The organism is Turicibacter sp. H121 (assembly GCF_001543345.1).
Lineage (GTDB): Bacteria > Bacillota_I > Bacilli_A > MOL361 > Turicibacteraceae > Turicibacter > Turicibacter bilis.
In genome coordinates this window covers 2,069,728-2,120,000 of record NZ_CP013476.1, presented here as the reverse complement: position 1 = coordinate 2,120,000, position 50,273 = coordinate 2,069,728, and the positions used below count along the sequence as shown (strand labels likewise).

Genomic DNA, 50,273 nt, shown 5'->3' with positions numbered 1-50,273 from the left:
CCTAAATATCTATTTATTATTAATCATTTTCAACATAAATTGTGCAAAATTAAGTTGTTTTTCAAATTTTTGAAGCCTAGTTGGTTGAGATTGTTTTTTTATTGTTTCAATCTCATTCACAAATTCTTGATATCTCTCCGGATTACGATTTAACTCCTTATACCATAACGGATACATTCGAATATAGTCTCGTTGTTCAATATTATTTACAATCTGATACATAATATCCATATCTTCATCTCCTAATCATCAAACTTTGAAAATAATCCAGGGAATGATTGTCTTTGACTTGCTGCTGCGCCTAAAGATGCACCAGCTCCTCCACTGTTACCACCTTGTAATGACTGGAAGATTTGTATAAATTTTTGAACGGTGCCCATTGTTTGTTGAACTTTATTCATATCCATTTTTTGAAGATATTGAAAAGCCTGTGTCATCATCTCTGCACCGGTCATCGTACTATTACCGGATGATTTTGTTTCGGTGTTTGTTTTTGCGTTGTTACTATTATTATTCGTAGCTGGCGTTGTCGAGTTACTAGATTCATTCGGAACTTCTTTGTATTTTTCCCACTGGCTATCTTCTTCGCCGTATAGATACCATTCTTCATAGATTGATTGCCATGTAGCTTTTCCATTTCGAACATCATATTTTAATCCTGGATATTTACGCACGAATTGTTTAAATTCATCTAATTGACTGTCCACTTTATTTCACCTCGCTACACTTAGTCACTATATTATATATAGTTTAACAATTATTAAGTGACTATAATTTGATTATTCTTAAGAACAATCGCCTCCTCTTACCATTATCATATGAAAAAAGCCTTAGTCTGTGACTAAGGCAATTAAGATATTTAAGCTTTAGGAAAAGGAACAACTTTCATTTTTAAATCGTGTTGCTTTTTCTCTTTTAATTTTTTTTCTTTAGCAGCTCTTTCCATTGAAATATTCAGGTAAATACCAATTCCTATGAAAAGAGAAACTAAACTGGAACCTCCATAACTAATAAATGGCAAGGTTACCCCAGTTAATGGAAATGCTCCACTTGCTCCACCTAAGTTAATAAGGGGTTGTACTAAGAAAATAGCTCCAATACCAATACTTGCAATTGAGCCATAGAGCTCTTTACACTTGATAGCTGTGAAGAAGCAACGCATCGCAATGAAAAAATAAATGACCATAACGACTAAAATCATCCATACCCCTAATTCTTCTGCTAAGATCGTTGAGATCATATCATTGTGAGGTTCTAACACATAACCATATTTCTGTGTACTATTTCCAACCCCTACGCCGGTCATTCCACCTAAAGCAATCGCTGTATATCCCATGACATTTTGGAACCCTTTAGCATGATTAAATGGATCTTTCCAGACAGCAAAACGCTCTAATTGATAAGGAAATACTTTTGACATGATGATAAATCCTATTACTAATAAACATACTCCGAAGTAAAAGATAGGTTTAAACGCTTTCCATTTAACCCCTGTCGATAAAAACATAATCAGGCCTATAAATCCAATAATAAGAGCTGATCCGAAATCTGGTTGAATTAAGACTAAACCAGTACATAATCCAATGTAACAGATGACAAAAATAAAGCTTTGCCAAGTAATAGACCAATTAATCCCTTTACACGTTTTTAAATAATAGGTTCCTTTTCTCACACGATGATCTACTAACCAAGCGACTGCCATGATCATACCAATCTTTACAAATTCTGCAGGTTGTAATTTGAAGGATCCAATTTGGAACCAACTCTTTACATCTGAATTCTCAGATCCTCCTGCAAATAAAAAAGTCACGACTAAAATAAGTGGACAGAAAATAGCTGCCAATATACTTAAATTTTTCAAAGTACGATATGGAATCGCTATAACACATAACATTGCTATCATTCCTGCAATCCCCATAATTAATGTTTTTATAAATAAATTAGAGGGATCGCCCTTTACTCCGTTATAGATAGAAATACTCGTAATACTATATACCATGATTAGACCTATTCCAAATAAGATGGCGACTAGAATTAAGGTGATTCGATCTATTCCCTTTATACGTTCAAAGAAATCAGTACTATAATCCTTTAATATTTGAAGTGGCTTTTTTTTAATTCTATTTTTTTTAAAATTCATCCAACCTCTCCTCCTAATGTAAATAACTACATATGCTGTAATAATATTCTATCACGATTAGGGCTTTAAAAAAACTTTATCTTTCGACAACAATTAGGTATTTAGCATGAACCAACTTTGAATTCGAGCGTATAATACAGTGTAATCAGGAATGAAGGAGGGATAAATGATGTACAATTACGGAACAGGATGTAACTATAACTACGGAGGATATATTGGTGGATATGGTTATGGTGGATATGCACCTGTTGCTTATCAAGTACCTACTGCTAATGGAAGAGGTCACAATTTTGCTCTTATCCTCGTATTATTCATTCTATTAGCGATCATCGGATGTTGTGGTGGATTCGGTGGAAACAATACTGGCTGCGGTTTTGGATTCTAAATCATCCTTTGTAAACTGATTGAATCGTCAAAAATGATTAATAAAAAATATTAACCATTTTGAGCGTATTACGTATGATATATTGAGGTAATCATCTAAAGGAGGAAATTTAAATGTATAATTATGGATATAACTGCTATACACCTTGCTATTCTGGAGTTAACTATGGTGGAGGTGCTGGATATGGCGGAGGTTGCGGTTTCGCTTTCATCTTAGTATTATTCATCTTATTAGCAATCATTTGTAGCTGTGGTGGATTTGGATTCGGTGGAGGTTGCGGAAACGGCGGATGCGGTTGTGGATGCTAATCCATCCAATTCACTGAGTTAAATGACATATAGTGGGGTAAAGGCTCTCTTCCGAGAGCCTTTTTATTTTTATCAATGATTAAAAATATGTCTTTTTCCTAAAATTTATTAACCACTGTCGACATTTTTGCGTATGATATCTTGAAGTCAACAGAATGAAAGGAGAATATATATGTATAATTATGGATATAATTGCTATGCACCTTGTGCTCCAGTAGCACCAGTGTTAAATAACTGTGGTAGAGGTTGTGGCGGATTTGCCTTCATCTTAGTGTTATTCATCTTGTTAGCGATCATCTGTGGTTGTGGATGCTTCAACGGCGGAGGTTGCGATGGATTTAATAACAACTGTGGTTGTGGGCGCTAATTAAGTGCCCCTCCCTCTTTTAGAGGGGCATGTAGTGACTTGGTCCGTTTAATCATTTTTATTTGAATGATTTAGTTTGCACTAACCTTTTACTTCCTCTTACGTATGATATAGTGAGCCCTAAATAAAAAGGAGGAATTACTCATGTATTACAATGGAGTAGGTTATGGCTGTGCTCAACCTTGCGTACCTGTCGTACCAGTTGCAGGATATGGAGGAGGATGTGGTGGAGGTTGCGGTTTCGGTGGATGTTGCTGTGCTTTCATTTTAGTTCTCTTTATTCTAATCATCCTCTGTGGTTGCGGTTGTGGCTTCGGATGTGGTGGCTGTGGTTGCGGCGGATGCGGTTGTGGCTATTAATTCATAAATGAATCATTCTAATTCATTAGAAATGATGAACGAAATTAATCAAACAGCGTATTATATATTAGGTTTACAAACAAGGAGGTATGTAAAATGTGCTGTGGAGAAAATAATTTTGGTAATGGATGTGCATTTTTCCTAGTTCTCTTTATTTTACTTGTTATTATCGGATGCTGCTGCTGCCGTTAATTTCTTAATAGTGTGAGTAAGGGAAAAGATAATTAATTATGATAAATAAGAGGTGTTTCGGCACCTCTTTTGTTTTATTTTAATTTCCTTTTTTGTCCCATTAGCCAAATAACTATTTGTTTGTTATAATAGAAACTAAGTTAGAATGGAGGGTTCTTAATGATCACTATGAAAGACATTATTCGCGAGGGACATCCAACATTAGCACAAGTAGCTACTGAAGTACCAATCCCGTTAAGCAAAGAAGATGTTAAATTAATGAATGACATGCTACAATTTATTATTAACAGTCAAACACCTGAGATTGCTGAAAAGTATCAATTACGTGAAAGTGTTGGTTTAGCGGCACCTCAGTTAAACTTAGATAAGCGTATTATTGCTGTGCATACAGAAGATGAAAAAGGAAAACTTTATTCATTAGCATTAGCTAATCCTAAAATCGTTAGCTACTCAGAAGAAATGACTTATTTACCAATGGGTGAAGGATGTTTATCTGTTGACCGTGAGGTTGAAGGATTAGTTCCTCGTTACCGCCGCATCACTATTCAAGGGTATAATGCGAAAGGTCAACTAATTAAATTCCGTTTACGTGATTATGTGTCAATTGTCTTCCAACATGAAATTGATCACTTAAATGGTCATTTATTCATTGATCGTATTAATCAAGATCAACCTTTAGCACCAATCCCAAATGCAAAACCATTAGAATTCTAAAAAAAAGACCGATGTTTCATCGGTCTTTTTTAATGTACACGTTGTGGTTTCTTTACGTATAATGTCATTAGTTTTTTCTCAGCATTTTTATCTTTTCCATATGAGACTGCTTTTTCATAAGCCTCCATCGCATGATAGTCATCTGCTAAGTAATTTTCATAAATTACCCCCAGGTTATAATATAATTCACCGGCATATTTCACTGGGGTTCCTCGTTTTTGAATCAAGGCGTCTGCTTTTAAGTAATACAATTTAGCAGATTTATAGTCTGATAAGTGATAGAAGTAAAGATGGCCAATATTCACATAAGTACTTGGTGTTTGATCATCAATTTCTAACACGCGAAGATAGTAATCTAAAGCCGCTAAATAATTTTTAAAAATTTCTACATTTAAATAAGCGAGTGCATTTAGCGCTAAAAGGTTATTCGGGTTAATCTCTAAGACGCGTTCATAGTAGTGAACAGCTTGTTTATGGTTATCTAATTCAAAATCATAGATATTGGCGATTTCTAATACAAGCCCTTCTTCATTTTTAAAATAAGGTAAGGCTGAAATCAGGACTTCTACCCCACTCTTTGGATCGTGTAAGTCATGGGCATATAACGAGCGTAACCCATGATAAGAAACTAAAGAGTATGGATCGAGTTTAATCGCTTGTCGATAATATTCAATAGCTTCTTCATAAGCTTTGAAATGATGTCTTAAAATATGGGCATAGTTATGACAAACGAGTGTATTGTCTGGCTCTAATCGAAGTGATTCTTCATACGCTTCTTTCGCGTCATCAAATCGATCAGCACGAACGTAAGCATCCGCTAAGTTGGCCAGTGCTGTAGCGGGATTCGTTGATAAGCTCACTGATTTTTCAAAGTATGGAATAGCAGTTTCTGCATCTTGCTTATATTTAATATAAAGACAGCCTAAGTTATTTAAGTTACGTGCATGATCGGGCTCAAGCTCCTCTACTTTTTCGCTACATTTAAAAGCTAGTTCAACATCATCATTTAAATCAATGCAAAGTTCAGCTAAATTGAGATAGGCATCTACATACTTCGGGTCGAGGTCAATCGCTTTTTCATAACATGTGATGGCCTCTAACGGCTGATTTAAAAATTGTTCATATAAAATTGCTAGATTAAAATATAGCGTCGGTGAATCTTCATGATAGGTAATCGCTTGACGATAATACTTCTCTGCTCGTCTGTAATCTTGATACGATTCAATAGAAATAATGGCTAACGCATTATAGACAGCGGCTAGGTTTGTTTGACGATCGAGTTGCTCGAGAAGCAGGGATTCTGCTTCATCAAAGCGTTGTTCGTCTAATAGTTGTTCAATGTATTCTAATGGCGTCGGTTCACTCATGATGAATTGCCCTCTTCTTTCCTTATTATATAGTATTAAAATAAACCTAGTGTTTCACAGGCATAATAGATTCCATTTTCATCGATTCTTTTTGTGACAAAGTCAGCATGCGCTTTAACTTCATCGCTTGCATTTCCCATCGCTACTCCGATGTCAGCTAGTTGTAACATTTCGATGTCGTTATGACCATCGCCAAAAGCAATGATTTGTTCTGGCTTCTCTGATAAATGGTTGATTAATTGTTTAATTCCTTCAGCTTTTGATCCATTTAGTGGCACAATATCAGCTCCAAAACTTAACCAAGGAACGAAACGAAGGTCGTTTTTGAATGTTTCAGGTAGATGCTTGAAATCATCTGAGAAGTACCATGCTTGAAGAATAGCCTCTTTCTGATGAATGTTTTCAATGATTTCGGGTAATGGCATTGAAACCCGTTTAAACGATTCAATCACATCATCATTCATTCCTGTGACAGTTGATCGAGTGGCTGATAATAATCCAATGACCATCTCTAATTTATTTGCTTCTTGAATTAAATTTTCAACAACTTCAGTTGGAATGGCATTTTCATAAACGACTTCCCCATGATGTGTAATATGTTGTCCATTGGCCGTCACAAATGTACTAAACGGTAACTGTCTAATACGTTCGTCTACTAAAAATAAAGCACGTCCTGTAGCAACGGCTAATTCATGTCCTGCTTCTTTTAATTTTTGGATGGCCTCAATCGTGCTCACTGGAATTTGATTGATGTCACTTTGTAAGAGTGTACCATCGATATCAAATAAAATTAAACTTTTCTTCATCTTATCTCACATCCTTCATGTTAGTATGTCAAAATTTTGTACTGTTTCATTCATCATAGTAAATTTATTACATAATTTCAAGTCCTAATCTGTTATATTGACCCGATGTAATGGTATAATAAGTAATGTTGGTTGTAGACTTTAATAAGATTTTGATTTGAAGATTATTTTTTCGACCTTTTATGAATCTCGTGTTATAATGTTAGCAGGATGTCCAAACTAAGTTAAGGACCAGAGACGTTTTAGGGAACTATTAATTTGCGTAAAAATGGATTAATTTTTTTTGAAGAAATAACAATTACATTTAATGAGAGGGCGTGTACTATGAGTCAACGTAAAAAGAGCTCTCACTTTAAGCCAAATGATGTGGCAATTTTCGCACTTGGTGGTTTAGGTGAAGTTGGGAAAAATATGTACTGTGTTCAGTACAAAGATGAAATTTGTATTATTGATGCGGGAATCAAGTTCCCTGAAGATTATTTATTAGGAGTCGATTACGTGATTCCAGATTATCAATATTTAATTGATAATCAAGATAAAATTGTCGGTTTATTTATTACTCATGGTCATGAAGATCATATCGGTGGGATCCCATTTTTATTACGTCAATTAAAACTTCCTAAAATTTATGCTGGTAAATTAGCAATCGGACTTATTAAAAATAAATTAGAAGAACGTAAATTATTGCGTCAAGCCAACATTGTTGAGTTTAATTCTGAAACGGTCATTAAATCAAAACACTTTACATTTGAATTCTTCCGCACGAATCATAGTATTCCAGATTCTTACGGGATTGCGATTAAAACACCTCATGGAACCATCGTTCATACAGGAGATTTTAAATTCGACTTTACCCCAATCGGACCACCAGCAGATTATGCTAAAATGGCACGTTTAGGTGAAGAAGGTGTCCTATGTCTTTTATCAGATAGTACGAATAGTGAATTACCAATTTTCACGATTTCTGAACGTCGTGTTGGAGAGAATTTAGGAGATACGTTTAAAAAGATTAAAGGGCGTATTATTATTGCGACCTTTGCATCAAACGTTCACCGTGTTCAACAGATTGTTGAGGCTTGTGTGGCTACGAATCGTAAAATTGCCATTTTCGGTCGTAGTATGGAAGCCACAATTAAAATCGGTTTAGAATATGGTTATATTCATTGTCCAGAAGATACGTTTATCTCAGCTAATGAAATTAAGCATTTACCACAAGAGGAAGTCACAATTTTATGTACTGGTTCTCAAGGGGAGCCTTTAGCTGCGCTTTCTCGTATTGCGAATGGAACACATCGTCAAATTCAAATTATTCCAGGTGATACAGTGATTTTCTCATCTTCACCAATTCCAGGAAATGCTTTAAGTGTTGGTCGTACGATTAACGCGTTATACCGTGCTGGAGCTGAAGTTATTACTCATAGCCCATTAACGGATATTCATACATCAGGTCATGCAGGACAAGAAGAGTTAAAATTAATGTTAAGCTTAATGCGTCCAAAATACTTCTTACCAATTCACGGGGAATATCGTATGTTAAGTGTCCATGCTCAACTTGGAATGCAATGTGGTGTTCCTGAAGAGAATTGCTTCGTGATGAATAATGGTGAAGTCTTAGCGTTTAATCAACATGGTGCTCGCTTGGCAGGCCGTGTTCCATCAGGAACGGTTTATACTGATAATAGTGGTTTAGGAGATGTCGGAACTGAAATTATCCGTGATCGTAAAATTTTATCAGAAGATGGTCTTGTTATTGTGGCGGTTTCAATTAAACGCTCTGAAAAACGTTTATTAAACGGACCAAATGTCGTTTCTCGTGGATTCGTTTATATGAAAGAATCTGAAGATTTAATTAAAAATACGGAGATTGCTGTTCGCGAAGTTGTTTTACATAAATTACAATCTTCAAAACATTTCTCAACTGAGGAATTAAAGTCAGCGATTTGTGATGTGGTTTCACCATTCTTATTTAATAAAACACAACGTCGTCCAATGATTTTACCAATCATTATGGAGATTTAATCATTAGGCTCTCATCTTTCGGTGAGAGCTTTTTTCTTTCGTTTTTTAAGTAGCTTTAACAGAAAAAGCGTTGCTAAAAATAGCAACGCTTTTGTTTTATTTTTGAGTAATATTGGCCTTAACAACAGATACTGTATTGTAGTTTGCCACCTCATCTTGATATGTTTCGAGATTAATGGCAGCTGATCCACCTGTTGTATAAGCTGCTAAAACAACATCTTGATTTAATGCTCCACCATATTGTTCAATAGCCACACGGTTTTCAAAGTTGATAGCCGGTGCATCTGTTTTTACTGCTTTATATTCTGGATTTTTATCGTTTGTTGTTTTTTCTTTATCGACTTCCGCAATAGAGAAAATTGATTTTACATCACCTTGTCCGATGTTTAAGATCATATGAACAATTGAGTTTTTCTCCATTGTTTCTGTTGTATACGTCGGAATATCAATCGTATTGACTAATTCACCATTTTCATATTGTTCAACTGTCATGTTAATGTCATAAGATGATCCAGTTGGTAAAAGCATGGATGCAACAGTACTTTGGTTTGGTCCATAATCTGCTGACTCTAATAATAATCCAATAACTCCTGATACTTCTTGATTCACGATTTTAACGTCACCTTCTGGTAAATTGGCTGCTCCACACCCAGCTAATCCTACTGTGACAAGTAATGCTGAAACCATTAAGCCTACTTTTTTGAATGTCATATCTATCCCTCGCTTGAATCTTGAAACTAATTTTGATAATGAAGTTAGTATATCATAATCTGCTTGTTAGTTCTTTATTTTTTTGTGTACAGTATATATTTTTCACTTTTTTTCCACACCATATTCATAATTTTGATAAACTTTAAATGCTCCTAGATTAGAAGAAGATGAACTAATGTGCGCTATCAAATGAATGGATGAGTTGTTGATTAACTAAAAAGGATAAATTAGTAGCGGGTGCAATGAACAAGTGCTTTAATTAAAGGCTCTATTATGTTTTTATTCGATTAAATTGATCCACAATAATATCAATTAACCACTTGTTTGTGTTTTAACATAGAGAGTAAAAAAAGAGTCCATAAATGAACTCTTTTAGCTATGCAAAAGCCAGTGATCAAATTCACTGATATCTTTATTTTCTCCAATGACTAATAAGACATCGCCTTCTTTAATTTCTGTGTTCGCTTGTGGAACGACGATGTTATAGTTACGTTTAATAGCAGCAATGTTGATACCAAAACGTTGAGGAATATTTAAATCAATTAAGGTTTGACCAATGATAGGTCCCGCTGCTAGTAATTCAACGATACTATAGGTATCTGATAGCACTAAATAATCTAAAACAAAGTCGGATAACATTTGATGTGCTAGACGTTTTCCTGTATCTTTTTCTGGTTGAATGACTGAGTCAGCTCCAATTTTTAAAATTACTTTTTTATGATAATCATTCACAACTTTTACGGTTACTTTATTCACACCAATTTCTTTTAGCAGTAAAACTGTTAAGATACTTGCTTGAATATTTTGCCCAATTCCCACAATCACGTGGTCAATATTACGAATTCCGATACTTCTTAATGCTTCCTCATCTGTTGAATCTAAAATAATGGCTTGTGTTGCAATGTTAACATATTTTTTAATCACTTCTTCATTACAATCAATCGCTAAGACGTCTGCTCCTTGACGAGCTAATTCTTCAACGACACTCCCACCAAATTGTCCACACCCAATGACGGCAAATGTTGTATCTTTCTTGTCCATAAAAAATCCCTCTTTATTATTGGTCGTCCCTTTTTCACTTGAAGGTCGACGATTTATTTTGATCACCACGGATCAATTTTTTATATTCTAGATTATTTTAACATGATTAGACGAATTTTTCTATGCTATTATTGTAGAGTTTTTGTGCGTGTTTTAAATCAGCAGCATAAATAGTATCTTTAATCAAGCTCACTTTTTCAAACTAATCATCACCTTTTACTCTCAACTATATGTGCCAATTGGCGATTAGTTACCTATCTTTTAGTTTATCATTGATTTAACCGTAGATCACTGATTGAGATAACAAAGAGATAGATTATTATTTTTCTTACATGATTTATACTACAATCTATGTGAATGAAATCAAAGTGCTTAAGCATCTGATAAAAAACGTAGTAATAAAAATAGACTTCCATTTGGAAGTCTATTTTTTTAGATTAGTCATCTAATAACCAATGATTAAATTCAGTTAAATCTTTGTTTTCACCGATAACAAGTAATCTATCACCAGTAATAATTGAGGTATTTGCTTGTGGAACGATAATACTATTTTGGCGTTTAATCGCGGTAATATTAATCCTAAATCGTGTGGGAATATTTAATTCTATCAATGTATGATCAATCACTGGTCCAACAGCTAGGATTTCAATGATACTGTAGTTATCTGCTAAGACAATATAATCTAGAATCCGGTCTGAAAGCATTTGATGTGCGAGACGCTTCCCAGTATCTTTTTCAGGCTGAATGACGTTATCTACACCAATCTTTAAGATGACTTTTTTATGATAATCATTCACAACTTTCACTGTTACTTTATTGACGCCAATTTCTTTTAATAAAAGAGCTGTTAAGATACTTCCTTGAATATCTTGACCGATTCCAATAATCACGTGGTCAACATTACGAATTCCGATGCTTCTTAATGATTCTTCATCGGTTGAATCTAAGACAATAGTATGTGTCGCAATGTTGACATATTTTTTATTACATCTTCATTTCGATCAATGGCAATGACGTCTGCTCCTTGGCTAGCTAACTCTGAAACGACACTTCCTCCAAATTGTCCGCATCCAATGACGGCAAAGGTTGTATTTTTCTTTTTCATAACTTTATTCCTCTTCATGATTAATTATTTATTAGTTTAACCTAATGAAGGGAATCTATGTGAAGAGTTTATCTTTTTTTACATCTTTTTCTTGTGCTCTGTTATAATAATGATGAGGTGATATGATGAAAGAACCATTTATTTTAAAGGAAAATCTATTGTTCATTGAATCATGGATGAATAAAAATGAGAATTTAATTGCTGGATTTACGACAATTAAGGGTGGAACATCGATTGATAAATTTGAAGGCTTAAATATTGCTTATCATGTTGGAGATGAACCAGAAGCCGTTTTAAAAAATCGTCAAGTGGTTGCTGATGCGATTGAGATGCCATTAGAAAAATGGGTATTTGCAGAACAGATGCATACAACCGCTGTTCATAAAGTGACATCAGCTGATTTAGGAGCTGGTGTTCATAGTTTTGAATCTGGAATTAAAGCGACAGATGGATTATATACAACAGAAAAAGACGTTGTGTTAGCGACGTTCTATGCGGACTGTACTCCTCTTTACTTCTATGCCCCTAAACATGAATTAATTGGAGTCGCTCATGCAGGATGGCGTGGGACAGTAGATGGCATGATGCATGAAATGTTACGTACTTTAAAAGAGGTTGAACAGATTGATGCGACTGATATTTATGTGGCGATTGGTCCATGCATTGGGCGTGATGCTTACCGCGTGGATGATACCGTGATTAATGAAGTGAAAAAATCAAAAGTTGAGGGTTGGGATGAAACATTTATTGAATTAGGAAATGGACAATATAAATTTGACCCTAAATTATTAAACTATAAACAAGCCATTCACGAAGGGGTTCCAGCTGAAAATATCGTGATGACTTCTTATTGTACTTACACAGATGAAGATTTATTCTATAGCTTCCGTAAAAATAATCAAACAGGACGCATGATGAACTTCATGTGCCTGAAAAAATAGTTAAAAAGACCAATTTTGTTGGTCTTTTTTTGTTATATTTAATTAAAGTTCAAGATTTTATTGATCATTTTTCATATATTAGCTTAATGTGATAATATGTCGCAAAAAGTATCGAAAAATAACGGAGTCTTAACATGAAAATAATAGTAAAACAGCTTGATAGAGCAATAAAAAGTATGACTATAAAAATCATCATATCTTTAAATAAAATTTTTAATTCATCCCAAAACTGAATGAACTATCAGATTAGAGTGATTCACTTTTTTGAATCAGTTCGATAGTATCTATTGATTCAATTCGGATAATTTTGAGTTTACGTTCACCTTTTTTAGTCGTGTATGAGATTTTCACCCACTCATCATCGGCCTCTAAGATAGTATAAACGCCATCATTACTTCCCCACAGCTCTTCTGTCTTAATCATACACTCTTGATTGATTAATGAATTTAAAATTTTTGACATACTCTCCTCTCCCTTTAATTGTCGCTTTAATTTCTTCACTTGATTTTCTAGCTTTCTAACTCGTCCAGGGTATCCTGAATAGGCAATCATAATGATAAAGCAAAGCCATCCCCACCACTGCAAGTGTTATCCCTCCTTTTATTTTGAACACGGATACTCATCTTTCAAGATAGAGTAGTAGCAACAGTCGATAAATTCTCCTTGACTATTTTTCTCTACTTTACGCAGTGTTCCTTCATAAGTTAAAAAACATTTTTGCATGACACGACCTGAAGCTGGGTTATTGACATCATGACGTGCCACTAACCGTTCAATGCCAATCTCATTTAAACAAAAGGGGATGAGTGCCTGAAAAGCTTCTGTTACGATTCCTTGGTTCCAATACCGACGTCCAATGCAATATCCTATCTCACCACATTCCTTTTCATCATCTACGTTCATTAAACTAATACTTCCGATGGCCTGATGATTCTCTTTCAGCTCAATTGCCCATTGATAATAGCGACTGTCTTCATAGGCTGCCACCCATGAATCAATAATCATTTGGCTAACTTCAATAGATGAATGCGTCGGCCATGTCAAATACTTTGTCACCTCATCATCACTTGCCCAGTTTTTAAACATATCATTAGCATCGGATAACTTAAACGGTCTTAAAACCAGACGCTCTGTTTCAATCCGTTGTGTTCCTTTATGAGCTAACATTTACATTCCTTCTCTCTTTATAATTTTAATCAGTATACCACGTTTGGAATATAATGTGAATTACAGTAAGTTATCCACACCTATTATGATTTTTTATCATAAGTCATGATATGTTTAGGGATTTCTGGTAATTGATAAATAGCCTCTTTTAAAAATTCTGGGTAAATTATCACCTGATCAAGTCGGCTTAATGGTATCCAATCAAAAGACAAATACCGATCCTTATGCTCTTCCATTACAAAATGATTGGGACTACTTTCTAAAAATTCTTTTGGTAAATCGATAAGGTAATAAAAGCAAATTTCATGAAACGGCTCATTTAATATTTGTTCGTAAAAAAAGTTTTCATGAATCCAAAGCAAACGATTAACTTTTCCCTCTACTTGAAGTTCTTCTTTGATTTCGCGTAAAATAGCGCATGTACTCGTTTCATGAAGGTTCACACGTCCACCTGGTAAATAATAATAAGGAGCACGATGATCTTTCATGATGAGTAGTTTATTTTCATGAATCATAACCCCCGCCACTCGATAATTAAAGCGTCCTTCTTTTGTTTTAAAGGTTAAATCCATCCTATTCCCCTCCTGTAACATTCTATTATCTCATCTCTTCTGTTAATCCTTAAATGCTAATTATTTCTTTTTTACTTAAGATAACGGTCACGTTGTGTAAACATGAGACTAATTCATTAATAATCAGAGCTTCAATAAAGTTTCATTCGTAAAACTCGCCAGTTCCTAATGAGGTCGTTTGTGTCTTTGTAGCGATAATTTTGAATCCTTGAGCTTCATAACAACGAATGGCACGTTTATTCCAAGTACGAACTTCTAGATGTAGCGGTTTCTGGCCATAACGACGGATACTTTCTTGCTTAGCCAATGCAATAATTTGTTGACCGATTCCCTTCGAGCAGTAATCTGGATGAACACCAATCCCAAAGAAGACATGCTCATCTTCATTTAATAAATTGACAAAACCAACTAACTTTTATAAACAAATTATTTAAGCCCTACCAATGGAAGATACCTAAGATCTTAATCTTTGGACCCACCCTTCCTCACACATCTCTTCCCATGATGATAAATTATAAAGATCGTAAGGTGCTTCATAGCACCAAGTACAAATTTGCTTCGCGAACTCTTCTGTTAATTCGGTTTGTTTAAGTTTCATAAAATCTCCCCCTTCAGTAGATTCCTTATTTTACTATACGCCCTCAAACTTATCCACACCTATTATTTAAACTTAACATAAAAAAGACAGCTCCCGCTGCAGAAGGAGCTGTCTTTTTTGTTATTCGTTGTAAATCGCTTGATATTCTGGCATTTGTCTAATGTCAGCCAATTCATTATCTGTTTTCATATACTCAATTAAACTAGGACTTAATTGAGTTGAAAATTTAATATCTTCTAACGCCTTTTCATTCTCGTGTAATAGGGCATAGCAACACGCACGGTTATAATAAAGAACTGAAACCTCAGGATTATATTTAATCCCCTCGGTATATAACGCGATACTCTCTTGATAATCTTCAAATACTTCTTTATATAAAATAGCTAAATTTAAGTATGTAAATGAATACTCTGGATTGCTGTTTAATGATTTACGATAATAGCGAATAGATTCTTTAATTTGTCCTAATTTTCGGCAGGCCACACCTAAATTAAACAGTGCCATGTAATCGGCTGGATCGACTTGATGCGCACGATAGAAATAATGATAAGCTTTTAAGTTTTTATCTTCAGCCTCATAGATACATCCTAAGTTAATATAGGCATAATAGTAGGCTGGCTCAATTTCAATCGTTTTCTCATAATGATAAATAGCTTTTTCATTTTCTCCTAATTCATCATAGATATTAGCTAAGAAAAAATGTGCAGCTTCATAATTCGGATCAAGTTCAATTGTTTTTTTGTAGTAATAAATGGCTTTCTCATAATCTTCATTATCATCATAAATCGTCGCTAATCCATAATAAGAGGTTGGAAACTCTGGATCTAATTTAATCATGTCATAAAAGAGCTGAATGGCGTTTTTCTGCTCATCAACTTCATCATATAAAAAAGCTAATTCAAGCATTAAATCTAAATCCTCTATTCCAAAGGGTGTTTGGTAGGCATTAATAAAATGTTCTAATGCTTTTGAAACATTCCCGAGCTCTAAATAGTGTGCAGCCACTGTTTTTTGATTTAAATAGTATTGGTAAGTTTGTTCTGGCATTAGATCCCCTACCTTTCTTCTTAACGATTAAATGTTTGGCGAATCAAGGCATCGCCTGTGCTTACCTCTAAATAAATGACCTCTAACTCATCAGTTTCAGCTGTAATAATGGCATACGTCTTCTCTTTTGTATTGCGCGGTAAAACGACACTTCCGGGATTTAAGAAGAGAATGCCTTCATTCATTTCTGCTCCTATACAATGAGAGTGGCCATAGCAAACGATGCTAGCTCCAACTTCTAAAGCTTTATAGTAAAGACGTTGCATTGAATATTTAACATCATACTGGTGTCCGTGTGTCATAAATAAGGTTTCTCGATGATTGAGTTTCTCAACACGATGAAGAGGATACTGCTGATCGAGGTCACAATTTCCACGTACGGTTAAGTAACCTTGAATGTCCGGATGATTACTCATGAGCTGAGAATCTCCACAATGAATAAATAAATCTGCGTCGTGTAAATGGCGCTCACGAATGAGTTTTAAACTTTTTACATCCGCATGACTATCACTAACAACTACGATTTTCATGGCTCATCCCTCTACACTAAATTCATTAAAATAGTTTGTAATTTCGCAAAGGCATCCGCACGATGGCTTAATACATTCTTTTGATGCTTCGGAATTTGTGCCATTGTCTTTTCAAGTTCCGGTAAGTAGAAGATTGGATCGTATCCGAACCCTTCACTTCCTAAACACTCTGTCAAGATTTGTCCTTCACACGTTCCACGAACGACTGACTCCTCTCCTTCAGGTGTCACTAAAGCTAATGCACAAACAAAGCGAGCCCCACGTTGTTCAGTTGGAATACCTTCTAACTCACTTAATACTTTTTTAATATTCGCTTGATCATCGCGGCCTTCTCCTGCATAACGCGCACTATAAACGCCAGGACGTCCATGAAGTGCATCGACTTCTAAACCTGAATCATCAGCAATCACAACTTGATTAAATTGTTTCGCAATTGCACGCGCCTTAATTAAGGCATTCTCTTCAAACGTTTCTCCGTCTTCTACGATATCTTCGATTTCTTCAAAATCAAGTAACGATTTGACAGTAATATGATATTGACTGAAAATGTGTTCAAATTCTTTAGCTTTTCCAGCATTTTTAGTAGCAATAATAACTTCTTTCATTCTCTAGACTCCTTAGCTAATTTGTTTTTGCATCGCGATTAATTGTTGAATTCCTTGACTTGCTACGTCTAACATTTCAAGTAACTGTGCATGAGAATACGTTGCTTCCTCACCTGTTCCTTGAATTTCAACAAATTGACCACTTTCTGTCATAATCACGTTCATATCCACTTCAGCTGCTGAATCTTCTTCATAATTTAAATCTAAAATGACTTCACCATTTAAAATTCCAACCGAAATGGCGGCTAAATATTCTTTTAATGGGGACTCAGCAATCGTTCCATCAGCCACTAATTTATCAAAGGCTAATTTCATCGCTACCATTGCTCCTGTAATCGATGCAGTACGTGTTCCACCATCGGCTTGAATCACATCACAATCAATCCAAATTGTACGTTCTCCTAATTTTTCTAAATCAACAGCTGCACGAAGTGAGCGACCAATTAAACGTTGGATTTCCATCGTACGGCCACTCACTTTTCCGCGTGCTGCTTCACGAATATTACGTGTATTAGTTGCGCGTGGTAACATTGAATATTCAGCTGTAATCCAACCTTTTCCTTGTCCACGCATAAATGGCGGTAACTTATGTTCAATGGTTGCCGTACAGATTACTTTTGTATTTCCGAATGAGACAAGGACGGCTCCTTCAGGATTAATTATATAATGGGGAATAAATTCTACCGATCTTAGTTCATTATTCTTACGTTCGTTTGCTCTCATATTTATCACCTTACTTGATTAAAACTTTCATCCCCTATTATAACATAATCTCTTTTTTATTGGGCTTCAATTAATGATTCAAAATCGAATCGACTCGTTGGTACCGCAATAGAATGATCTACCTCATCCATCACTTTAATGTTTCCGTTGATTGAAACCGAAACCATTTCAATATCATCTAATTCCGTTAATGTCATCACCAATTGTTTTAACATCGTTGATGAAACTTTTGTTTGTTGACTGTCATAGTATAACTCAGAACTGAAATTTAATGAAACTAATCCATCACTAATGACTGGATCACTCAATAATGTCGTCTCTTGATCAAAAACACTCACATAATTTTGATTCACAGGCCCTTGAATTAAAGCAGAGATAGCATAAGTAACTGGATCAGTTGAAGCTGGAATAAGACGTGTGACTGGAACTAGCAATCCATCTTTACTATCATCTGTTACAAAATAAAGCGTCACAAGCTGCGTTTCATCAAAGTTTGTTGTATCTAATTCTAAATTAATTCCCATTGATCGGTCAAGTCCACGACTGACTGGCAATGTTCCATTTAAATTAGACACAGGTTCCCCATCAATCTCAAACTTCACTTTATCGACATCAACTAATTCAGTATACGTCCAAACAAGAGAAGATAACAAATCTTGTTCTTCATCAGCTGTATAATCTAAAAATTCCGGTGAGACATTCAGTGTCAGGACCCCATTTTCTAAGTGGTAATCATTTAAAGTAGCCGTAGGTGAGACTAAAGAAGTGGTTCCAACAGGCAGCTGATTTGATTTAGTTGTTAAGATTTCAAATATTGCTTGAATTGGATTACTTTCTTCACCTTTTTTTACGTATGTTTTGACAAGATTGTCTGACTCATGTAAGGCATAAACTGCATAATACTCTTCTGACGAATAGACGATTTGTTCTTGCGATGTTTGTTCACTCATCGTATTGACTAGGTTTCTTGCTGCAGGATCTTCAGATCTACTAGCATAATAAATAAACAACATTGCGAGGACTGGTAATGTTAATTTTTTTACCCATTTCGTTTCCATTTCTTTTCACCTCTTCTTAAATATATAGCTACTATATGAAGGGGTAAAAAAAAAGATAACCTTTACCGCAAGTTATCTAAAGAGTCGAGAATAGATGTCAATTCTTTAAATCATTCGATAAAAATTATCTTGTTCGTTGCATGGTTAGCGATTATTCATGATATTTTGATAGTTTTCTTTAAATGGATATTTCTCATTCGATAAAATAATTGATTTAAATTTATAAAAAATATTATGTAAAACAAGCGCATCCACAATCGCATCATGAATTTGTGTCCCCGTAAAAATTTCATAACTTTTAATGGCATTATATAGTCCAATATCTTGACCAATTTGGTAATATTGTCGATGAACACGTTGTAAATCAATAAGTTGATCGGTTTCAAATAAAGGCTCAACCTGATTTAATAAATAAGAGTTTTCTAGAATGAAACCATCTGAAACTCCCCAAACCAAGAAGATTGGGTTATATCGTGCAATAACTTCTTTAATATAATCATAGAAGTCTTGATAGCTCATTCCATAAGCTATCGCTGATTCGGTAATTTTTAAGAATTCTTGTGTTTTTCCTGAAACATGCGGGAATAAGGTTGGTTTCACATAAGCAGAGAATTTCTCTACTAGATTTCCTTCTGCATCTGCAATGATTAAACCGAATTGAATAATTTCAGGGTGAAACTTCATCCCTCGGTATTCAGGACCACTCATCGAAAACTCTAAATCTAAAAAGGCATAATAGTTCGAATCTAATAACGTATTAATTGTTTGTCTTAATTCGTGCTTAATAACTTGAGGATTTTCAGCTTTCTTACGATTTTCGTTTTTAATCGCTGTAATCGCAAAATAACTAGATTTTCCAATTTTGAATTCCATTGGGTTATACGTAAACTGAAGAAAATCTCCAGGTTTATATTGATATTTAATAACATTAAAATGTTTGGGCGTAATATAAAAATGAATCAATTGCCCACCTGTATGTAACGAAATACGCGGAATCGATAAATTCAATGATTGAATTTTCCCTTTTAATTCTTTACATTTTTGCATCGTTAACTCAAGATGATTAATTTTCTTCTTCCCACTTAAGCTATATTGCACGGACTGTCCAATCATGGACGTTGATACCGTTAGCTTAGGGTCGAATGAAAACCACGTCTCATTCATTAAGATTTTATGTTCGTCTAAATTTATTTTTAAAATCACTCCGGTATGTCCGAGCATTCTGACCACTTCCATCAAACAGTTTCATCATATCTACATGATGCCTTAAACTTTTTTCTTTAAAATTACTGAAGTTTAAATCTTCATCATTCTATATTATTATAATACACTTTCTCCCTTTAATCTACTCGCACATTATTTTTTTATATTCTCACAACCTCTGAGTAATCATTTTTTTCGACGTCATTAATGACGTAAATTTATATACGTCACGATAAATTTTCTATAGGGAAAATTTTAAGCCCTATCAGTGGTGGATTCATTTCGGTTAGAAATGGTCCATGATCCATCGTTACTATAGTCCGTCTTAATATCCAAGTATTTTAAGAAATAAGCTTAACTTGAAATATCTAGTTTTTTCGCTTTACATATAGATAAAATTTTAAATCTGGCTGATGATTTCAAAGCTTAACCTACAATAACTACCACATTTAACTCCTAAATCTAGTCGTCATTCCATGAAGCTCATCTATTTCAAAAAGGGATAGCATTTGTTGATTAATAATCTATTATATGCTTTGAATAATTAGCTTTATGACTGGCTAGCACCTCCCAACCCATCTTTTATAAAAAATTAAAACAGTGATAACTATTGACCATTACTAGTTTGCTGTTGTTTTAATAAATCTAAAATTTGTTTCATTCGATCGAGTAGCACACCGAATCCATATAAAAATACAATCAAAATGATATGAAGCGCAATACATGTCACCATTTGATTTCCAAGTCCTAAAATAACAACAAGCATCACTAGACTTAATAATTGAAAAAACTGTCCCAACGTCATTAAAATTCCTCCACCTAACAATGATAACCTTATTTTATCATACACTTACCTAAGCAACAATCGAATAACTAATAATGACTTGATATAAAAATACGTAAAAAAACCACCTTTAAAGGTGGTGATTTTTATAGTTTAATGACACCCAATCTTAATAGCTCAATAATCGCCTGTGAGCGTCCTTTGACGTTAAGTTTTAAGATCACATTTGAAATATGATTTCTAACCGTTTTTTCGCTAATTTTCAACTCCTCAGCAATTTCACCCGTAGTCATATTGTGAACGAGTAAGTCGAAAATTTCTTGTTCTCTCTTCGTTAAAATTGACTGACCTTTGTTCAACCTTTCTACCCCCTATTCTTTTGAGGTAGTCATTATCCTCGTTGATACGACGGTTATTGCCACCGTATCTAGTATATCTTATGTATCAAGTCATGATTAGTGCCACTTAATCAGTCAAAACCGTGCGAATTGTTATTGTTTTTTCTGTAGTTCTTCTCCAATAAATAGTTTCACACGACGAATGAGTTCTGGAGCAAATCCAAGTTGTTCATAGGCTGAGTCATCTGCTTCTAGCATCTTTTCAAGTGATCCAAAATTTTGAATTAATAATCGTTTTCGTTTAGGTCCAATGCCTGGAATCTCATCTAAAATCGATGTTAATTGACGATTTTGTGCCGTTTGATGATGAAAACTTAAAACAAAGCGGTGAACCTCGTCTTGAATACGGGTTAATAAATTGAAAACATTTGCTCGACCTTTTTTCTTTAAATTAATTTCTTCCATATCACGGCCATCAAGTAAAAACGCTGTTCGATGCTTTTCATCTTTAACCAATCCCACAACCGGAATAGATAGATTTAATGATTCAAGTACTTCCATCGCAACATTCACTTGTCCTTTTCCACCATCAATGACGATTAAATCTGGAGCTGGTAATCCTTCATTAAGTACTTTGAAGTAACGACGATAAATAACCTCTTTCATCGCTTGATAATCGTCACCTTCTGACGTCGTCGTAATTTTATATTTACGATACTCTTTCTTATCTGGACGACCATCCGTGAACACAACCATTGCCGAAACGGTATCCATTCCTTGATGATGAGAATTATCAAAGGCTTCAATTCGATGGGGCGTTGGAAGACTTAACAACTCCCCTAATTTTTCAACGGCTTTTAACGTACGTTCTTCTTGCTTTTCAATCAATTGAAGTTTTTCATTGAGCGCCATCTCTGCGTTCTTCATCGCTAAATCAACAAGTTCTTTTTTATCTCCCTGTTTTGGAACCATCACTTTCACATCAAGCAACTGAGACAATAACTCTTGATCTAATGTTGAAGGAATAAAGATTTCTTTTGGCTTTAAGGTATTATTACTTTGATAGAAGCGTCCAATAAACGTTAGCACTGCTTCTTCGACATCATCGATTCCATCAAAAATCGATACTTCACGCTCAATCACTTTTCCTTGACGAATAAAAAAGACCTGAACGCAGACTCGTCCCTCAACTTCAGCATAACCAAAGACATCTCGATCAATAAAATCATTTAATGTCATCTTTTGCTTTTCAACGGTTGCTTCAATATGAAAGATTAAATCGCGATATTCTTTAGCACGCTCAAACTCTAAATTTTCAGCTGCTGCTTCCATTCGTTTCACTAAATCGGCTTTTACCTTTGAATAGTCACCTTTTAAGAAGCGGGAAATTTCCTCAATATACGGTTTATAATCTTGGGTCGGGATTTCATATTCACACGGTCCTAAGCACTGGTGAATATGATAATAGAGACAAACTTTTTTCGGAATCGTATGACATTTTCTTAATGGATATAATTTATTTAATAAACGAATCGTTTCATTAGCTGCCGTTGCATTTGGATAAGGTCCAAAATACTTTCCACCATCTTTTTTTATTTTTCGTGTTGTTACGAGTCGTGGATGGGTTTCATTCGTAATTTTAATATATGGATAGTGCTTATCATCCGTTAACATTATATTATATTTGGGATCGTATTTTTTGATTAAGTTGATTTCTAAGACGAGCGCTTCAAGTTCACTCGATGTGATAATATATTCAAAATCGACAATTTCACGAACTAAACGTGCCGTTTTTCCATTATGTGAACCTGTAAAATAGGATTTGACACGATTTTTTAAACGTTTAGCTTTTCCCACATAAATGACTTGACCCTTAGCATCCTTCATTAAGTAACACCCAGGATTCATCGGTAATAAAGATAGTTTATCTTTTAATAATTGATTCAAGCGTTTCACCTCTTACTTCCTTTGAAACGTTATCGTTTTGCAATAAAAAATCCTAGTCTTCATTTATTTTTAAACGAAGATTTCTAGGATTAGTTTGGCTCATTGCCCACATCATTATTTCAGATTATATGATAAAAACGAACGTTCTTCTTGACCATTAATTAAAATATAAGTGACCTGGTCTTGCTTATAAATTTTCTTCATTGAATCATAAACCTTCACTTTATACTCTTTTCTTCCTTGGCCATCTTCAATAATATCATAGTAAAGCTTTAACTTTCCATTTGAAACATGTAACTCATATAACTCATATTTTTGGCTTGATTGGGGAATGGCAACTGTAATATGATCATCATTATTTCGCTTCACCTGTTTATAGAACTGTTCTAATCGAGAAAGATTAATAATTTTAGTCTCAGCTTGGATGACATCTCCATCCGTTTCTCCTTGCATGACATCATATGTATCATGGGCATTCACTTGTAAATTAAAATCTCCCCAAATAAAATATCCGCTGAGTACCACTAACACTATTAAAACTCCAAAACTAATACTTGTTTTTTTCACCAAATCCCACCACCTATTATGTCAATTATGGTGTTATTTTATCATCTTTTTTATGTCGAAAACAAGAGAATGCTCAGTTTTTTAATCTGATTATTGGAATCTTAATAAATCCTTATTCAAAATCAAATCAGAATAGTATAAATCTTGTACAGCCACCTTTTCTAGTGACTCACAAAAACTTTGATCAACCAACTCACCTGAATCAGAACGTAGGCATGTTGAATCAGCATATCGATACTCACTTCCAATAAAACTTCCATCTCGTAACACAATCAATTCACGACGATCAGCGGCAAATAAATCCTGTCCAAAATTGATGTACGCATTCACTGGTAATCCAACTAAATTTAAAAGTGTCGGTTTCATATCAATCTGTCCTGAAACCGTAGAAACCACTTCTCCTTCTTCTTGATTCGGCAAATGAATAATAAATGGCACGCGTTGTAAATCTAAGTGTCGATTTAATGTAATTTCTTCTTCCTGAAGTAATATCGCTAAATCCTCATAATAACTTTCTGATAATCCATAATGATCACCATACATCACAATTATTGTGTTGTCATAAAGGCCACTTTCTTTTAAGTTCGTGATAAAAGATTTGAGTGCTTCATCTAAGTAACGAACGGTCGTAATATAGTGGTTTACAATCTCATTATTTGTCTCTCCTGGCGAAATGTACTGATACTGCTCTGGAATTTCAAATGGATAATGATTCGTGAGCGTTAGTAACTTTGCATAAAAAGGTTGGGGCAGTCCTTTCAGATAATCTAACGTCTGTTCAAAGAAAGCTTCATCGGTTAATCCCCATCCAAAACTATTTTCTTCGTTGACTAAAAACGCAGATTCATCAAAGAAATGATCAAATCCAAGTGCTTCATACATCGTTTCACGATTCCAAAATTCCTTCTCATTGGCATGGAAGACAGCCGTATAATAACCTTGCCCCTTGAAAATAGAAGCTAGACTTTCATATTGATTTTGCGATTTCGCATAAAAAGCTGATCCACGATCAGCAGCATATAATGAGTTTTCAGTAATAAATTCAGCGTCTGATGTTTTCCCTTGTGACGTTTGCTGATAAAAGTTATCAAAATAATAACACTCTTGAATGAACTGATTTAAAAATGGCGTTACCTCTTCTCCATTGACTTCTAAATTAATTGCAAATTCTTGTAACGATTCCAATGAAATGACGATAATATTTTGATCTTTTGCCACCCCAAACAACTCAGAATTAGGATTAATTTGATTAGATTTGACATAGTTACTCACTTCAATAAATTCATTATTCTCAGCAAGTGCATAGTCAATTGGTGTCGTTAAACTTAAGTAAATATCATAAAGGCCATATTGATAGATTCCCAACGTTTTAATCATAACCTCACGATTATATGGAACGTTAAACATTGGTAATCCACTCAAATACGATAACCCAAACGTTAAAAGATAAGCTCCAATCATTGAAATAAAATATTTCTTATAAAAGTGAGGAGTAACCTTAGTTGAATCTTTTATTCGTCGATTTGCTACCATTAAAATAGGTAAGTTCATAACTAGAAATAATACTTTAAAATCGATTAAGTTCATCACACTACTTCCTAATCCTCCTGTATTATCCATTTGAAGTAAAATAGGTAGCGTCATGATATCATCATAAAATTTATAAAACAATGTATTCGCAATCATAATGACTGAGAAAAAAGCTGATACTCCCATAACTGCAAAACTTCTTTTTGAGGGTTTTAAAAAATAGATTGATCCATAAATTAATAAGATAGGTCCAATTGAATTAATAACAATTAAGATCTCTTCCCCTAAAGATACCAACGATAGTCGGAAAAAAAATTTATAAACAATATATGTTTGTAGCCATGTCATGAAACTAGCGATAAACATTAATTTTTGATTTTTAGTTAAACTCATTGTTTGTTTCCCCCTTATCTACTTAAATAATCTACCATAATAAGGATTTATGTCAATATTTCTCTTTACTTATGACTCACTCGAGAACTTAAAAAGCATTGATCTCATCATATTTTAATCTTTTTTTACTACCCTAAAATGCAAGCTTAATTAAACAAAATTGTTAAAAAAGTTTGCATTTGATGAGAAGTGGTCGATTTGAAAAATCGTAAACTTTGTCAGATTATTCTAATATCATTCTAATAAAACGCTTATGGTTTTAAAATTCGGTTCATTTAGTGTTGGTAACATATTATTGTACAAAATAATATGTTACCGATTGAGCCCTCCCTAATTCAAATTTTCTGTCAAATAAAAATGCTTATAAGTATTACTTCTCCTCTTCTATCTTCATTTAAAAATGATTGTTAAATTAGCTTAATCTTCATCCATATACCTCTGCTATTTCTCACAAAAAAAGAGCCACCTCATTTTGAGATGGCCCCTTTCACCTAATATGATTACATTTTACCTTGACGGCGTAAATCTGCTAACATCATATCAATTTTATTACCATATTCAATTGATTCATCAATTTCAAAAATTAAATCTGGAACTTTACGTGTCGACATACGTTTCCCTAACTCACTACGGATAAATCCTTTTGCACGTAATAAGGCTTTTGTTGCCGCTTCACGACGATTTTCTCCACCTAAAACAGAATAGTAAATCTTACAGAATGATAAGTCACTCGTTACTTCTGCTCCTGTTACCGTAACAAATCCCACTTTTGTATCTTTAATTTCATTCATGATGATATCCGTTACATCACGTTCAATTTGTTTTGAAAGTTTTTGTACTCGAATTTGTGACATCCTGAATCACCCTTTTTTATATAATTCCGTTTATTAAGCGCGTTTTACTTCTTCCATTACGTACGCTTCAATGATATCTCCTTCTTTGATATCGTTGTAGCGTTCGATTGTGATACCACACTCATAACCGTAGTTAACTTCTTTAACTTCGTCTTTGAATCGTTTTAATGAACTTAATTCACCTTCAAAGACGACGATTCCATCACGGATAACACGTACACTTGCATTACGTGATACAGAACCATCTGTTACATAACATCCAGCAATTGTACCAACTTTTGATACCTTGAATGTTTGACGAACTTCTAATTGTCCTGTTACTTTTTCTTCGAAGATTGGATCTAACATCCCTTTCATCGCTGCTTCGATTTCTTCAATCACTTTGTAGATGATTGAATGTAAACGAATATCTACCCCTTCGTTAGCTGCTTGCTGACGAGTCGTTGATGATGGACGTACGTTGAATCCGATGATGATTGCTCCTGAAGCTGCCGCTAATGTTACGTCAGTTTCAGTGATTGTTCCAACTGATGCACGGATAATGTTAATTTTAACACCTTCAACATCGATTTTTTGTAATGATCCACTTAAAGCTTCAACTGAACCTTGAACGTCACCTTTGATGATAACATTTAATTCTTTCATTTCTCCTTCTTGGATTTGAGAGAATAAGTCATCTAATGAAACGGCTTTACCTGGTTTATTTCCAAGTTCACGAGCATTTGCTGTACGTTGATCAGCAATTTGACGTGCTTCTTTTTCACTCGGGAATACCATGAAGCGATCTCCTGCTTGAGGAACATCATTTAATCCAGTGATTTCGATTGGTGTTGATGGTCCTGCAGCTTCAATACGTTGATTTAAATCATTAACCATTGCACGAACACGACCGTGAGTATTACCTACAACGATAGCATCTCCAATACGTAATGTTCCATTTTCAACTAATAATGTTGCAACTGGTCCACGACCTTTATCTAATTTAGCTTCAATTACTGTACCTGTTGCTAAACGTTTAGGGTTCGCTTTGTACTCGTTCATTTCAGAAACTAAATTAATCATTTCTAATAAGTCATCAATTCCTTCACCTTGTAAAGCAGATAACTTAACGTAGATTGTATCTCCACCCCACTCCTCAGGAACTAATGAGAATTCAAGTAATTCTTGCATGACGCGTTCTGGGTTAGCTGTTGGTTTATCCATTTTGTTAATAGCAACAATGATTGGAACTCCAGCAGCTTTAGCATGATCGATTGCTTCTTTTGTTTGTGGCATAACACCGTCATCTGATGCAACAACAAGAACACAGATATCTGTAACTTGTGCACCGCGAGCACGCATTGATGTAAACGCAGCATGTCCTGGTGTATCTAAGAATGTAATGACACTTCCACCGTGGTTCACTTGGTATGCACCGATATGTTGCGTGATTCCTCCCGCTTCTCCTGTTACGACACGTGAGTTACGAATTGCATCTAATAACGTTGTTTTACCATGGTCAACGTGCCCCATGATTGTAACAACTGGTGGACGTTTTTCTAAATCTTCTTCTGAATCTTCAATCACGATTTTTTCGAATTCTGTTACATCAGTGAAGATTTTATCTTTTACTTCGAATCCAGCTTCCTCAGCTAATAATTCAACTGTTTCACGATCTAATGTTTGGTTAACTGTCGCCATCATTCCAAGCATTAATAATTGCTTAACGATTTCTCCAGTTGATTTTCCAAGACGCTCAGCTAAATCCCCTACTGTTAACTCATCGCTATAGTAAACGATAGCAGCATCTTTGTCTTCTTTAACAGGAACGTTTGCAATACGATCGCTCTTATCATTTTTACTTTTCTTTTGATTTGCTTTTTTCTTTTTTGTAATTTTAGGATGTTTTACTTCAACATACTCATCATATTTGAATAAATCGTCTGTATCATTTGTAGAGTCCTTTTCATTGCTTACTTGTGACTCCATTTTAGTTTTTTCATTTTTAAAATTTTTATCTAACATCAATATAACATCGTCTCCTAACACTGACATGTGACTTTTAACTGAGAGGTTGTTGTCTGATAAAAACTGCAACACCTCTTTACTAGAAAGATTTAATTGTTTTGCATATTCATGTACTCTCATTTCGTCACCTCACTTAATGTATGCATTTACGCATTAATTTTATTTTTTAAAGCTTTTGCAAAATTAGGATCGGTAATCCCAACAACTTTTCTAAAGTCTTTACCTAATGCATGACCTAGTTCATCACTACCTGCTTTTTGTACCCATTCGACACCATAAAACTTACATTTATCAGTGACCTTTTTAAATGTATTCGCTCCTGTGTCTTCTGCTATGATAACAAAGTGTACTTTTTTACTTTGAATAGCCCCAACTACAAGTTGTTCTCCTGTAATCACAGCACCGGCGCTTAATGCTAAGCCTAAAAAATTCAACCATTGTTGATTCATCTTCATCACCTATTTCGTTTGTTTCTGTGCTAATTCAGCTAATTCTTCATAAATAGCTTCAGGAACTTCAACTTCAAGGTGACGACTTAAAATATTTTTCTTTTTAGCTAATGCAACAACTTCGGGTGTTAAGTGTAAATAGACGCCACGACCATTCTTCTTACCAGTTGTATCAACTGATACTTCACCATCAGTCCCACGAACAATTCGAATTAATTCTTTTTTAGGTTTTTGTTCACCTGTAATGACACATTTACGCATAGGGATTTTCTTTTGTTTCATACAATGACCTCCTTGCGTGATTTTTTTATTATAGTTCAATTCCTAAATTTTCAGCTTCAGATTCAGGTTTGATATCGATTTTCCATCCAGTTAATTGAGCTGCTAAACGAGCATTTTGTCCACGTTTACCAATAGCTAATGATAATTGGTTATCTGGAACTAAAACAACTGTTGCTTTTTTCGCTTCATCCACTACTACTTTTGTTACTTGCGCTGGACTTAATGCATTTGCAACTAATACTTCTGGGTCTTTAGAGAATTGAATGATATCAATTTTTTCACCGTTTAATTCATCCACGATGTTTTGTACACGTTGTCCTGATGGACCAACACATGCTCCAACTGGATCCACGTTTGGATCTTCTGAAGCCACACAAATTTTTGTACGATCTCCAGCATCACGAGCAACTGACATGATTTCAACTGTTCCATCATAAATTTCTGGTACTTCTAATTCAAATAAACGTTTAATTAAGTTTGGATCTTTACGTGAAACGTAAACAACTGGTCCTTTATTTTTAGATTCAATTTTACTAATATAAACTTTAATACGTGAGTTTGGTTTGATTTCATCTGGGTTCATAATTTCGCGCATTGGTAATAATGCTTCAATTTTTCCTAAGTCAACGAAAACATGTTTACCATCATCTTTTACCACAATACCTGTGACAATTTCTCCTTCGCGATCTTTAAATTCTTGGAATAAATTATCGCGTTCTGCTTGACGAATACGTTGTTTAACAACTTGTTTCGCTGTTTGTGTTGCAATACGTCCGAAATCTTTAGGTGTTACTTCGAAGTTAATGATATCTCCTTCTTCATAATGAGGATTGATACGCATCGCTTCAGCTAAACTAATTTGTTCTTGAGGACGCGTTACATCTTCAGTAACTGTTTTTTGTTGATATAATTTAACTGTTCCAGTATGTTCATTGATTTCAACTTTAACATTTGTTGCTTGGTTAAAGTTTTTCTTATATGCACTAATTAATGCATGTTCAAAAGCTTCAATAATAATATCTTTTGAAATACCTTTTTCTTTTTCAAGTAATTCAAGAGCAGCAAAAAACTCTTTCGTGTTCATCCTTATATATCCTCCTTAAAACTTAATCGCAAGTCGAACCTTAGATGCCATATCATAAGGGATTTCAACTGTTTTTTTGCGAGTTTTAACTAATACTTCAAGTGTCATGATATCATTTTCGAATTGTGTTAAATAACCTTCGAATTCTTTTTGATTATCAATCGCTTTGTACGTTCTTACATTAACATAAGCTCCGATAGACTGTGCCACCGCTTCTTTTGTTTTTAATGGGCGCTCAGCACCTGGTGATGAAACCTCTAACATGTATTCATCTTCGATATAATCATGCTGATCTAATTTTTCACTTAATGCTTCGGCAATTGTCGCACATTGGTCAATATCAATTCCTTCTGGTGTATCAACATACACACGTAAGAAGAAAACTTGCCCCTCTTTCACATACTCAACATCAACTAAGTCAACTTGAGCTGCCTCGCAAATCGGTTTAACTAATTCTTCTGTTTTAGCTACGATATTTGACATTAGGATTTCACCTCTTTCAAACATTTTAACCATAATACAAAAGAGTGGGAAGTCCCACTCTTACACGAAATACTATGTGAAATTATTTTAACACAATTTAATTAGCTAGTAAAGTCATTCATGAATAATTGTGTTCTTCCAGTATTTTTACCATGTGGCCCATCATCTTTATTATAGACGAAAACGGTACATTATAATACTACCCGCAATCGAAACATTTAAAGATTCAATATTTTGTGTCATTTCAATAAAAATATTTCGATTTGTTGTGGATAGTAATTCTGGATTAACTCCTTGACCTTCATTGCCTAAAATAAACGCCATTTGAGAATCCTCTTCGATTTCTCCTAACGGCTGTCCATTTTCTAAGCTTGTTCCATAAACTTTAACACCATTCGCTTGAAGCATTGGCACATATTCTTTTAATGAATGAAACTCGATTGGAATTTTAAAAATCGCACCTTGTGTTGAACGGATGACCTTTTCATTGTACACATCGACACATCCATCTCCTAAAATGACACCATCAAAACCAAACGCGACAGCACTTCTTAAAAGGGTTCCTAAATTTCCTGGATCTTGAACACGATCTAACAATAATAAACGATTTTGACGTTCAATCGTTTTTGACTTCATTTCACAGACCGCCATGATTGGTTGCGGTGTTTCAGTAGAAGCAATTTGAGTAAATAAGTTTTCTTTTAAAATATAAACCGGTTGTTTTCCATTAAAAGCCGGATTTAAATGAACCGTTGATCCTTCTTTAACTAAAATTTCTTTAACAACATTTGAATTCATTGCTTCTAATACTAAGTGTTCACCTTCAACAATGAACTCATTTGATTGATATCGGTATTTTTTTTGTTTTAACTTCATCCATTTTTTAACTTTAGGATTACTACTTGATTCAATTAACATGTCATCACCTATAAATTATTTTAGAATTCTTCTTTACTATACACTATTTTGTTTTCTGTCACCTCATATTTTTAAATTTTTTTGTGTATTATTTTGTCGAATGTGGGCAAATTATGATTGTCAGGAGGTGACAAATATGGCCAGTCGTAATAAATTAGTTGTTCCTGGTGCTCAAAATGCTATCGACCAAATGAAAGCTGAGATCGCTCATGAATTTGGCGTAACTCTTGGCCCAGATACATCAGCTCGTCAAAATGGTTCTGTTGGTGGTGAAATCACTAAACGTTTAGTGAAACAAGCTCAACAGCAATTAGGTTCTCAAAACCAACAATAATATAAGAAGAAACAATTTTTAAGAGGCAATCAGATGGTTGCCTCTTTCTATATCTCCCCTTAAGAGACTGATTAGTATTCTAGCTTTTTGCACTACTCTTCATTAATTAAATCGAAAATAAATTTCAAAAAAATCATTTTTTGTGTATTATTTTGTCGAATATGTGCAAATTATGATTGTCAGGAGGTGACAATCATGGCAAATCAATCAGGTCGTAATAAATTAGTTGTTCCTGGTGCCGAAAATGCAATCAATCAAATGAAAGCTGAGATTGCTAATGAGTTCGGTGTTCATCTTGGTCCTGATGCGACAGCGCGCCAAAATGGTTCTGTTGGTGGCGAAATTACTAAACGTTTAGTCGCTATGGCCCAACAACAATTAGGTTCAAAATAAGAAACTAAGTCACGACTTCTGATGAAGTAATAAACTTAGCTTCGACTTGTAAGAAAAGTTTCTTATGTTGAGGTCAAACAAATAAACTCAACATAAGATCAGGAGGTCACATCATGGCAACACGAAATAAATTAATTGTGCCAGGTGCTCAAGAAGCAGTTGATCAATTAAAAATGGAAATTGCAAATGAACTTGGTGTTAACTTCGGTCGTAAAGCAACTGCTGAAGAAAACGGGGCTGTAGGTGGCGAAATTACTAAACGACTTATTGCCCAAGCTAAACAAAGCTTAATAAAATAGTTCCAACTCTAATCTGTACAGTGTTTAAAAATTACATTCTACCTTAATGGTACCAATGTCAGGAGGTTCTTAATATGTCAAGACGTAATAAATTAGTTGTTCCTGGTGCTCAAAATGCAATTGATCAAATGAAATATGAGATTGCTCGAGAATTTGGTGTAAATTTAGGCCCTGATACATCTTCACGCCAAAACGGTTCTGTTGGTGGCGAAATCACTAAACGTCTCGTTGCAATGGCTCAACAACAATTAGGTGGAACATCTCAAAAATAACTAAAGAATTTTAAGTTATAGATAAAACTTATCCATTAGAGTGTCTTCGGTGAATTTTACCATCTATTTTTAAGAATGATTTTGTCGATTAAGGACACTCTAATGATTGTTAGGAGGTGAACAAAATGGCTAACAACTCAAATAACTCAAGCAGTAACAAACTTCTTGTTCCTGGAGCACAAAATGCTATTGATCAAATGAAATATGAGATCGCTAGTGAACAAGGCGTTCAATTAGGTGCAGATGCAACTGCTCGTCAAAATGGTTCTGTTGGTGGTGAAATCACTAAACGTTTAGTGAAACAAGCTCAACAACAATTAGGTTCTCAAAACCAACAATAACAATTGGGTTTTAGCATCATGTACAAACCTGTAACACAATTGTTTTAAATAAACATGAATGTGAGGGAATGCCATGAATACTAATCCGCCAACTATACGGAGTTCACGTTAAATTCTAATGAAACGTGAGGGATCAATGATGGAAGCTAATCCACCAAAGCGTATTTAACATAACGTATTACTGTGAATTAATTGCACCAAACGCTTTAAATTTTATTTGAAACGTGAGGGATTGACAATGGAAACTAATCCACCAAAGCATTTATTTTCGGTCTCAGATTCACTTTCTAATTCTAGAACATTAAAAATGTGAGGGATTAATCATGAAAGCTAATCCACCCAAAAATAAATCAGATAGTCACAATCAATTACAAAAGATACGTGAGGGATAAATATGAGATCCAATCCACCAACTATGAGTTAATCACACTTAAATATCATCAATGTTATGATAAATAAGGTGTTTTCATTGGAGTGATTTAAGTTTTAAATCCTACTGCTTTTATTAACTATTCGTTGATAAATGAGGTGTTTCCGTTGGAGCGATTTAAGTTTTAAATCCTACTGATTCTATTAACTATTCGTTGATAAATGAGGTGTTTCCGTTGGAGCGATTTAAGTTTTAAATCCTACTGATTCTATTAACTATTCGTTAATAAATGAGGTGTTTCCGTTGGAGCGATTTAAGTTTTAAATCCTACTGATTCTATTAACTATTCGTTGATAAATGAGGTGTTTCCGTTGGAGCGATTTAAGTTTTAAATCCTACTGCTTTTATTAACTATTCGTTGATAAATGAGGTGTTTCCGTTGGAGCAGATAAACTCATAGTAAATAAAGTAGCACTTCGGTGCTACTTTTTTATATTCATTCATTTTAATGGTTCTATAATATTTGGTGTTGCTGACTAAGCAACGCCTTTTTTCATGGCATAAAAAAAAGAGACATCACGTCTCTATCCTGTTACAATGTTATCGGCTAAAACAATATTGAAAGGATTGAATTTGATGTCTAACTCATATTTTACTAGAAAACTCTTAAATATTAAAGATAAAAACATTACATTCCCGGAAGATTATCTTGAGGAAGTGAAATTAAATGGTGTGACTAGCTTTATTTTTAAAGGAATTTTATCTTATCACCCCACTCATTGTGAACACTGTGGGACCCTTTTCGATTCAAAGTTTAAAAAGCATGGGTTCAAAACTTCTCGTTTAGTGATCCCCAAAGTATCGTTACACGATACTTATTTAGACTTAAGGAAACAACGTTACTTTTGTGGGCATTGTCATTCCACATTCACACTAAAAACCTCTATCGTTGAAAAGAACTGTTATATTTCTTACAACACCAAACACGCGATTGCGTTAGAGGCTCAAAATAAAATCTCTGAATACGATATTGCCCGTCGTCATCAAGTGTCTCATTCAACAGTTAATCGCATCATTCATAACTTCTATGAATCTCAATCTCTCAACTTTAATTACCTTCCTGAAAACCTTTGTTTTGATGAATTTAAATCGGTTAAGTCTGCTGAGGGTCACCTGGCATGCGAAGCATAAATCCTCCACTGCTAGGGAATGGGTCACATGTCCTTTATCTTTTGTGATGCTGATACGAAACAAATCATTGATATTGTTGAAGATCGTCGTTTAAGCTCTCTTCAGGCTTATTTTAAACGGTATACTGAAGAAGCACGTTCTCGTGTTAAACATATTGTGATTGATATGTACGCCCCTTATATTAGCTTGATTAAGGAGCTTTTTCCTCACGCCAAAATTATTCTTGATAAATTTCATTTAGTTCAACATATCTCCCGTGCGTTCACTTATCGATCGGTTTACTGTTTCAAACAACCGATGCGAGAAATTGATATCTTAAACTTTCTACTCGATCTATCTCCTGAGCTAAAATCGACTTATGATCTTTATCAAGACTTACTTTTCGCTCTTCAAACAAAAAACTTAGATCGATTCAATCACTTACTTGAAGTAGAACACCCTCTTATCTCTCCTGAACTTCAAACCGCTTTTCAAACCTTTAAAATGTATCAATCTTACATTAAAAATACGCTCACAACGCCATACACCAATGGTCCGATTGAAGGAATCAATAACAAAATTAAAGTGATTAAGCGTATTGCCTTTGGCTATCGTAGTTTCTATCATTTTAAATTCCGTATTCTCATGATTCAAAACTTAACCAAACCAAAAAGAAAAATCCTAGCAGATTAGCCACTAGGATTTCGATTTAATTATTCATTGTAAGCAGGTCACCATTTAATCAGCAACACTATTTGACAAAGTTCCATTTTAATTCAATTCATATTTTTTGTATAAACTATCGATTACTTGTTATAAGGTATCTCTTTCAAATATATACTGTAGTATACCTGTATTTTAAATAGAATAAAGCGATGTGAGTTTTTATTCTATTTAAAATTCATAAATCATTAATATTAATCACATCAAAGTTAAAATCTTAAAACTTCATGAATACAGGCTAGCTATCTAGCAATAAGACTGCTTCTTTTATCATTAAAACTATTTTTATGCCATGCTTTGATTCCCCCCTTTTCAATGATGACTGCAGTAATCCCATCTTATCTTAAAATAGTAAAAAGCACTCTGTCAAAAAGGACAGAGTGCTTTGGTGACTGTTTGGAGTTTTAAATTAGTGTATGCATAGATTAGTGATTAATTATTTTGTTTCGGCGTAGAATGCATTTAAGTATAATTGTTTGATATCTTCAATTAATGGGTAACGTGGGTTAGCAGGCGTACATTGATCATCGAATGCTTCAACTGCTAATTCATCTACTGCTGCTAAGAAGTCAGCTTCTGATACACCACATTCTGAAATACTCATCGGAATATTGATTTCACGTTTTAATTCATCAATTTTATTTAATAACGCTTGAACCTTTTCTTCATTCGTACGTCCTGTTAACCCTACATACTCTGCAGCTTTAGCATAACGTTCGATTGCTTGAGGAGTTTCATATTGAGGGAATGTTCCTTGTTTGAATGGTGCATCTGTTGCATTATATTTGATAACTTCATTAATTAATAATGCATTTGCAATACCATGAGGAATATGGAATTTAGCCCCTAATTTATGAGCCATTGAGTGGCATAATCCAAGCATTGCATTAGAGAAGGCCATCCCTGCCATACATGAAGCGTTAGCCATTTTTTCTTTAGCTACTTTTGCTTCTGCTCCACCATGATAAGATTCTGGTAAGTAATCAAAGACTAATTTAGCTGATTCTAATGATAATGGAATTGTATATTCTGTTGCTACTGTTGCTACTAATGATTCTAAAGCATGAGTTAATACATCGATACCTGAAGCAGCACATAATCCTTTTGGCATGGATAACATTAAGACTGGGTCAACAATTGCCATTGTTGGAGTTAATTCGTAGTCAGCTAATGGATATTTAATTCCTGTTTCATCATCTGTGATTACAGCGAAAGGAGTGACTTCTGAACCTGTACCAGCTGAAGTTGCAATACATACTAAGCTAGCTTTTTTACCCATTTGAGGGAAGCGATAGATACGTTTACGAACGTCCATGAAACGCATTGCTAGGTCTTGGAAGTTAGTTTCAGGGTGTTCATATAATACCCACATAATTTTTGCTGCATCCATAGCAGATCCTCCACCTAAGGCGATGATGACATCTGGTTTGAAGTTGGCCATTGCTTCAGCACCTTTTTTAGCATCTGATAGTAATGGATCTGGATGAACATCTGTGAACATTGTATATTGAATTCCGTAACGATCTAACTCATCCGTGACTTGTTTTGTATATCCTAAATCAAATAACACTTTATCTGTTACAATAAATGCACGTTTTTTACCATCGAAGTTTAAGTCTTCTAATGCAACTGGTAAGCATCCAAATTTATAATAAACTTTTGATGGAACTTTAAACCAAAGCATATTCTCTCTCCTTTTAGCAACCGTTTTAATATTAATTAAATGTTTTGGTCCTACATTTTCTGATACTGAGTTATTCCCCCAAGAACCACAACCTAAAGTTAATGATGGCGCTAAAGCAAAGTTAAAGATATCTCCAATTCCTCCATGTGCTGTTGGTTGATTAATTAAGAATGTTGTTGTACGCATACGAGATGCCATCGCTTGAATATCAGCTTCAGCACGTAACTCATCTGCATAAATAGCTGAAGTATGCCCTAGACCACTATGGTTAACTAATGTTTCAGCCATATCCACTGCTTCCGCATGATTAGATGATTTGTACATTGCTAAGACAACTGATAATTTTTCATGAGCGAATGGTTCCTCTAATGAAGTATCAGTCACTTCACCAACTAAAACTTTTGTATCCTTAGGAACTTCAAATCCTGCTAATTCAGCAATTTTCCATGCTGGTTGTCCAACAATTTTAGCATTTAATGCGCCATTGACAATGATTGTCTTACGAACAGCCTCTAATTGCTCTGGATTTAATAATAAAGCTCCACGCTTTGTAAGTTCAGCCTTAACTGCATCATAGATTGACTCATCAACAATGATTGACTGTTCTGATGCACAGATGACACCGTAGTCAAATGTTTTTGATAATAATAATGAGTTAACAGCCATTGGGATGTTACATGTTTTATGGAAAATAACTGGTGTATTACCTGCCCCTACTCCAATTGCTGGTGTTCCTGAAGAGTATGCTGCTTTAACCATTCCTGGTCCACCCGTTGCTAAGATTAAATCGACTTCACGCATAACTGTATTTGTTAATTCAATACTTGGTGCATCGATCCATGCAATTAATCCTTTTGGAGCTCCCGCTGCTTCAATTGTTTCACGAATCACTTGGGCTGTATAGTTTGTACAGTTTTTAGCACGTGGATGCGCTGAAATAACAATTGCATTACGAGTTTTAATTGCCATTAAACATTTAAAACATGCTGTAGATGTTGGATTTGTTGTTGGAATTACTGCTCCGATTACCCCTACTGGCTCAGCAACTTTTTGAATTCCGAACGATAAATCTTCAGATAAAACCCCACATGTTTTTTCATTACGATATTTATTATAGATATATTCTGAAGCGTAATGATTTTTAATAACTTTATCTTCAACTAATCCCATTCCCGTTTCTTCTACTGCCATTTGTGCTAACGGAATACGTAAATTATTAATTGCCATTGCCGCTTTGTAGAATAATTCATCAACTTGTTCTTGTGTAAATGTGGCAAACTCACGTTGAGCTGCGCGCATTGTTTCAAGAGTTGACATTAACTCCTCAACATTTGTAATTTTATTTGTCATTCCGACTCCTCCTCAAGATTGTGAATTCATTCACTTACTTACAACGCTATTATATTACATTGTGAATTATTTGTCTAATGAAAACGGATTGAAAACGTTTATAATTTCACAAATAGTAAATTTTATGATAGAAAGCGTTTTTCACTTATATATTTTACCTTATTTAACTATAAATGTAAAAATATAGATTTTTATTTCTTTCTACATTCGCACCCAAGAAAGATTATAGTTCGACAAAAAAGGCTCAACACCAAAATTGGTTCTTGACACTTAATTCATCTATAAAAAATCGTTCATTACATTCCAACAAGATTCTATTCTCATAGATCGTTCGATTCGGAAGAAAATAACTTCTTCGAATTAATGTTTTAATTTTATTATTTCGTCCTTCTACTGAACCATTTGTGTAACGACACTTATGGTAATTAGAAATTTCTTCTGTCCAATTTTCAAAAGGTTTAAGTGCTTCAGTTAATTCAGGAATATTTAGGGCTTTAGCTCGAGCAATCCATTGAATTAAACGTCTATAAGAATTTGTTTCATCACTTAATTCATACCAATTAATCAGTGATTCTTTAATGGCATACACTTCCGTCAGTTCTTTTGAATAGCTTAGAAGTTTTCCTAATTTTCGTTCTTCTTTCTCGCTCAAAGAATCATATCGTTTACCGATAAGGTTTTTATTTCGTTTCAAATATTTACGACTTTCCGGTGTTAGCGATAAACTAATCCGTCTTCTCACAGCCTGTAAGGCATCTGTTAGATAACGATTCACATGAAATCGGTCAGCAATTCGGATAGCATCAGGAAAAACTTCAGCAACAAACTTGTGATAAGAACGTGCTAAATCCATCACAACAGCGTAGGGTTTCAACTCTTTGAGTTGCTTCATTAAGCCTTGATTTTGAATTAACGTTTGATAAGTTCTTCCCATGACTAATGTTAACAGGTTACCATTTCTTAGGTCATGAAATCCTGTATTATAAGTATGACCTTTTCGAATCGCAAAATCATCAATGCCTAATATGAGCCGAGTTGATCCTTGAGCAGCAGCGATCACTTTTCTTTGAATAGACGGAATTAAATGAGCAAGATGTTGCTTAATGAAGCGTTCACCAGTTGAGTAAGGGACCTTAAACGTATCTGTTAATTGTTTAACAGTGGTACCGACTAACGGTTTAGAAAGTTCACGTTTATAATCGTTTGTATAGCGAGTTTTCCCTGTCAAAAATGCATATTGATAGGTAAAAGAAACTTCACACTGTTTACAGAAAAGACGCTTCATCGGAATCAATAAAATGGTTTCACGATTGAAACAACGTAAATGTCTAACTTGACGTAGTTTTTGACAGCTACCTTTACAAATAACAAATGCTTGAGTATGGCAACAAGGACAAGGTTGTTTACTCTTTGTTGGACACAGGCTTAAAACTAAAACATTATCTTCAGAAATATGATAGTTACTGACTGTAACATCTTGTAATTGAATTAAATCATTGATATGATGTAAGTGCATCTAAAATCTCCTAACTTTAGTTTGGTCGCACTTACTAAAGTACAAGATTTTAGATGTTTTTTTTATAGGTAAATATAAGCATTTATTTAGTCAAGCACCATTTCTGGTGAAGACTCACAAAAAATAACTTTAACAGTACAAATTAATCGTTTTATCATTAATATTTTTTTCTAATTGAGGTATATTTTTTTGATTCATAAAATGAACTTAAATACAAAAAAAGCTGGAAGAATATTACTTCTTTCAGCTTTTTATTTATATCAATTAGAATAAATCATTTAATGGACAAGCAGTATTATCTTCTAACTCAATGATTTCACCCGCACGAACTGTAATGATTTCTGTATTATCAATACATTTTTGTACTAATGATTCAAAATCAAAGTTTTGTTCAAATTCAATACATTTTTCAAGCGATGGATTAGTCGCTGGGTGCTCTGGAACAAAGACCGTACAGCAATCTTCATATGGACGAATTGAAATATCATATGTATCGATTTGTTTCGCAATTTCAATAATTTCATTTTTATCAAGTGTAGCAACTGGACGAATAATTGGCATATTCGTTACAGCATTAATTGCATACATACTTGCTAATGTTTGAGAAGCAACTTGCCCTAAACTTTCACCATTTGCTAAAACTAAAATCTCACGTTTTTTAGCAATTCCTTCAGCGATACGATACATCATACGACGCATAACTGTCATTGTATAGCTGCTAGGAATATTCTCATAAATGGCTGTTTGTAATTCCGTGAATGGAACTACATGAACATCAATTGAGTCTACCGGTGCATAATGAGCATTTTTCTCCATTAAGTCTAACACTTTTTGTTTTGAACGAACTGATGTATATGGTGGTGATGCAAAGTGAATCGCTTCAATCTCAACTCCACGTTTTTGCATTAGGTATCCAGCAACTGGACTATCAATTCCACCTGAAATCATTAATAAACCTTTTCCACTAATTCCAACTGGGAACCCACCAAGACCTTTAATGTGATCGGCCATAATGAATGTTCCTTCGCGACGAACTTCAACAAACACCGTCATATCCGGATTATGAACATCCACGCTTAAGTGATCCGTATTAATTAATAAATGTGCCCCTACTCCACGTGAAATTTCACCTGATTGCATTGGGAATTGTTTATCTGAACGTTTTGTTTCTACTTTAAATGTAGTTGGAACTTTTGGTTGTTCATTAATAATCTCTAAAGCTAATGCTTTAATTGCATCAATTTCATTTTCACAACGAGCAGCTAAACTATAAGATTGTAATCCGAAAACTTTATCTAGCTGCTCTGTTACTAATTCTGGCGCTGTCCCATTTAAAATGATATAGAAACGGTCATGTGTCACTTCATATTTTAACTGATCAAGCCCACGTAACTTGCGGCGAATAATTTTGTGTAATGCATTTTTAAAATACTTACGATTTTTTCCTTTAATCGATAATTCACCATAACGGACTAAAATACGGTCATAAATCATTTCATCATTTCCTTCCTCGATAACCTGCTGCGATTTGTAGTACTAGTGTTTTAGTTGTGCCACAACGATTTTTAAAGCTTTAATTAGTCGATCTACTTCCTCCATTGTCGATAGATTAGAGAAACTAACACGTACACTCTCTTGTGCAACCTCATCACTAATCCCTAATGCTAATAAGATACGTGAAGCAGTCGCTGATTTAGATGAGCACGCTGATTTTGCTGAGATATAAACATCATATTCCTCAAGCGCATGAACTAACGTTTCACCTTTAATCGGAGCGGCAGCAAAATTGATGATATAAGGCGTTTGATGTTCGTGATTACTATTTACCACTACACCATCAATTTTTCTTAATTCGTTCATTGTATGATCGAATAATTGTTTAACATGTTGGTAGTTTGTTTGCAGTGGCTCGATTGCTAAGCGTAAAGCCTTCGCAAGCGCAACTGCACCCGCTACGTTAATTGTTCCTGAACGAAGGCCATACATTTGATGTCCCCCTGTAATTTCAGGTGTTAAACTTAAATATTGATTCACGATTAGTGCTCCACTTCCTTTTAATCCATGGAATTTATGAGCAGATAATGATAATAAATCAATATTCATTTTATCAATATCAACAGGAATTTTACCCACGCTTTGAACGGCATCAACATGGAATTTTACCTTTGGATATTTTTTTAATAATTGACCAATTTCATAGATTGGAAATACCATTCCCATTTCATTGTTCACATGCATGCATGAAATTAAAATTGTATCTTCACAAATGGCTTCTTGAATTTGCTTTACAATATCAGCATTGCTACCTTTGACGTCAATATATGTAACACGGAACCCTTCCGCTTCTAGTTCCTCAATTGTTTCATGAACTGAGGCATGCTCAACAGGGGTTGTAATAATGTGACGTCCACGATTTTTGTAAGCATGACACAACCCACGAATAGCCAAGTTATTACTCTCAGTTGCTCCTGATGTAAAAATAACTTTGTGTTGTTTCGCATTTAATAGGGATAAGACTTGCTTTTCTGACTGAATTAGTAATTGTTCAGCACGAGCACCAAATGCATGTAACGAACTTGGATTACCCCAAAAATTTTCATTAACTTTCACGAAAGCATTTAAAACTTCTGGATCAACAGGAGTCGTCGCACTATTGTCTAAATAAATCATTTTGATTCTCCTTCCGACATAAACATCTCAGACCCATTTTAAACTTTTAACTCTTACGAACTCTGCTCAGATAAGAGGCAGACGAATTCATTGAATATGAACCTTGTTACTTTATCGTTTCGACATTATATCACATTAAAGCTATAATCTCAAATTGCAACTATTTTCTGAGTTTATGACGTAGAAAATGGTCGTTCTATGATTTGCTTACACTATAAAGTATGAACTTCATCATGAATTTGCTAGAAAAAATTCACTTTTAATAGCAAATCATCTAGATGTTCTTATTATTATTATTATTATTATATTATGCATTTATTTTTATTTCACTTCATTTATCTGCACCATAAAACTTTTTTTGGCTCTGTTTTAGATAAGTGTTGATGATTAAAAACATTGATCTCATCATACTTAATCAATGAGTTAGGGGAAGAAATCATGATTTTTATTAAATATCAACATTCTTTTAGAACGCAGCCTTATTTTTTTGCATTTGTTTACTCAAAATAAAAACTGTCTATAACTCACGACGTCCTTATAGACAGTTTCCTTTATTATAATAGATAGCAATCTAATTGTTGCTTAAATTGATCATAAGTTAAATCAAAACGTGAACCTTCAATCTCTTTTAATAATTCACGCATCTTTTCGATCACTGTTTCATAATTTCCTTGACGGAATTGATCCTCAGCAATCGTTAAATCCACGACATACATTCCTTCTCGTCCAATATAACGATGACCATATACCATTAAACGTTCGGCTAATTTAGATTGTTGAACCTCAATCTCCACTCGATTAGATAATTCTTGAATCGACTCTTGTGCTAGAGCAAGCTGTTTATCAATCTCTGCAATATTAATAGGTAATCGTCCAATCGTTTCAAATAATAATTGAATGGCGAAGTTTGCACGTTTAATCATCTCTTCAGTTTCCTCATTCTTAACCGGGAAGTTAACTTGATGATACATTCCTTTAAGATGATTGAATGTTTTCAATAAATGAAGTGCACGCTGGCGACATTCTTTTTCTCCAGCATATAAGCTTTCAATTTCACCATCAAATACAGCTAATTGTTCTTTAATCTCATCTAATTGTTGGTTCAGCGATGATAACTCACGTAATAACACAGAATTTGCACTTTGATGTTCATCGACTTTTCCGACTAAATAGACTAATTCATTACTTACAATTTGAATTTCATTTAATAAAAAGACGAACTGACTCTCCTCTTCCTCAGGCATGCGATAATTTCCTTTAATATTTTCATAACGCTCTTGAAGTTGCTCGCTATGCTCTTGTAGCTCTTGCATAAGCGATTTCGTTTTAACAACCGTCTCTTTTAACACCTCTTGAAGTTCATATTCTTTCTTCATGAATTCAATCATTTGTTTAGCATTATCATGAATCTCAACCAGCATTCCTTCAATCTTAACAAAATCAAAACGTTTGATCCAATTTGGAATCTCATCTAATTGCTCATGATACACTGCAATCGTTTCTTCAATTTGAAGATGCTTTAAATAGACCCCTGATTTCATAATCGATTCATAGCTCTTTAAAACTTCACGTAATAAAGGCTTGATTTCTTGTGTAATTGTATCTTTATACATTGGAGTGCGTTCAAACATATGAACAATAATTTCAATATGTGACTTAATCAGTTCAATCGTTTCATCAGCTAAATCGTAATTACATTCTTCCATACACTCATTAAATTTTAAGAAAAAGACTTCAACATCTTTAAATAAGGTCTTCATCTCTTCTTTAAACTCAATATAGTTCTCTTCTTCTTTTTCATAACGACGTTTTAATTGTTCAAACGTTTCTTTTAATCCAACGACATTTGAACGACTACGTTCTTCTGATTTCTTTAACGACTTAATTTCTTCAATTAATTGTTCAACTTCTTCTTTTAACGACTCAAGCGTTTGTTTTAACTCTACTAAATGCTCATCGGCTTCAACGAAACTTTTATTGGCAACAAGCTCTTCCGTATAAATAATCTGCTCCGTGACGGTAATAAAGTCGGATTCTAATTTTCCCCAACGTCGTTCCCATTGTTGAACTAACTTAACAATACGCTCACTCTTTTTTGTGCTACGTAGCTTGGCTAATTCAAACGGGACCGTCTGATTAGAAATCTCATGTTTTAAATAATCAAGTTCATCAATTTTAGCATAGTATTGTTTCTTTTTTGATACGATAATAACTGAGTAAATTAATACGATTGCTAAGACGACGATCATCACTATTAAAATTAGTAATTTAAAATCTGTCATAGTATCCTCCCATCACGCTTTCTTAAACTGTTTGCTGTCTTTTAATGATATCATAATTTGATAAAAAATCCTATTGTTTCTATGTTTTTCTATTTATTTTTGCTATAATGTGTGCAAACTATTTTATATCATACCAAGGGGGGAGAAAATGTTTCATCCAACTGTTTATCAAGGAACATTAGAAGAAAACTATGAAACAGTATTATTACAATTAAAAGGATTGACTTATGAGGAATCAGATTTGATTGCAAATTTATCTAATGCATCAGCTTTATTAAATCAATTTTTAGAGGACATTAACTGGGTTGGATTTTACTTAAACAAAGGCGAAGAGCTTGTACTTGGACCATTTCAAGGATTACCTGCTTGCATCCGTATTCCATTTCATAAAGGAGTTTGTGGTTATGCAGCTACAACAAAGCAAACAGTTGTCGTTAAAAATGTTCATGAATTTCCTGGACATATTGCCTGTGATGGTGCAACCAACTCTGAAATTGTACTTCCTATTTTAAAAGATGGTGAACTAATTGGAGTATTAGATATCGATAGTCCTCGCTTAAATCGATTTAATGAAATCGATCAAAAATATTTAGAACAATTTGTGCAAATCATTGTGGAAACCATTCCTACTAACTAAATTTAAGCTTAATTATTGGAAAATGTTTAGAACTCGTATTTTTTGTTGACAATAAAGTAGAATATTGATATTATACTTGAGTGCGTATATTAAAGGCAGCTTTTTATCTGACTATAACGTATAGATTAAACCTCAATATCACTTAAAGGTATTGATGGCATATCGTATAACCTTTTGGCTGCAAAGGCGAGGATATGAGATTTTAATCTATCCTATAGTATTTGATAAATTTTCTCCTTTTTTGGTATGCAAAATCAAAATTTCTGACAAATTAAAAGGAGGTCATAGCATGGCTCGTTATACTGGACCAAGCTGGAAAATTTCTCGTCGTTTAGGATACTCTATCTTAGAAAACGGAAAAGAATTACAAAAACGCCCTTATGCGCCTGGGCAACACGGACAAGCTCGTAAAAAAATCTCTGAATACGGATTACAATTACAAGAGAAACAAAAATTACGTCATGCATACGGAATGACTGAGCGTCAATTCCGTCGTACATACGATCGTGCTGGTAAATTACAAGGTAAACACGGTGAGAACTTCTTATACTTATTAGAATCTCGTCTTGATAACTTAGTATACCGTTTAGGATTAGCTAACACTCGTCGTCAAGCTCGTCAGTTAGTTAACCACGGTCACATCTTAGTAGATGGACAACGCGTTGATATCCCATCTTACTCAGTAAAACCAGGACAAACTATCAGCGTTCGTGAAAAATCAGCTAACTTAGCTATCATCAAAGCTGCTTTAGAAGGAACTGTACACCGCCCAGACTTCGTATCATTCGACGAAGCTACAATGACAGGAACATTCGTACGTTTACCAGAACGTTCTGAAGTATTCGCTGACATCCACGAAAACTTAATCGTAGAGTTCTACAGCCGTTAATCTTTAATGGCACTAAAAAGACTTCGGATTTTCCGAAGTCTTTTTTTATTTGGCTCTTTGTCAACTGGTGTGGGTGAAGAAATTTTATACCTGTAATCGTGAGGGATTAAGCTGCTCATTGAGCAGTTTGATTCCTTTTATTTTTTTGTTCAAAGGTGTACTTATGGATAATCAAAATTCTAGCTTTGAAATGATAGAAACTACGGTATCCAAAGGCCATGCGTTTAATCACTTTAATCTTGTTATTAATCCCTTCAAGCACTCCATTGGTATAAGATGTTTCAATCGTATTTTTGATATAATCTTGGTAGTTAGTTAATGTTTTTAAAGCTGTTTTCATTTCAGGTGAAAGTAAGTCAGAGGGGTTTTGAATGGCATGATGAAAAGCATCAAAGTTGCGAAGTTTGATGGCCTGTTTGATGGTTTGATAGAAGTCATAAGTCGCTTTTAATTCAGGATCTAAAGCGAGTAAAAAGTCGATGATTTCTTGTTGAGAAATCTGCTTTTTGAAACAGTTAGAATAGAAGTAGTGGGTAGAATGGATATCCTCTTGGGCTTTTAATAAAAGGCGCCAATAATGTTTGAATTTATTGTAGAACTCTTTGTTTTGGTTCATGAAGCGAATACGAGTTTTATTGAGGGCACGAGATAAAAGTTGAACGACGTGGAACTTATCTAAAACAATTTTAGCGTTGGGAAACACCTCTTTAATGAGTGTCATATACGGAGCATACATATCAATAACAACGTGAGTTACACCTTCACGGGCCTCCTTAGAAAATCGCATGAAATAAGGTTTTAAAGTGCTTAGACGACGGTCTTCAACGATATCAATTAACTTCCCATTAGAAGCATCACAAAAAATGAATGACATGGCCCCTTCCGCTGATTTGACCGACTTAAACTCATCAAAACAAAGCACCTTTGGAAGAGAGTTAAAATGAAGGGGTTGTTCCTCGTACGATGTATGAATGATCCGATTGACCGTTGAATGGGATACGTTGAGTTCACGGGCAATATCTGACTCGGATTTTTTATGGCTAGCCTCTAGGAAAATAGCTTGTTTAAGGGGATTAGAAAGGTAACAATTAGATTCCACAAGAGAGGTTTTAAGCGTAAAGGTACGATCACAATGACGGCATTTATAGCGTTGCTTTTTTAAATCGAGATAGGTATCAAAGCCAGAGAGTTTCATCATCTTAATACGAGAGGTTTTGAAGCCGTGTTTAATGATTTGTGAGTCAAAGAGATGACCACAGTTGTAACAATGGGTCGGTTGAAAAGAGAGGATACCAGAAATCACCTTAGAGCGGATCCCGTTAATCTGAACATCTTTCATCCAATTTTCTGAAAAAGTAATATTTTTATCTTTTAAATCGAGTAAAGTTAAGATACAATTATTGTGAGACATAAACCCAATCCTTTCGTGTTTTTTTTGGTCAATTACATGGTATAGAATTTGGGACGTGATGTCTCTTTTTTTATACTTATTTTTTATTCCAAATAAAAGAAGTGTGGGAATCACCCACACCAAATATTATAGAACCTTTTATTTCTCCAAACCTCCCTGCTCCCCATAACATTATCCCCTACTTTTAGTCATGACTACTATTACTTAAACTTTTAGCTACTTCAATTATTTTAATAAATTATAAATTCAGTTTTCTCATCTATTAAATTAGCATCAATTAATATGAATAAAATCTATTATGTAAAAACTCGGATATAGATGAATAATGCTTATATAAGTTAAACGTTGGATTGTCAACACTAAACTAAACAACTTTTTTAAGGGTGTTTTTACGATACTCAACTGGGGACAAATAACCTAGTGAAGAGTGGATCCTATGATTGTTATACCAGTTAACGTAGTCGGCAAATTCATAACCTAGTTGTTCTTGGGTTTCAAATATCTGATGGTTTACAAATTCTGTTTTGATTACTTTATAGGTCGCTTCTGCAACAGCGTTGTCATAGGGACATCCCTTCATACTTAAAGAGCGTTCAATTTCAAATACCTCTAAAATCTCATCAATGATTTTATTCTTAAATTCGTTACCTCGATCCGTGTGGAAAATCTTGATTTGACTTAGGTTAGTTTGGACTGTACTGAACGCCTTCTTAACTAATTCTGCATCCTTATTAGGCCCAGAGCTATAACCGATAATTTCACGATTAAACAGGTCTACAAGCACACAAAGATAGTGCCAGCGATTTTTTACACGAACGTACGTTAAATCACTGACAACAACGTTTAAATGTGGTTGTTCATCAAAGTTACGATCCACGATATTTTCAGTGTTATCTTCGTTACATTTAGCTGTATGCGGCTTAAATTGAGCAACGGTATAATTCGATACAAGGCCTTCTTGTTTCATGATACGACTAATACGACGACGTGAAACTTGTTGTCCCATCTTTTTTAACTCTTGCTTAATTTTTCGAGTCCCGTAATTATTTCGGCTTCGACGAAAAATCTCAATGATATCAGTAACCAGTTGAGTTTCATCTTTCTTCGGTTTAGACTCGTAATAATAAGTGCTACGAGGCACATTAAGGACTTTGCACATCGCTGAAACTGAATATTTGTGTGTATTGTTTTTAATCACATTTATCTTCGTCCTAAGATCAGCGCGGCTTGCTTTAAAATATCATTTTCCATTTCCAATTGTTTAACCTTTTTACGAAGTTGGATTAACTCTTGTTCTTCTTCTGAGCGGTTATCTTTCTCCTTAAAAGAACCTGTAGAAGTTGACTGTTTAATCCATTTATCGAGTAAAGACGATGAGATATCGTATTCACGAACAATATCACATTTACGTTTCCCATTTAAATAAAGCTGGACTAATTGGTTTTTAAATTCATCTGTATACGTACGGCGAGGTCTACGAGTTTTAGTTTGGGTCATGTTAAAGCTCCTTTAGATTGATATTATTTATAATTCTACATGACCTTAAAAAAACTGTCTAATTAATTGTAACCTATCCACGTATTATCAGATAATAATAAGTAAGATGTCAGTTTTTATAATAAAGATATTAATGATTTTAATAGGACTTTTTACGCTTCTCAAACCAGATTTAACTTTAGAGATATGACTGACTCATAGAGATCTGATTATTCTAAAGAACTCTCTTAGATCTACAAAAGCTCTACAATATTTGATGGGTTAATAGTATTAGATATAGAAATTCAATATATTATCATAACTTTTATAAGTTAAAAAGGGCAACTTCAGCATTGTCCTTTTTTTAGTCTTTATCATTATTAACAATTTCTTAAAATACAGCACCGTTTTAAGATCTCATTGTCTCATCTAATTCATTTAATAAACTAATCATACACTGTACTCGTTTACTTAAAACGACTCCCTCTTTAGTCACATAGTAAAATAAACGCGATAATGTATAAGCCTCTTCTTCTAAATAACTAATTCCTTTAAAATCTTGATGTTTCATTAAGGTAGAAGCAAAAGTCATTCCGTGTTGGTGTCTTAGTGTTTCTTTAATTAAATAATTGCTTCCAAGTATCACTTTATGTTTGGGTATAATCCTTAAGTTCTCTAAGAAGAAATCAGTCATTGCTCGTGTTCCAGAGCCATCCTCTCGAACAAACCATGCTTGCGAAGAAAAGAACGTGTGATACTGTGCTGGTGACTTAGGTAATGTTAATTTATCACTATAAGCAATCTGTAAGGTATCACAATAAAACGGCTGACGATTAAGAGTTAAAGGGACTTCATCATCCT

55 protein-coding genes and 1 pseudogene (1 of these 56 running past the window's edge) are annotated in these 50,273 nt (G+C 34.3%); 17 read left to right on the top strand and 39 right to left on the bottom strand.

The window, feature by feature from the left end; translation table 11 throughout:
• Positions 1-9: 9 nt before the first annotated feature.
• From AT726_RS10130 to AT726_RS10120, 3 genes are all read right to left on the bottom strand, one after another.
• Complete coding sequence (locus tag AT726_RS10130) at positions 10-231, bottom strand: YlbE-like family protein (protein WP_055241093.1); 222 nt, start codon at positions 229-231, stop codon at positions 10-12.
• An 11-nt stretch (positions 232-242) separates the two neighbouring features.
• Positions 243-707, bottom strand: a complete 465-nt coding sequence (gene ylbD / locus AT726_RS10125) for a spore coat protein YlbD (protein WP_055276400.1) — start codon at positions 705-707, stop codon at positions 243-245.
• 152 nt (positions 708-859) lie between these two features.
• A complete protein-coding gene (locus AT726_RS10120; protein ID WP_055241097.1) occupies positions 860-2,140 on the bottom strand; it encodes an FtsW/RodA/SpoVE family cell cycle protein in 1,281 nt (426 codons plus the stop codon).
• 169 nt (positions 2,141-2,309) lie between these two features.
• Between AT726_RS10120 and AT726_RS10115 the strand changes: the two genes are divergently transcribed.
• From AT726_RS10115 to def, 6 genes are all read left to right on the top strand, one after another.
• On the top strand, positions 2,310-2,525 hold the full coding sequence (locus AT726_RS10115) for a YjcZ family sporulation protein (RefSeq protein ID WP_055276398.1): 216 nt from the start codon (positions 2,310-2,312) through the stop codon (positions 2,523-2,525).
• Between the two features lie 113 nt (positions 2,526-2,638).
• A complete protein-coding gene (yjcZ, locus tag AT726_RS13475) occupies positions 2,639-2,833 on the top strand; it encodes a sporulation protein YjcZ (RefSeq protein WP_055241101.1) in 195 nt (64 codons plus the stop codon).
• A 172-nt stretch (positions 2,834-3,005) separates the two neighbouring features.
• The gene (locus tag AT726_RS10105; RefSeq protein WP_068759509.1) at positions 3,006-3,200 is read left to right on the top strand and encodes a sporulation protein YjcZ; all 195 of its coding nucleotides are present in this window, start codon (positions 3,006-3,008) and stop codon (positions 3,198-3,200) included.
• Positions 3,201-3,344: 144 nt separating this feature from the next.
• On the top strand, positions 3,345-3,560 hold the full coding sequence (locus AT726_RS10100; protein ID WP_055276395.1) for a hypothetical protein: 216 nt from the start codon (positions 3,345-3,347) through the stop codon (positions 3,558-3,560).
• A 96-nt stretch (positions 3,561-3,656) separates the two neighbouring features.
• A complete protein-coding gene (locus AT726_RS12625; RefSeq protein WP_082411225.1) occupies positions 3,657-3,752 on the top strand; it encodes a YjcZ family sporulation protein in 96 nt (31 codons plus the stop codon).
• Positions 3,753-3,911: 159 nt separating this feature from the next.
• Positions 3,912-4,466, top strand: a complete 555-nt coding sequence (def, locus tag AT726_RS10095) for a peptide deformylase (protein ID WP_055241108.1) — start codon at positions 3,912-3,914, stop codon at positions 4,464-4,466.
• 29 nt (positions 4,467-4,495) lie between these two features.
• Here the strand turns inward: def and AT726_RS10090 are convergent, their stop codons facing one another.
• Together AT726_RS10090 and AT726_RS10085 are read right to left on the bottom strand one after the other, a co-directional pair.
• Positions 4,496-5,833 carry a tetratricopeptide repeat protein gene (locus AT726_RS10090; protein ID WP_055276393.1) on the bottom strand — a complete coding sequence of 446 codons (1,338 nt, stop codon included), beginning with the start codon at positions 5,831-5,833 and terminating at the stop codon, positions 4,496-4,498.
• A gap of 35 nt (positions 5,834-5,868) precedes the next feature.
• A complete protein-coding gene (locus AT726_RS10085) occupies positions 5,869-6,639 on the bottom strand; it encodes a Cof-type HAD-IIB family hydrolase (protein WP_055241112.1) in 771 nt (256 codons plus the stop codon).
• Between the two features lie 324 nt (positions 6,640-6,963).
• Between AT726_RS10085 and rnjA the strand changes: the two genes are divergently transcribed.
• Positions 6,964-8,658: a ribonuclease J1 gene (rnjA, locus tag AT726_RS10080; protein WP_055241114.1), complete on the top strand. Its 1,695-nt coding sequence runs from the start codon at positions 6,964-6,966 to the stop codon at positions 8,656-8,658.
• Between the two features lie 96 nt (positions 8,659-8,754).
• Here the strand turns inward: rnjA and AT726_RS10075 are convergent, their stop codons facing one another.
• The 3 genes and pseudogenes from AT726_RS10075 to AT726_RS13630 form a co-directional block, all read right to left on the bottom strand.
• Positions 8,755-9,369: a hypothetical protein gene (locus AT726_RS10075; RefSeq protein WP_055241116.1), complete on the bottom strand. Its 615-nt coding sequence runs from the start codon at positions 9,367-9,369 to the stop codon at positions 8,755-8,757.
• 372 nt (positions 9,370-9,741) lie between these two features.
• Complete coding sequence (locus AT726_RS10070; protein ID WP_055241118.1) at positions 9,742-10,410, bottom strand: potassium channel family protein; 669 nt, start codon at positions 10,408-10,410, stop codon at positions 9,742-9,744.
• A 440-nt stretch (positions 10,411-10,850) separates the two neighbouring features.
• Positions 10,851-11,480 (bottom strand): annotated as a pseudogene (locus AT726_RS13630) (hypothetical protein); the annotation flags it as partial.
• A gap of 160 nt (positions 11,481-11,640) precedes the next feature.
• Between AT726_RS13630 and pgeF the strand changes: the two are divergent.
• Positions 11,641-12,456: a peptidoglycan editing factor PgeF gene (pgeF, locus tag AT726_RS10060; RefSeq protein ID WP_055304987.1), complete on the top strand. Its 816-nt coding sequence runs from the start codon at positions 11,641-11,643 to the stop codon at positions 12,454-12,456.
• Positions 12,457-12,702: 246 nt separating this feature from the next.
• Here pgeF and AT726_RS10055 read toward each other — a convergent pair whose 3' ends face one another.
• The 23 genes from AT726_RS10055 to AT726_RS09950 all read right to left on the bottom strand — a co-directional run bounded on the left by AT726_RS10055 (position 12,703) and on the right by AT726_RS09950 (position 31,595).
• Positions 12,703-13,041, bottom strand: coding sequence for a hypothetical protein (locus tag AT726_RS10055; protein WP_055276389.1), 339 nt, complete (start codon positions 13,039-13,041; stop codon positions 12,703-12,705).
• Between the two features lie 15 nt (positions 13,042-13,056).
• A complete protein-coding gene (locus tag AT726_RS10050; RefSeq protein WP_068759508.1) occupies positions 13,057-13,623 on the bottom strand; it encodes a GNAT family N-acetyltransferase in 567 nt (188 codons plus the stop codon).
• Positions 13,624-13,706: 83 nt separating this feature from the next.
• The gene (locus AT726_RS10045) at positions 13,707-14,195 is read right to left on the bottom strand and encodes an NUDIX hydrolase (protein WP_055276383.1); all 489 of its coding nucleotides are present in this window, start codon (positions 14,193-14,195) and stop codon (positions 13,707-13,709) included.
• A 142-nt stretch (positions 14,196-14,337) separates the two neighbouring features.
• Positions 14,338-14,556, bottom strand: coding sequence for a GNAT family N-acetyltransferase (locus AT726_RS13255; RefSeq protein WP_237297249.1), 219 nt, complete (start codon positions 14,554-14,556; stop codon positions 14,338-14,340).
• A 93-nt stretch (positions 14,557-14,649) separates the two neighbouring features.
• Positions 14,650-14,793 carry a hypothetical protein gene (locus AT726_RS13250; protein ID WP_237252530.1) on the bottom strand — a complete coding sequence of 48 codons (144 nt, stop codon included), beginning with the start codon at positions 14,791-14,793 and terminating at the stop codon, positions 14,650-14,652.
• Between the two features lie 120 nt (positions 14,794-14,913).
• Positions 14,914-15,840, bottom strand: coding sequence for a tetratricopeptide repeat protein (locus AT726_RS10035; RefSeq protein WP_055276382.1), 927 nt, complete (start codon positions 15,838-15,840; stop codon positions 14,914-14,916).
• 20 nt (positions 15,841-15,860) lie between these two features.
• Positions 15,861-16,370 (bottom strand): YfcE family phosphodiesterase, encoded by a 510-nt coding sequence (locus AT726_RS10030; protein ID WP_055276379.1) that lies wholly within the window; start codon positions 16,368-16,370, stop codon positions 15,861-15,863.
• Between the two features lie 11 nt (positions 16,371-16,381).
• Positions 16,382-16,975, bottom strand: a complete 594-nt coding sequence (locus AT726_RS10025) for an XTP/dITP diphosphatase (protein WP_055241137.1) — start codon at positions 16,973-16,975, stop codon at positions 16,382-16,384.
• Positions 16,976-16,987: 12 nt separating this feature from the next.
• A complete protein-coding gene (rph, locus tag AT726_RS10020) occupies positions 16,988-17,698 on the bottom strand; it encodes a ribonuclease PH (RefSeq protein ID WP_055241139.1) in 711 nt (236 codons plus the stop codon).
• 56 nt (positions 17,699-17,754) lie between these two features.
• On the bottom strand, positions 17,755-18,756 hold the full coding sequence (locus AT726_RS10015) for a GerMN domain-containing protein (protein ID WP_055276377.1): 1,002 nt from the start codon (positions 18,754-18,756) through the stop codon (positions 17,755-17,757).
• A 144-nt stretch (positions 18,757-18,900) separates the two neighbouring features.
• A complete protein-coding gene (locus tag AT726_RS10010; protein ID WP_055276375.1) occupies positions 18,901-19,992 on the bottom strand; it encodes an exonuclease domain-containing protein in 1,092 nt (363 codons plus the stop codon).
• Positions 19,993-20,566: 574 nt separating this feature from the next.
• Positions 20,567-20,764: a hypothetical protein gene (locus AT726_RS10005; RefSeq protein ID WP_055276373.1), complete on the bottom strand. Its 198-nt coding sequence runs from the start codon at positions 20,762-20,764 to the stop codon at positions 20,567-20,569.
• 125 nt (positions 20,765-20,889) lie between these two features.
• Positions 20,890-21,102, bottom strand: coding sequence for a helix-turn-helix domain-containing protein (locus AT726_RS10000; protein WP_055241147.1), 213 nt, complete (start codon positions 21,100-21,102; stop codon positions 20,890-20,892).
• A 132-nt stretch (positions 21,103-21,234) separates the two neighbouring features.
• Positions 21,235-23,037 (bottom strand): excinuclease ABC subunit UvrC, encoded by a 1,803-nt coding sequence (gene uvrC, locus AT726_RS09995; protein ID WP_237297082.1) that lies wholly within the window; start codon positions 23,035-23,037, stop codon positions 21,235-21,237.
• Between the two features lie 105 nt (positions 23,038-23,142).
• The gene (locus AT726_RS09990; RefSeq protein ID WP_237297080.1) at positions 23,143-23,595 is read right to left on the bottom strand and encodes a DUF4362 domain-containing protein; all 453 of its coding nucleotides are present in this window, start codon (positions 23,593-23,595) and stop codon (positions 23,143-23,145) included.
• Positions 23,596-23,685: 90 nt separating this feature from the next.
• Complete coding sequence (locus AT726_RS09985; RefSeq protein ID WP_055241152.1) at positions 23,686-25,518, bottom strand: LTA synthase family protein; 1,833 nt, start codon at positions 25,516-25,518, stop codon at positions 23,686-23,688.
• Between the two features lie 500 nt (positions 25,519-26,018).
• Entirely contained in the window at positions 26,019-26,372 is a 354-nt protein-coding gene (gene rbfA / locus AT726_RS09980; RefSeq protein WP_055241154.1) for a 30S ribosome-binding factor RbfA, read from the bottom strand.
• Between the two features lie 33 nt (positions 26,373-26,405).
• Positions 26,406-28,499: a translation initiation factor IF-2 gene (gene infB / locus AT726_RS09975; protein ID WP_068759507.1), complete on the bottom strand. Its 2,094-nt coding sequence runs from the start codon at positions 28,497-28,499 to the stop codon at positions 26,406-26,408.
• Positions 28,500-28,525: 26 nt separating this feature from the next.
• Positions 28,526-28,828, bottom strand: a complete 303-nt coding sequence (locus tag AT726_RS09970; protein WP_055276367.1) for a L7Ae/L30e/S12e/Gadd45 family ribosomal protein — start codon at positions 28,826-28,828, stop codon at positions 28,526-28,528.
• Between the two features lie 9 nt (positions 28,829-28,837).
• Entirely contained in the window at positions 28,838-29,110 is a 273-nt protein-coding gene (rnpM, locus tag AT726_RS09965) for an RNase P modulator RnpM (protein WP_055304997.1), read from the bottom strand.
• A gap of 28 nt (positions 29,111-29,138) precedes the next feature.
• Positions 29,139-30,194, bottom strand: coding sequence for a transcription termination factor NusA (nusA, locus tag AT726_RS09960; RefSeq protein ID WP_055241162.1), 1,056 nt, complete (start codon positions 30,192-30,194; stop codon positions 29,139-29,141).
• A 15-nt stretch (positions 30,195-30,209) separates the two neighbouring features.
• The gene (rimP, locus tag AT726_RS09955) at positions 30,210-30,677 is read right to left on the bottom strand and encodes a ribosome maturation factor RimP (RefSeq protein ID WP_055241164.1); all 468 of its coding nucleotides are present in this window, start codon (positions 30,675-30,677) and stop codon (positions 30,210-30,212) included.
• 171 nt (positions 30,678-30,848) lie between these two features.
• The gene (locus AT726_RS09950) at positions 30,849-31,595 is read right to left on the bottom strand and encodes a TrmH family RNA methyltransferase (protein WP_055276361.1); all 747 of its coding nucleotides are present in this window, start codon (positions 31,593-31,595) and stop codon (positions 30,849-30,851) included.
• A gap of 136 nt (positions 31,596-31,731) precedes the next feature.
• On the opposite strand from AT726_RS09950, the gene AT726_RS09945 reads away from it, so the two are divergent.
• The 7 genes from AT726_RS09945 to AT726_RS13065 all read left to right on the top strand — a co-directional run bounded on the left by AT726_RS09945 (position 31,732) and on the right by AT726_RS13065 (position 35,467).
• The gene (locus AT726_RS09945; RefSeq protein WP_055241168.1) at positions 31,732-31,929 is read left to right on the top strand and encodes an alpha/beta-type small acid-soluble spore protein; all 198 of its coding nucleotides are present in this window, start codon (positions 31,732-31,734) and stop codon (positions 31,927-31,929) included.
• 195 nt (positions 31,930-32,124) lie between these two features.
• Entirely contained in the window at positions 32,125-32,322 is a 198-nt protein-coding gene (locus tag AT726_RS09940) for an alpha/beta-type small acid-soluble spore protein (RefSeq protein WP_055241169.1), read from the top strand.
• 113 nt (positions 32,323-32,435) lie between these two features.
• Complete coding sequence (locus AT726_RS09935; RefSeq protein ID WP_055276359.1) at positions 32,436-32,621, top strand: alpha/beta-type small acid-soluble spore protein; 186 nt, start codon at positions 32,436-32,438, stop codon at positions 32,619-32,621.
• A 74-nt stretch (positions 32,622-32,695) separates the two neighbouring features.
• A complete protein-coding gene (locus AT726_RS09930) occupies positions 32,696-32,893 on the top strand; it encodes an alpha/beta-type small acid-soluble spore protein (RefSeq protein WP_055241174.1) in 198 nt (65 codons plus the stop codon).
• 125 nt (positions 32,894-33,018) lie between these two features.
• Complete coding sequence (locus AT726_RS09925) at positions 33,019-33,234, top strand: alpha/beta-type small acid-soluble spore protein (RefSeq protein ID WP_055241177.1); 216 nt, start codon at positions 33,019-33,021, stop codon at positions 33,232-33,234.
• A 1,006-nt stretch (positions 33,235-34,240) separates the two neighbouring features.
• Positions 34,241-34,795, top strand: coding sequence for a transposase family protein (locus AT726_RS13070; protein WP_201023055.1), 555 nt, complete (start codon positions 34,241-34,243; stop codon positions 34,793-34,795).
• Positions 34,796-34,822: 27 nt separating this feature from the next.
• On the top strand, positions 34,823-35,467 hold the full coding sequence (locus AT726_RS13065; RefSeq protein WP_201023054.1) for a transposase: 645 nt from the start codon (positions 34,823-34,825) through the stop codon (positions 35,465-35,467).
• 466 nt (positions 35,468-35,933) lie between these two features.
• Here the strand turns inward: AT726_RS13065 and adhE are convergent, their stop codons facing one another.
• The 5 genes from adhE to AT726_RS09895 all read right to left on the bottom strand — a co-directional run bounded on the left by adhE (position 35,934) and on the right by AT726_RS09895 (position 44,999).
• Positions 35,934-38,531 carry a bifunctional acetaldehyde-CoA/alcohol dehydrogenase gene (gene adhE / locus AT726_RS09915; RefSeq protein WP_068759506.1) on the bottom strand — a complete coding sequence of 866 codons (2,598 nt, stop codon included), beginning with the start codon at positions 38,529-38,531 and terminating at the stop codon, positions 35,934-35,936.
• 244 nt (positions 38,532-38,775) lie between these two features.
• Complete coding sequence (locus AT726_RS09910; RefSeq protein ID WP_068759290.1) at positions 38,776-40,047, bottom strand: ISL3 family transposase; 1,272 nt, start codon at positions 40,045-40,047, stop codon at positions 38,776-38,778.
• 264 nt (positions 40,048-40,311) lie between these two features.
• Positions 40,312-41,541, bottom strand: coding sequence for a tRNA uracil 4-sulfurtransferase ThiI (gene thiI / locus AT726_RS09905; protein WP_068759505.1), 1,230 nt, complete (start codon positions 41,539-41,541; stop codon positions 40,312-40,314).
• Positions 41,542-41,583: 42 nt separating this feature from the next.
• Positions 41,584-42,717 (bottom strand): cysteine desulfurase family protein, encoded by a 1,134-nt coding sequence (locus AT726_RS09900; protein ID WP_068759504.1) that lies wholly within the window; start codon positions 42,715-42,717, stop codon positions 41,584-41,586.
• A 554-nt stretch (positions 42,718-43,271) separates the two neighbouring features.
• Complete coding sequence (locus AT726_RS09895) at positions 43,272-44,999, bottom strand: septation ring formation regulator EzrA (protein WP_068759503.1); 1,728 nt, start codon at positions 44,997-44,999, stop codon at positions 43,272-43,274.
• A gap of 148 nt (positions 45,000-45,147) precedes the next feature.
• Between AT726_RS09895 and AT726_RS09890 the strand changes: the two genes are divergently transcribed.
• Positions 45,148-45,636: a GAF domain-containing protein gene (locus AT726_RS09890; RefSeq protein WP_068759502.1), complete on the top strand. Its 489-nt coding sequence runs from the start codon at positions 45,148-45,150 to the stop codon at positions 45,634-45,636.
• A gap of 289 nt (positions 45,637-45,925) precedes the next feature.
• Positions 45,926-46,525, top strand: coding sequence for a 30S ribosomal protein S4 (gene rpsD / locus AT726_RS09885; RefSeq protein ID WP_055241189.1), 600 nt, complete (start codon positions 45,926-45,928; stop codon positions 46,523-46,525).
• Between the two features lie 115 nt (positions 46,526-46,640).
• Here the strand turns inward: rpsD and AT726_RS09880 are convergent, their stop codons facing one another.
• The 3 genes from AT726_RS09880 to AT726_RS09865 form a co-directional block, all read right to left on the bottom strand.
• On the bottom strand, positions 46,641-47,936 hold the full coding sequence (locus AT726_RS09880; RefSeq protein ID WP_055277709.1) for an ISL3 family transposase: 1,296 nt from the start codon (positions 47,934-47,936) through the stop codon (positions 46,641-46,643).
• A gap of 364 nt (positions 47,937-48,300) precedes the next feature.
• A protein-coding gene (locus AT726_RS09875) for an IS3 family transposase (protein WP_144436946.1) occupies positions 48,301-49,433 on the bottom strand; the annotation gives its coding sequence in 2 pieces (ribosomal slippage) (positions 48,301-49,172 and positions 49,172-49,433; 1,134 coding nt in all).
• A 388-nt stretch (positions 49,434-49,821) separates the two neighbouring features.
• A protein-coding gene (locus AT726_RS09865) for a LysR family transcriptional regulator (RefSeq protein WP_068759501.1) crosses the window boundary here: on the bottom strand, positions 49,822-50,273 show its 3' portion. 442 nt of this gene lie beyond the right edge of the window; 452 of the gene's 894 nt are visible here — the last part of the coding sequence; its start codon lies off the right edge, out of view; it ends in the stop codon at positions 49,822-49,824.

Coding starts and splice junctions, on each gene's coding strand:
- AT726_RS10130 (WP_055241093.1), bottom strand. CDS start 231: ATGGATATTATGTATCAGATTGTAAATAATATTGAACAACGAGACTAT.
- AT726_RS10120 (WP_055241097.1), bottom strand. CDS start 2,140: ATGAATTTTAAAAAAAATAGAATTAAAAAAAAGCCACTTCAAATATTA.
- AT726_RS10115 (WP_055276398.1), top strand. CDS start 2,310: ATGTACAATTACGGAACAGGATGTAACTATAACTACGGAGGATATATT.
- yjcZ (WP_055241101.1), top strand. CDS start 2,639: ATGTATAATTATGGATATAACTGCTATACACCTTGCTATTCTGGAGTT.
- AT726_RS10105 (WP_068759509.1), top strand. CDS start 3,006: ATGTATAATTATGGATATAATTGCTATGCACCTTGTGCTCCAGTAGCA.
- AT726_RS10100 (WP_055276395.1), top strand. CDS start 3,345: ATGTATTACAATGGAGTAGGTTATGGCTGTGCTCAACCTTGCGTACCT.
- AT726_RS12625 (WP_082411225.1), top strand. CDS start 3,657: ATGTGCTGTGGAGAAAATAATTTTGGTAATGGATGTGCATTTTTCCTA.
- def (WP_055241108.1), top strand. CDS start 3,912: ATGATCACTATGAAAGACATTATTCGCGAGGGACATCCAACATTAGCA.
- AT726_RS10090 (WP_055276393.1), bottom strand. CDS start 5,833: ATGAGTGAACCGACGCCATTAGAATACATTGAACAACTATTAGACGAA.
- AT726_RS10085 (WP_055241112.1), bottom strand. CDS start 6,639: ATGAAGAAAAGTTTAATTTTATTTGATATCGATGGTACACTCTTACAA.
- rnjA (WP_055241114.1), top strand. CDS start 6,964: ATGAGTCAACGTAAAAAGAGCTCTCACTTTAAGCCAAATGATGTGGCA.
- AT726_RS10075 (WP_055241116.1), bottom strand. CDS start 9,369: ATGACATTCAAAAAAGTAGGCTTAATGGTTTCAGCATTACTTGTCACA.
- AT726_RS10070 (WP_055241118.1), bottom strand. CDS start 10,410: ATGGACAAGAAAGATACAACATTTGCCGTCATTGGGTGTGGACAATTT.
- pgeF (WP_055304987.1), top strand. CDS start 11,641: ATGAAAGAACCATTTATTTTAAAGGAAAATCTATTGTTCATTGAATCA.
- AT726_RS10050 (WP_068759508.1), bottom strand. CDS start 13,623: ATGTTAGCTCATAAAGGAACACAACGGATTGAAACAGAGCGTCTGGTT.
- AT726_RS10045 (WP_055276383.1), bottom strand. CDS start 14,195: ATGGATTTAACCTTTAAAACAAAAGAAGGACGCTTTAATTATCGAGTG.
- AT726_RS13250 (WP_237252530.1), bottom strand. CDS start 14,793: ATGAAACTTAAACAAACCGAATTAACAGAAGAGTTCGCGAAGCAAATT.
- AT726_RS10035 (WP_055276382.1), bottom strand. CDS start 15,840: ATGCCAGAACAAACTTACCAATACTATTTAAATCAAAAAACAGTGGCT.
- AT726_RS10030 (WP_055276379.1), bottom strand. CDS start 16,370: ATGAAAATCGTAGTTGTTAGTGATAGTCATGCGGATGTAAAAAGTTTA.
- AT726_RS10025 (WP_055241137.1), bottom strand. CDS start 16,975: ATGAAAGAAGTTATTATTGCTACTAAAAATGCTGGAAAAGCTAAAGAA.
- rph (WP_055241139.1), bottom strand. CDS start 17,698: ATGAGAGCAAACGAACGTAAGAATAATGAACTAAGATCGGTAGAATTT.
- AT726_RS10015 (WP_055276377.1), bottom strand. CDS start 18,756: ATGGAAACGAAATGGGTAAAAAAATTAACATTACCAGTCCTCGCAATG.
- AT726_RS10010 (WP_055276375.1), bottom strand. CDS start 19,992: ATGGAAGTGGTCAGAATGCTCGGACATACCGGAGTGATTTTAAAAATA.
- AT726_RS10005 (WP_055276373.1), bottom strand. CDS start 20,764: ATGACGTTGGGACAGTTTTTTCAATTATTAAGTCTAGTGATGCTTGTT.
- AT726_RS09985 (WP_055241152.1), bottom strand. CDS start 25,518: ATGAGTTTAACTAAAAATCAAAAATTAATGTTTATCGCTAGTTTCATG.
- rbfA (WP_055241154.1), bottom strand. CDS start 26,372: ATGTCACAAATTCGAGTACAAAAACTTTCAAAACAAATTGAACGTGAT.
- infB (WP_068759507.1), bottom strand. CDS start 28,499: ATGAGAGTACATGAATATGCAAAACAATTAAATCTTTCTAGTAAAGAG.
- AT726_RS09970 (WP_055276367.1), bottom strand. CDS start 28,828: ATGAATCAACAATGGTTGAATTTTTTAGGCTTAGCATTAAGCGCCGGT.
- rnpM (WP_055304997.1), bottom strand. CDS start 29,110: ATGAAACAAAAGAAAATCCCTATGCGTAAATGTGTCATTACAGGTGAA.
- nusA (WP_055241162.1), bottom strand. CDS start 30,194: ATGAACACGAAAGAGTTTTTTGCTGCTCTTGAATTACTTGAAAAAGAA.
- rimP (WP_055241164.1), bottom strand. CDS start 30,677: ATGTCAAATATCGTAGCTAAAACAGAAGAATTAGTTAAACCGATTTGC.
- AT726_RS09950 (WP_055276361.1), bottom strand. CDS start 31,595: ATGTTAATTGAATCAAGTAGTAATCCTAAAGTTAAAAAATGGATGAAG.
- AT726_RS09945 (WP_055241168.1), top strand. CDS start 31,732: ATGGCCAGTCGTAATAAATTAGTTGTTCCTGGTGCTCAAAATGCTATC.
- AT726_RS09940 (WP_055241169.1), top strand. CDS start 32,125: ATGGCAAATCAATCAGGTCGTAATAAATTAGTTGTTCCTGGTGCCGAA.
- AT726_RS09935 (WP_055276359.1), top strand. CDS start 32,436: ATGGCAACACGAAATAAATTAATTGTGCCAGGTGCTCAAGAAGCAGTT.
- AT726_RS09930 (WP_055241174.1), top strand. CDS start 32,696: ATGTCAAGACGTAATAAATTAGTTGTTCCTGGTGCTCAAAATGCAATT.
- AT726_RS09925 (WP_055241177.1), top strand. CDS start 33,019: ATGGCTAACAACTCAAATAACTCAAGCAGTAACAAACTTCTTGTTCCT.
- AT726_RS13070 (WP_201023055.1), top strand. CDS start 34,241: ATGTCTAACTCATATTTTACTAGAAAACTCTTAAATATTAAAGATAAA.
- AT726_RS13065 (WP_201023054.1), top strand. CDS start 34,823: ATGTCCTTTATCTTTTGTGATGCTGATACGAAACAAATCATTGATATT.
- adhE (WP_068759506.1), bottom strand. CDS start 38,531: ATGACAAATAAAATTACAAATGTTGAGGAGTTAATGTCAACTCTTGAA.
- AT726_RS09910 (WP_068759290.1), bottom strand. CDS start 40,047: ATGCACTTACATCATATCAATGATTTAATTCAATTACAAGATGTTACA.
- thiI (WP_068759505.1), bottom strand. CDS start 41,541: ATGATTTATGACCGTATTTTAGTCCGTTATGGTGAATTATCGATTAAA.
- AT726_RS09900 (WP_068759504.1), bottom strand. CDS start 42,717: ATGATTTATTTAGACAATAGTGCGACGACTCCTGTTGATCCAGAAGTT.
- AT726_RS09895 (WP_068759503.1), bottom strand. CDS start 44,999: ATGACAGATTTTAAATTACTAATTTTAATAGTGATGATCGTCGTCTTA.
- AT726_RS09890 (WP_068759502.1), top strand. CDS start 45,148: ATGTTTCATCCAACTGTTTATCAAGGAACATTAGAAGAAAACTATGAA.
- rpsD (WP_055241189.1), top strand. CDS start 45,926: ATGGCTCGTTATACTGGACCAAGCTGGAAAATTTCTCGTCGTTTAGGA.
- AT726_RS09880 (WP_055277709.1), bottom strand. CDS start 47,936: ATGTCTCACAATAATTGTATCTTAACTTTACTCGATTTAAAAGATAAA.